The organism is Sandarakinorhabdus sp. AAP62 (assembly GCF_000331225.1).
Lineage (GTDB): Bacteria > Pseudomonadota > Alphaproteobacteria > Sphingomonadales > Sphingomonadaceae > Sandarakinorhabdus.
In genome coordinates this window covers 113,250-168,358 of the sequence record NZ_ANFY01000003.1, presented here as the reverse complement: position 1 = coordinate 168,358, position 55,109 = coordinate 113,250, and the positions used below count along the sequence as shown (strand labels likewise).

Annotated in this window: 55 protein-coding genes (1 of these 55 only partly in view); 24 read left to right on the top strand and 31 right to left on the bottom strand. The window is 66.8% G+C overall.

Translation table 11 applies throughout. From position 1 onward, the window contains the following. On the top strand, positions 1–922 hold the 3' portion of the coding sequence (locus D619_RS0101035) for an acyl-CoA dehydrogenase family protein (protein ID WP_017666699.1). The gene continues 194 nt to the left of window position 1, outside the view; only the last 922 of its 1,116 coding nucleotides appear in the window; its start codon lies off the left edge, out of view; the stop codon is at positions 920–922. 80 nt (positions 923–1,002) lie between these two features. Here the strand turns inward: D619_RS0101035 and D619_RS17015 are convergent, their stop codons facing one another. Then, positions 1,003–2,895 (bottom strand): TIR domain-containing protein, encoded by a 1,893-nt coding sequence (locus D619_RS17015; protein ID WP_017666698.1) that lies wholly within the window; start codon positions 2,893–2,895, stop codon positions 1,003–1,005. A gap of 148 nt (positions 2,896–3,043) precedes the next feature. After that, positions 3,044–4,279, bottom strand: a complete 1,236-nt coding sequence (locus D619_RS0101020) for an acyl-CoA dehydrogenase family protein (RefSeq protein ID WP_017666696.1) — start codon at positions 4,277–4,279, stop codon at positions 3,044–3,046. A 148-nt stretch (positions 4,280–4,427) separates the two neighbouring features. Between D619_RS0101020 and D619_RS0101015 the strand changes: the two genes are divergently transcribed. After that, positions 4,428–5,951 carry a cryptochrome/photolyase family protein gene (locus D619_RS0101015; RefSeq protein WP_017666695.1) on the top strand — a complete coding sequence of 508 codons (1,524 nt, stop codon included), beginning with the start codon at positions 4,428–4,430 and terminating at the stop codon, positions 5,949–5,951. Here the strand turns inward: D619_RS0101015 and D619_RS17010 are convergent. Continuing rightward, positions 5,911–6,531 carry a TetR/AcrR family transcriptional regulator gene (locus D619_RS17010; RefSeq protein WP_017666694.1) on the bottom strand — a complete coding sequence of 207 codons (621 nt, stop codon included), beginning with the start codon at positions 6,529–6,531 and terminating at the stop codon, positions 5,911–5,913. The genes D619_RS0101015 and D619_RS17010 overlap by 41 nt on opposite strands. Positions 6,532–6,609: 78 nt before the next feature. Between D619_RS17010 and D619_RS0101005 the strand changes: the two genes are divergently transcribed. From D619_RS0101005 to D619_RS0100995, 3 genes are all read left to right on the top strand, one after another. After that, positions 6,610–7,500, top strand: coding sequence for a metal-dependent hydrolase (locus D619_RS0101005; protein WP_017666693.1), 891 nt, complete (start codon positions 6,610–6,612; stop codon positions 7,498–7,500). Continuing rightward, the gene (locus D619_RS0101000) at positions 7,497–8,012 is read left to right on the top strand and encodes a hypothetical protein (protein WP_017666692.1); all 516 of its coding nucleotides are present in this window, start codon (positions 7,497–7,499) and stop codon (positions 8,010–8,012) included. Before D619_RS0101005 ends, D619_RS0101000 begins: the two co-directional genes overlap by 4 nt. Before the next feature lie 118 nt (positions 8,013–8,130). After that, positions 8,131–9,246 carry an alpha/beta hydrolase gene (locus tag D619_RS0100995; protein WP_017666691.1) on the top strand — a complete coding sequence of 372 codons (1,116 nt, stop codon included), beginning with the start codon at positions 8,131–8,133 and terminating at the stop codon, positions 9,244–9,246. A gap of 97 nt (positions 9,247–9,343) precedes the next feature. Here the strand turns inward: D619_RS0100995 and D619_RS17005 are convergent, their stop codons facing one another. Continuing rightward, positions 9,344–10,099, bottom strand: a complete 756-nt coding sequence (locus D619_RS17005) for a hypothetical protein (RefSeq protein ID WP_017666690.1) — start codon at positions 10,097–10,099, stop codon at positions 9,344–9,346. Positions 10,100–10,188: 89 nt separating this feature from the next. Between D619_RS17005 and bdcA the strand changes: the two genes are divergently transcribed. Then, entirely contained in the window at positions 10,189–10,902 is a 714-nt protein-coding gene (gene bdcA, locus D619_RS0100985; protein WP_026090570.1) for an SDR family oxidoreductase, read from the top strand. A 3-nt stretch (positions 10,903–10,905) separates the two neighbouring features. Here the strand turns inward: bdcA and D619_RS17000 are convergent, their stop codons facing one another. The 3 genes from D619_RS17000 to D619_RS0100970 form a co-directional block, all read right to left on the bottom strand. Next, entirely contained in the window at positions 10,906–11,493 is a 588-nt protein-coding gene (locus D619_RS17000) for a TetR/AcrR family transcriptional regulator (protein WP_017666688.1), read from the bottom strand. Then, a complete protein-coding gene (locus D619_RS0100975) occupies positions 11,490–11,915 on the bottom strand; it encodes a cupin domain-containing protein (RefSeq protein WP_017666687.1) in 426 nt (141 codons plus the stop codon). Before D619_RS0100975 ends, D619_RS17000 begins: the two co-directional genes overlap by 4 nt. A 91-nt stretch (positions 11,916–12,006) precedes the next feature. Next, on the bottom strand, positions 12,007–13,599 hold the full coding sequence (locus D619_RS0100970) for a lysine--tRNA ligase (RefSeq protein ID WP_017666686.1): 1,593 nt from the start codon (positions 13,597–13,599) through the stop codon (positions 12,007–12,009). A gap of 49 nt (positions 13,600–13,648) precedes the next feature. Between D619_RS0100970 and D619_RS0100965 the strand changes: the two genes are divergently transcribed. Next, positions 13,649–16,405 (top strand): ATP-dependent DNA helicase, encoded by a 2,757-nt coding sequence (locus D619_RS0100965; RefSeq protein ID WP_026090569.1) that lies wholly within the window; start codon positions 13,649–13,651, stop codon positions 16,403–16,405. Then, entirely contained in the window at positions 16,402–16,950 is a 549-nt protein-coding gene (locus D619_RS0100960; protein ID WP_017666684.1) for a histidine phosphatase family protein, read from the top strand. The genes D619_RS0100965 and D619_RS0100960 overlap by 4 nt, the downstream gene beginning before the upstream one ends. On the opposite strand, the gene D619_RS15155 is transcribed toward D619_RS0100960, so the two are convergent. After that, a complete protein-coding gene (locus D619_RS15155; RefSeq protein ID WP_017666683.1) occupies positions 16,947–18,278 on the bottom strand; it encodes an MFS transporter in 1,332 nt (443 codons plus the stop codon). The two genes, D619_RS0100960 and D619_RS15155, sit on opposite strands and share 4 nt — an antisense overlap. 97 nt (positions 18,279–18,375) lie before the next feature. Between D619_RS15155 and D619_RS15150 the strand changes: the two genes are divergently transcribed. Beyond that, entirely contained in the window at positions 18,376–19,497 is a 1,122-nt protein-coding gene (locus D619_RS15150) for a serine hydrolase domain-containing protein (RefSeq protein ID WP_017666682.1), read from the top strand. On the opposite strand, the gene D619_RS0100945 is transcribed toward D619_RS15150, so the two are convergent. The 12 genes from D619_RS0100945 to D619_RS0100890 all read right to left on the bottom strand — a co-directional run bounded on the left by D619_RS0100945 (position 19,479) and on the right by D619_RS0100890 (position 28,679). Continuing rightward, positions 19,479–19,691, bottom strand: a complete 213-nt coding sequence (locus tag D619_RS0100945; protein ID WP_347574764.1) for a hypothetical protein — start codon at positions 19,689–19,691, stop codon at positions 19,479–19,481. The genes D619_RS15150 and D619_RS0100945 overlap by 19 nt on opposite strands. A 60-nt stretch (positions 19,692–19,751) precedes the next feature. Beyond that, positions 19,752–20,960, bottom strand: coding sequence for an FAD-binding domain-containing protein (locus D619_RS15145; protein ID WP_017666680.1), 1,209 nt, complete (start codon positions 20,958–20,960; stop codon positions 19,752–19,754). Positions 20,961–21,014: 54 nt separating this feature from the next. After that, positions 21,015–21,677, bottom strand: coding sequence for a HEPN domain-containing protein (locus D619_RS0100935; RefSeq protein ID WP_017666679.1), 663 nt, complete (start codon positions 21,675–21,677; stop codon positions 21,015–21,017). Positions 21,678–21,680: 3 nt separating this feature from the next. Further along, positions 21,681–22,043: an iron-sulfur cluster assembly accessory protein gene (locus D619_RS0100930; RefSeq protein WP_017666678.1), complete on the bottom strand. Its 363-nt coding sequence runs from the start codon at positions 22,041–22,043 to the stop codon at positions 21,681–21,683. Beyond that, on the bottom strand, positions 22,043–22,516 hold the full coding sequence (locus D619_RS0100925; protein WP_017666677.1) for a DUF59 domain-containing protein: 474 nt from the start codon (positions 22,514–22,516) through the stop codon (positions 22,043–22,045). The genes D619_RS0100930 and D619_RS0100925 overlap by 1 nt, the downstream gene beginning before the upstream one ends. Next, complete coding sequence (locus tag D619_RS0100920) at positions 22,516–23,733, bottom strand: cysteine desulfurase (protein WP_017666676.1); 1,218 nt, start codon at positions 23,731–23,733, stop codon at positions 22,516–22,518. Before D619_RS0100920 ends, D619_RS0100925 begins: the two co-directional genes overlap by 1 nt. Next, the gene (locus tag D619_RS0100915; protein ID WP_017666675.1) at positions 23,730–24,458 is read right to left on the bottom strand and encodes a SufD family Fe-S cluster assembly protein; all 729 of its coding nucleotides are present in this window, start codon (positions 24,456–24,458) and stop codon (positions 23,730–23,732) included. The genes D619_RS0100920 and D619_RS0100915 overlap by 4 nt, the downstream gene beginning before the upstream one ends. Continuing rightward, a complete protein-coding gene (gene sufC / locus D619_RS0100910; RefSeq protein WP_017666674.1) occupies positions 24,455–25,195 on the bottom strand; it encodes a Fe-S cluster assembly ATPase SufC in 741 nt (246 codons plus the stop codon). Before sufC ends, D619_RS0100915 begins: the two co-directional genes overlap by 4 nt. A gap of 15 nt (positions 25,196–25,210) precedes the next feature. Next, a complete protein-coding gene (locus D619_RS0100905; protein ID WP_020480357.1) occupies positions 25,211–25,570 on the bottom strand; it encodes a hypothetical protein in 360 nt (119 codons plus the stop codon). A gap of 35 nt (positions 25,571–25,605) precedes the next feature. Continuing rightward, complete coding sequence (sufB, locus tag D619_RS0100900) at positions 25,606–27,126, bottom strand: Fe-S cluster assembly protein SufB (RefSeq protein WP_017666672.1); 1,521 nt, start codon at positions 27,124–27,126, stop codon at positions 25,606–25,608. A 21-nt stretch (positions 27,127–27,147) separates the two neighbouring features. Continuing rightward, a complete protein-coding gene (locus D619_RS0100895; RefSeq protein WP_017666671.1) occupies positions 27,148–27,600 on the bottom strand; it encodes an SUF system Fe-S cluster assembly regulator in 453 nt (150 codons plus the stop codon). 230 nt (positions 27,601–27,830) lie between these two features. Further along, complete coding sequence (locus D619_RS0100890) at positions 27,831–28,679, bottom strand: AraC family transcriptional regulator (protein ID WP_020480356.1); 849 nt, start codon at positions 28,677–28,679, stop codon at positions 27,831–27,833. A 290-nt stretch (positions 28,680–28,969) separates the two neighbouring features. Between D619_RS0100890 and D619_RS0100885 the strand changes: the two genes are divergently transcribed. Further along, positions 28,970–29,860, top strand: a complete 891-nt coding sequence (locus tag D619_RS0100885; RefSeq protein ID WP_017666669.1) for a DMT family transporter — start codon at positions 28,970–28,972, stop codon at positions 29,858–29,860. A gap of 12 nt (positions 29,861–29,872) precedes the next feature. On the opposite strand, the gene D619_RS15140 is transcribed toward D619_RS0100885, so the two are convergent. Next, positions 29,873–31,453, bottom strand: coding sequence for a M28 family peptidase (locus D619_RS15140; RefSeq protein WP_033372747.1), 1,581 nt, complete (start codon positions 31,451–31,453; stop codon positions 29,873–29,875). Positions 31,454–31,555: 102 nt separating this feature from the next. On the opposite strand from D619_RS15140, the gene rmuC reads away from it, so the two are divergent. Further along, positions 31,556–32,851 (top strand): DNA recombination protein RmuC, encoded by a 1,296-nt coding sequence (gene rmuC / locus D619_RS0100875; RefSeq protein WP_026090564.1) that lies wholly within the window; start codon positions 31,556–31,558, stop codon positions 32,849–32,851. Here the strand turns inward: rmuC and D619_RS0100870 are convergent, their stop codons facing one another. Beyond that, on the bottom strand, positions 32,852–33,937 hold the full coding sequence (locus D619_RS0100870; RefSeq protein ID WP_017666666.1) for a DUF3667 domain-containing protein: 1,086 nt from the start codon (positions 33,935–33,937) through the stop codon (positions 32,852–32,854). A 131-nt stretch (positions 33,938–34,068) separates the two neighbouring features. Between D619_RS0100870 and ssb the strand changes: the two genes are divergently transcribed. Next, on the top strand, positions 34,069–34,587 hold the full coding sequence (gene ssb / locus D619_RS0100865) for a single-stranded DNA-binding protein (RefSeq protein ID WP_017666665.1): 519 nt from the start codon (positions 34,069–34,071) through the stop codon (positions 34,585–34,587). A gap of 20 nt (positions 34,588–34,607) precedes the next feature. On the opposite strand, the gene D619_RS0100860 is transcribed toward ssb, so the two are convergent. Both D619_RS0100860 and D619_RS0100855 read right to left on the bottom strand, forming a co-directional pair. Further along, the gene (locus D619_RS0100860) at positions 34,608–35,108 is read right to left on the bottom strand and encodes a DUF177 domain-containing protein (protein ID WP_017666664.1); all 501 of its coding nucleotides are present in this window, start codon (positions 35,106–35,108) and stop codon (positions 34,608–34,610) included. Next, positions 35,105–35,653, bottom strand: coding sequence for a ubiquinol-cytochrome C chaperone family protein (locus D619_RS0100855; RefSeq protein ID WP_017666663.1), 549 nt, complete (start codon positions 35,651–35,653; stop codon positions 35,105–35,107). The genes D619_RS0100860 and D619_RS0100855 overlap by 4 nt, the downstream gene beginning before the upstream one ends. 93 nt (positions 35,654–35,746) lie before the next feature. Between D619_RS0100855 and D619_RS0100850 the strand changes: the two genes are divergently transcribed. The 3 genes from D619_RS0100850 (at position 35,747) to D619_RS0100840 (ending at position 38,790) form a co-directional block, all read left to right on the top strand. Further along, positions 35,747–36,226 carry an outer membrane protein assembly factor BamE gene (locus tag D619_RS0100850; protein WP_017666662.1) on the top strand — a complete coding sequence of 160 codons (480 nt, stop codon included), beginning with the start codon at positions 35,747–35,749 and terminating at the stop codon, positions 36,224–36,226. A 16-nt stretch (positions 36,227–36,242) separates the two neighbouring features. Further along, positions 36,243–38,348 (top strand): TonB-dependent receptor, encoded by a 2,106-nt coding sequence (locus tag D619_RS0100845; protein ID WP_017666661.1) that lies wholly within the window; start codon positions 36,243–36,245, stop codon positions 38,346–38,348. Between the two features lie 172 nt (positions 38,349–38,520). Next, positions 38,521–38,790 (top strand): SWIB/MDM2 domain-containing protein, encoded by a 270-nt coding sequence (locus D619_RS0100840; RefSeq protein ID WP_017666660.1) that lies wholly within the window; start codon positions 38,521–38,523, stop codon positions 38,788–38,790. A gap of 61 nt (positions 38,791–38,851) precedes the next feature. Here D619_RS0100840 and D619_RS0100835 read toward each other — a convergent pair whose 3' ends face one another. Both D619_RS0100835 and D619_RS0100830 read right to left on the bottom strand, forming a co-directional pair. Continuing rightward, positions 38,852–40,150, bottom strand: coding sequence for a methyltransferase domain-containing protein (locus D619_RS0100835; RefSeq protein WP_017666659.1), 1,299 nt, complete (start codon positions 40,148–40,150; stop codon positions 38,852–38,854). A gap of 37 nt (positions 40,151–40,187) precedes the next feature. Continuing rightward, positions 40,188–41,015, bottom strand: coding sequence for an SDR family oxidoreductase (locus tag D619_RS0100830; RefSeq protein WP_017666658.1), 828 nt, complete (start codon positions 41,013–41,015; stop codon positions 40,188–40,190). A 64-nt stretch (positions 41,016–41,079) separates the two neighbouring features. Between D619_RS0100830 and D619_RS17505 the strand changes: the two genes are divergently transcribed. Both D619_RS17505 and D619_RS0100820 read left to right on the top strand, forming a co-directional pair. Then, positions 41,080–41,235, top strand: coding sequence for a DUF1674 domain-containing protein (locus D619_RS17505; RefSeq protein ID WP_017666657.1), 156 nt, complete (start codon positions 41,080–41,082; stop codon positions 41,233–41,235). Then, positions 41,235–41,621, top strand: coding sequence for a GFA family protein (locus D619_RS0100820; RefSeq protein WP_017666656.1), 387 nt, complete (start codon positions 41,235–41,237; stop codon positions 41,619–41,621). The genes D619_RS17505 and D619_RS0100820 overlap by 1 nt, the downstream gene beginning before the upstream one ends. A 6-nt stretch (positions 41,622–41,627) precedes the next feature. On the opposite strand, the gene D619_RS0100815 is transcribed toward D619_RS0100820, so the two are convergent. Together D619_RS0100815 and tsaD are read right to left on the bottom strand one after the other, a co-directional pair. Then, positions 41,628–42,596: an NAD(P)H-dependent glycerol-3-phosphate dehydrogenase gene (locus D619_RS0100815; RefSeq protein WP_017666655.1), complete on the bottom strand. Its 969-nt coding sequence runs from the start codon at positions 42,594–42,596 to the stop codon at positions 41,628–41,630. Positions 42,597–42,669: 73 nt separating this feature from the next. Next, a complete protein-coding gene (tsaD, locus tag D619_RS0100810; protein ID WP_017666654.1) occupies positions 42,670–43,719 on the bottom strand; it encodes a tRNA (adenosine(37)-N6)-threonylcarbamoyltransferase complex transferase subunit TsaD in 1,050 nt (349 codons plus the stop codon). A gap of 56 nt (positions 43,720–43,775) precedes the next feature. Here tsaD and hemC point away from each other — a divergent pair, with 56 nt between their 5' ends. From hemC to D619_RS0100790, 4 genes are all read left to right on the top strand, one after another. Beyond that, on the top strand, positions 43,776–44,687 hold the full coding sequence (gene hemC, locus D619_RS0100805; protein ID WP_017666653.1) for a hydroxymethylbilane synthase: 912 nt from the start codon (positions 43,776–43,778) through the stop codon (positions 44,685–44,687). Positions 44,688–44,953: 266 nt separating this feature from the next. Continuing rightward, the gene (locus D619_RS0100800; RefSeq protein WP_017666652.1) at positions 44,954–45,601 is read left to right on the top strand and encodes a uroporphyrinogen-III synthase; all 648 of its coding nucleotides are present in this window, start codon (positions 44,954–44,956) and stop codon (positions 45,599–45,601) included. A 9-nt stretch (positions 45,602–45,610) separates the two neighbouring features. Next, positions 45,611–46,588 (top strand): hypothetical protein, encoded by a 978-nt coding sequence (locus tag D619_RS0100795; RefSeq protein ID WP_017666651.1) that lies wholly within the window; start codon positions 45,611–45,613, stop codon positions 46,586–46,588. 131 nt (positions 46,589–46,719) lie between these two features. Continuing rightward, on the top strand, positions 46,720–47,997 hold the full coding sequence (locus tag D619_RS0100790; protein ID WP_017666650.1) for an MFS transporter: 1,278 nt from the start codon (positions 46,720–46,722) through the stop codon (positions 47,995–47,997). Here D619_RS0100790 and D619_RS0100785 read toward each other — a convergent pair. After that, complete coding sequence (locus D619_RS0100785; protein WP_017666649.1) at positions 47,994–48,497, bottom strand: SH3 domain-containing protein; 504 nt, start codon at positions 48,495–48,497, stop codon at positions 47,994–47,996. The genes D619_RS0100790 and D619_RS0100785 overlap by 4 nt on opposite strands. 78 nt (positions 48,498–48,575) lie before the next feature. Here D619_RS0100785 and D619_RS0100780 point away from each other — a divergent pair, with 78 nt between their 5' ends. From D619_RS0100780 to D619_RS0100770, 3 genes are all read left to right on the top strand, one after another. After that, positions 48,576–49,571 (top strand): D-glycerate dehydrogenase, encoded by a 996-nt coding sequence (locus D619_RS0100780; RefSeq protein ID WP_017666648.1) that lies wholly within the window; start codon positions 48,576–48,578, stop codon positions 49,569–49,571. A gap of 256 nt (positions 49,572–49,827) precedes the next feature. After that, positions 49,828–50,835 carry an NAD(P)-dependent alcohol dehydrogenase gene (locus tag D619_RS0100775; protein WP_017666647.1) on the top strand — a complete coding sequence of 336 codons (1,008 nt, stop codon included), beginning with the start codon at positions 49,828–49,830 and terminating at the stop codon, positions 50,833–50,835. 312 nt (positions 50,836–51,147) lie between these two features. After that, complete coding sequence (locus D619_RS0100770) at positions 51,148–51,825, top strand: DUF1223 domain-containing protein (protein ID WP_017666646.1); 678 nt, start codon at positions 51,148–51,150, stop codon at positions 51,823–51,825. 254 nt (positions 51,826–52,079) lie between these two features. Here the strand turns inward: D619_RS0100770 and D619_RS0100765 are convergent, their stop codons facing one another. After that, positions 52,080–53,498: a nitronate monooxygenase gene (locus D619_RS0100765; protein ID WP_026090559.1), complete on the bottom strand. Its 1,419-nt coding sequence runs from the start codon at positions 53,496–53,498 to the stop codon at positions 52,080–52,082. An 89-nt stretch (positions 53,499–53,587) separates the two neighbouring features. Continuing rightward, positions 53,588–55,108, bottom strand: a complete 1,521-nt coding sequence (locus tag D619_RS0100760) for an NAD(P)/FAD-dependent oxidoreductase (RefSeq protein ID WP_017666644.1) — start codon at positions 55,106–55,108, stop codon at positions 53,588–53,590. Position 55,109 lies beyond the last annotated feature (1 nt).

Genomic DNA, 55,109 nt, shown 5'->3' with positions numbered 1-55,109 from the left:
GGGCGGCGGCGCGATCGAGAACATGGTGCTGATGGAAGAAATGGGCCGCGCCATCGTGCTGGAGCCCTATCTCTCCACCGTCGTGATCGGCGGCGGTGCGCTCAAGCATGTCGGCGGCGCGATCGCTGATGCCGTGATCCCGTCGATCATCGCCGGCACCACCCGCATCGCCTTTGCCGCCTATGAACCGCAGGGCCGTTTCTATCTCAACGATCTCACCACCACGCTGAAGGGCGGCCAGTTGAACGGCCACAAGGCGGTGGTGGAAGGCGCGGCGCATGCCACGCATCTGCTGGTGACGGCGCGCACCGCCGGCGGCCAGCGTGATGCTGGCGGCGTGGCGCTGCTGCTGATCCCGGCAGACGCCAAGGGCATCACCCGCCGCGATTATCTCACCGTGCACGGCACTTCGGCTTCCGAAGTCTATTTCGAAAATGTCGCGGTGGGCGCCGAGCATGTGCTGCGCGAAGAAGCGCTGCCGCTGATCGAAGCCGTGGTGGACGAAGCCACTGCCGCCCTGTGCGCCGAAGCCTGCGGCGTGCTGAAGGTGCTGCACGCCACCACGCTGGATTACGCCAAGCAGCGCAAGCAGTTCGGCAAGGCGATCGGTGATTTCCAGGTGATCCAGCACCGCCTGGTGGACATGTTCATGGAGGTCGAACAGGCCGTTTCCATGACGATGATGGCCACACTGAAGCTCGACACCGCCGAACGCAGCGCCGCGGTTTCGATGGCCAAGGCCAAGGTGGGCAAGGCCGCCAAGTTCGTCGGCCAGAACGCCGTGCAGATCCACGGCGGCATCGGCATCACCCAGGAACTGGCCGTAGGCCATTATTTCAAGCGCGCCACGCTGATCGAAAACCAGTTCGGCAGCGTGGATTTCCACCTGTCGCGCTACGAAGGCATCGCGCTGGCGGCGTAAGCCTCGGCCGCATCGCAAACGAGAGGGCCGGGCAGCGATGCCTGGCCTTTTTCCTTGGACCGCCGCACCAAATGGCTGGTTCAGAGCGTCGGAAAGCCCAACCGCTTTTCCAACGCCGCGTAACGCGGGTTGCCCCGCAGGCTGTCAAACGCATCATCAACCCGCAGTCGCGTCAGTTGCAGATCACGTTCATCCACTGCGCGCTCAAGCTCTGCAAAGGCCAACTCCATTTCGCCTTGCAGAGCGCGGATGCCGGCAATCCGGAAGGGCGTGGCGCGGCCACGAATTGCCTGCAAGCCGCGCAGCGCCGCATCGGATGCTGTCCGATTGCCCAGCATGGCCTCGGCCCGTGCGACCAAGCTCAGCTTTCCCACCTCATCTTCATAGCGTCGCGCCACAACCAGCGCTTCCCGAGGTCGCTTCAACAGCAATAGGGCGCGTATGTGATAACTGGTCGCAATCAGGTTGTCAGGGTTCGCCCTGTTCCAGGCCTCATAAGCGGAAAGCGCAGCTTCCCCCTTGCGGTCGTCCATCAAGATTCGCAGTCGATTGCGCATTGGCACACGGCTCAACGGGTCAAATGCGACCGCCCTGTCGGCAATCGCCAATGCTGCCGCACTGCGTCCCATTTCCGATTGAAACAGGCTTTCAAGGATGATGCCGCGTCCAGTGCCGAACGGCAGGGTTGCCGCCTTGGCAAACGCTGTTTCGGCGCCCTTGAAATCCAGCTTCAATTGTCGGGCCCGGCCGATAACCGAATGGGCGACCCGCAAATCCGGTTTCAACGCGATGGCCCGATTGGCAGCCGCGATCGAGTCATCCAGCGTGACTGAGCCGGCTTCGCCTTGCGCCGCGTTGTTGGCCATGTTGACCATCACCAGCGCACGGAACCCGTGGGCGAGAGCAAATTCGGGATCAGCGGCAACCGCCGCATCGATATCTGCAAGCGCAGCCCGGTAGCCCGCATCGCCGCCCAGCTGGTTCGCCGTTGATCGCAAATAGGCGTCATAGGCAGTCGGGTTCCTGGTGCCGCCCACCAGCGCTGCCGCCTTGCCAAACTGCAAACTGAGCGCCGTGGCGACACTTCCGGCAATCCCGGTTTGTACTTCCAGCACGTCGCCGGCTGGCCGGTCATAGGCCTGGCTCCAGCTTTCCAGCCCCGTCTCTCCATCAAGGAGCTGCGCCGTCACCCTGATCTTGCCGCCGCCGCGGCGCACGCTTCCCGTGAGCACATGGGCCACGCCCAGCTTGGTCGCCGCCTCCTTTATATCGGTGTCGCGCATCAATTCGGAAGAAGTGCGCGCGGCCACCTTCAACCCGGCGATGGTCGCGAGCGCAGAGCGCAGTTCTTCGGCAATGCCATCCGAGAAATAGGCCTGCGCCGGATCGCCCGACAGATTGGCAAAAGGCATAACCGCGATGCTGGCGGTGCCCTTGTCCGGAACCTTGCCGCCCATGAACTTCCAAGCACCAAACCCGCCCGCCGCCAGCGCCACCGCGCCCACCGCACCACCGATCAGCCCCCGGCGGCTGGGGCCGGCAGCTGCCGCAGCGGCCTGAGCCACAGGAGCAGCCGTCACCGGTCCCGCCAGCTGCCGCGTCACATCCGCAACAAACGCAGCCAGGCGCAGGTCTTTCGCATTGCCCTTCCAGCCGATCAGATCGGCCGATTGGCGCAGTTCGAACATCACCGGGCGCTGACAATCCTCGATCATCACCGGCATCAGCGCGCCGCGCTGCATCGCCACGGTGGCTTCGGATCGCACCCAGTCCGACGCCACCGCCGCCTTCGACCACAGCACCACTACCACCCGCGCCTCGCGCAGCGCGGCTTCCGTCACCCGATCATACACCTCGCCGGCCTTCAGCGCCTGATCCCACCACACGTCGTGGCCGGCGGCCTGCAACACGCCGGCCAACTGGCCGGCGATGGCCAGATCGGTGCGACTGTAGGACAGAAAAATATCAGGCATGTGCCGACCCTGTTGCAGCACCGGCCTGCCGCCAAGTGGCAGAAATTCGCATCAATCGCCCCCGTGGCCCTGCAGCATCACGGGCGCGGTCATACCAAGCAGTTGCAGCGCTGCAAAGCCGGCTGCGGCGTTGATAGGCACCTGAAGCTTAAATCAAATCGCCACCCGCCGCCGACGCCGTGGTGCCATGCGCCTGATACGCCTTGATCACATTGCGCCCCACCGTCCAGCGGTGCACTTCGTCCGGCCCGTCCACCAGCCGCTGCGAGCGGATATGCGTGTACCAGCTCGCCAGCGGCGTATCCTGGCTGTAGCCCAACGCGCCGTGCAGCTGGATGGCGGTATCCACCACCTTGTGCACCATGTGGGCCAGGAACACCTTGGCGATGCTGTTTTCCTGCCGCAGGTCCATGCCCTTTTCCGCCTTGTAGGCGATGTGCAGCAGCATCAGCCGCGCCATGTAGAGTTCGCTGGCGCACTCGGCGAGCATGAACTGCACGCCCTGCCGCTCGCTCAGTCGCTTCCCGAACGTCTCGCGCTGCGTCACATGCGCCGTCGCCAGATCGAGCGCGCGCTGCGCCATCGCCACATTGTGCATGCCGTGCCGCAGCCGGCCATAGGCCAGCCGGTGCTGCCCCATGTTGAAACCATTGCCTTCGCCGCCGAGCAGATTTTCCGCCGGCACCACCAGATCCCTGATCTCGATCTCGCTGTGGCCGCCGCCCATCACCTGGCTCAATGGCCCCTCGATCGCCATCGTCTTGATGTCGCGCTTGATGATGTAGCCGGGGTTGGGCAGTTCCACGATGAAGGTGGAAAATTGCCGGTGCCGCGGCGCATCCGGATCGGTGCGCGCCATCACCACGGCGATATCGGCGGCGCTGGCGGCGGACGAGAACCACTTCTCGCCGTTCATGATGTAATTGCTGTTGCCGTCCTTCACCGCGGTGGTGCGCATCCCCGTCGCATCGGCGCCGGCGGCCTTCTCGGTCATCGAATAGCAGACGCGCTTTTCGCCATTGAGCAGCGGTTTGAGGAACTTCTCCTTCTGAAACTCCGTGCCATGCGCCAGCAGGGTGAGCATGGTCGCATCATCCGGCCCCTGGCTGTTCATCGACAGCGCGCCCAGGTGGCTTTGCCCCAGTTCCATCTGCACCAGCGCGTTGGCGAGCGGGCCGAGGCCCATGCCGCCATGCTCCTTGGGAATGAACGGCAGCCACAGCCCTTGCGCGCGGGCCTTGGCGCGCAGTTCGGCCAGCACCGTCCTGTAATCCGCGCCGTCCTTCAGCGCCTGTTCCGCCGGCCGGCATTCATCATTCACCCATTGGCGAACCCGTTCGCGAACGGCCTTGGCTTCGGCTGGAATCTCGAAATCGATCGACATGGCTGTGGCCTCCCCGGCGGTTTTTCTGCGAGGAGCTTACTCGGGAGGCGAAGGCCCGCAACCTATCACCTCTCCCGTTGCGGGTGAGGGGTGCCGCGCGACACCGCGCCGTGTTGAAGCCAACACTCACCCCGGCCACACCCACCCTATGACCATCCTTGTGCCCTTGTTGGGCGATCAACTCTCCCACAATCTCGCCAGCCTGCGCGCCGTCACCCCGGCCAGCGCGGTGGTGCTGATGATGGAGGTGGCGGAGGAAGCCACCTACGTCCCCCACCACCCGCAGAAAATCGCGCTGTTCTTCAGCGCCATGCGCCACTTCGCCAAGGAGTTGCGCGAACAGGGCTGGACAGTGGATTATGTGACGCTGGACGACGCGCACAACACGGGTGATTTCGCCGGCGAAGTGGCCCGTGCCGCTGCCCGCCACAACGCCACCCGCATCGTCACGGTTGCGGGCGGCGAATGGCGCGTGGTGGAAAGCCAGCGCGCATGGGCCGAACGCGCCCGCCTGCTGCTGACCATCCTGGATGATGACCGCTTCCTCTGCCCCATTGAACAGTTCGCCGCCTGGGCGAAGGGCCGCAAACGCATGATCATGGAGGATTTCTACCGCATCATGCGCCGGCAAACCGGCCTGTTGATGGACGGTGATCAGCCGGTGGGCGGCCAGTGGAATTACGATCAGGAAAACCGCAAATCCGTGCCGAAAGGCCACCGCTTCACACCCCCGCTGCGGTTCGCCCCCGATGCCATCACGCTGGATGTGCTGGCGCTGGTGCAAGCCCGTTTCCACAACCACTTCGGCAGCCTCGACAGCTTCGCCTGGCCGGTCACCCGCGCCGAGGCGCTGACGGCGCTGAAAGACTTCATCACCCACCGCCTGCCCGGCTTCGGCGACTACCAGGACGCGATGGTCACCGGCGAAGACGTGCTCAACCACAGCCTGCTCGCCCCCGCCCTCAACCTCGGCCTGCTCTCGCCATTGGAAATCTGCCAGGCCGCCGAAGCCGCCTTCCACGCCGGCCACGCGCCACTGAACGCGGTGGAAGGCTTCATCCGCCAGATCCTCGGCTGGCGCGAATATGTGCGCGGCCTCTACTGGTTTGCCGGGCCAGACTACACCGCCCGTAACCACCTCGCCGCCACCCGCCCCCTGCCCGCCCTGTTCTGGGGCGCACCCACCGACCTGAAATGCCTCAGCGAAGCCGTGGACGCCACAAGCCGCAACGCCATGGCCCACCATATCCAGCGCCTGATGATCCTGGGCAATTTCGCCATGCTGGTCGGCACCGACCCGCGCGAAGTCCACCGCTGGTATCTCGCCGTCTATGCCGACGCCATCGAATGGGTCGAAGCCCCCAACGTCATCGGCATGAGCCAGTTCGCCGACGGCGGCCTGATGGCCACCAAGCCCTACGCCGCCGGCGGCGCCTACGTGAACGGCATGAGCGACCACTGCAAACACTGCCGCTACGACGTCAAACAACGCACCGGCCCCAACGCCTGCCCGCTGAACGCCCTCTACTGGGACTTCCTCGCCCGCCATGAGGCCTTGCTCAGCAGCAACCAACGCCTCTGGCGCATGTACGACGGCTGGCGACGCTTCGCGCCCGAAGAGCAAGCGCGGATCAGGGCACAGGCAGCGGCATTCCTGACGAATCTGGCCTGAGCGCCGCCAGCGTGCCACCCACCATCTGATCGATGAACAGCGCCAGTTCGGCGGCGCTCACCTGCTCAAACCGCATCAGCGCCAACGTGTGCGCCCCGCCAACGAACAGCCGCGCCGCCGAATTGAGCGCCGGGCTGGCGGGCGCTTCTCGGGCCAGGATCGCGCGCACGTGCGCCTGCAACTGGCCCTGCAGCAGCAGGTAACGCGGCCACACATCGGCGCGCACGCCGGTGCTCCAGTCCAGCCACACGCGCACCGTATCGGGTTGCTCCACCGCCATGTCGGCAGTGTGGTGGGCCAGGGTGGACAGGGCGGAGCGGAGCGGGGCGGCGGGCACGTCGGCCTCCTCCACCATGGCGACAATCGCCGCCGCCACCGCATCCAGCACCGCCGTCACCAGATCGGCGCGGGTGCGGAAATAGGAATAGACCGCCGAAACCGATACGCCGGCCCGCTCCGCCACCTGCGCCTGGGTGGCCCGCGCGATGCCATGATCGGCGAAACAGGCGACGGCGCAGGCCACCAGTTGGGCACGGCGATCGGCGGGCAGCAGGCGGGTGCGGGCAGGTCGCTTCGTCATCGTGGGCAAGCTTAGCGGTTCCTATTGACAAGTTCCACAATAAGGTTATTGTGTGTTCTATCAATAAGGGGGCGCACCATGAACGCGACGGACGTGATCCAGCCAGAGCGCATGACGGTGCGTCGTATCAACTTCCGCTTTCCGGAACGGCTGGGCGGCCTGTGGAACCGCCAGCGCCCGCAGTTCAGCCACATCGTCAACGCCGCCTCGCTGGGCATGCCCTATCTTGAGCCCTATCTGATCGACACGATGCGCCAGGCCCGCGCGAAGCTGACCGATCCGCGCCTGATTGCCGACATCGATCTCTATGTTGGCCAGGAAGCCGCGCATTACCGCCAGCACCAGCAGTTCAACAGGCGGCTCGCCGATCTGGGCTATGCCACGGTGCCGAAGATGGAGGCCGTGCTGAAGGCGGATTACCAGCGTTTCGGCAAGGAACGCAGCTTCACCTTCAACCTCGCCTATGCCGAAGGTTTCGAAGCCATGGCGCTGGCCATAGGCCACATGCTGATCGAGGATCGCGATTATCTGTTCCGCGATGGTGAGCCGGCGGTTGCCTCGCTCATCCTGTGGCACTTCGTGGAAGAGATCGAGCACAAGTGCGCCACCTACGACATCTTCAAGGCGCTGGATGGCCGCTACCACTGGCGCGTCTTCGGTCTGTTCTATGCCACCGCGCACATCATGGCGCGTACGCGGCAGGGTTATGGCGGGATGCTGGCGGAGGACGGGCTGTGGCACGACTGGCGATCGCGGCTGGCCATGTATCGCCTGCTGCTGCGCATCTTCCGCCGCCTCACCCCGCGTTTCCTGCGCATCCTCAAACCCGGCTATGATCCGCGCAGCGTTGCCGATCCGGCCTGGGCGATGGCCTGGTGGCGCAAGTTCGGCGACGGCGAAAAGGGCATGGCCGAACTTGACCTCGCCCGCCTGCACGAAGCCGAACCCGTCGCCGGAGCCGCCGCATGAGCGTGCTGCCCGCCCCCATGCCGGAACGCACCCGCGTGCTCCTGTTCCTGAACGGCGCACTGCTGTTCGTGTTCGCCCTGTTCGTCGGCTGGCAATGGTTCATCGCGCTGTTGGGCGCATTGGTGGCGTGGCCCTTGATCCCGCCCATCGAAATGCACATCCCCGGCGATGCCCGCGCCTGGCGCATGGTGCATATGGAGGCAATCACCCACGGCCTGCTGCTGATGGCGTGGGCCGCCGGCGGCCCCTGGCTGCGCCTCTCCCCGCGCCAGCACCGGGTTTTCTTCTGGAGCGCGCTGATCACGGCCTGGCTGTTCACCGTGCCGGCCTGGTTCAACGCCCTGGCCGGCACCCGCGGCCTGGCCTGGAACGGCGGCCCCTTCCCCGGCGACATCACCGCCAACAACATCATCTTCCTGTTCGGCTGGCCGCCACTGGTGGCGGTGCATATCCTGTTCGTGCTGGCGGTGATCGGCCTGTGGCGGACGCTGAAAGCTCTGCCCAAGGGGTGAAGAGGAAGAAGCGGCCTCCGGCGGGCAGGGTCGCAGACCCTGCACCGGTGCGTAGGGGCGACTTGCTTCCTGCCCCTGTACCCCTACACTGCTCGGCGGAAATTGCGGGGGACAAGTGATGGCCAGACAAATTCGGCGCGCCGCGGGCTTCGCGGCAAGCCTCGCCATCACGCTGATGGCGACAGCCGCTTCGGGGCAGCAAGTCATCCGCAGCGACACCTATCTGACCCACAAATCCGTCGGCCCGGGTCTTGCCGGCAGCGATGTGCGCATCCTGCTGCACCGGGTCACCATCGCCGGGGTGCAGCCCCGCAAGGGCACCGTGCTGTTCGTGCACGGTGGCGGCACACCCGGCACCGTATCGTTCGATCTTGCCCACGCGGATTACAGCTGGATGGCCAGTGTCGCCGCCGCCGGCTTCGATACTTATTCCATCGATTTCGTCGGCTATGGCGGCTCCACCCGCCCCGCCATCATGAGCGACCCCTGCAATCTTGCTCGATCGCAACAACCCGATCCCGCAGCCTGCCCCAACCCGCCAAAGCCGCCGGCCACCACGCTGGCGTCCGATGTCGAGGATCTCAACTTCGTCGTCGACACGCTGCGCAGCCGCAACAAGGGCCAGCCCGTGGCGCTGGTCGGCTGGTCATTGGGCGGTCCGCGCGCCGGCGTGTTCGCCGCCCGCCATCCGGACAAGGTCTCGCGCCTCGTGCTGCTGGCACCGGCCTATCGCCGCAACGGCGCCGCCAGTCGTGGTGCCAACGGCCCTCAAATGGAACCCCGCGCCTACGGCACCCAGAACCGTGCGGAATTCCTGGGTGGCTGGGGCGGCCAGGTCGGCTGCCCAGACCAACGCGATCCGCGCGCCGCCGAAGCGGCCTGGACCGCGTTGATCGCGACCGATCCGGAGGGCGCCCGTCTCAATCCCCCGGCCCGCCGCGCCCCGTTCCTGGATTATCTCAACGACTTTACCCGCCGGGAAGCGACAATGCTGACCACGCCCACCCTGATGATCGTCGGCCCATTCGACAAGCAGGTGCCGGCGATCGCGGTAAAGGAGCTGCACGAAGACATGGCGGGCCCCAGCGTCTTCGTCGATCTCGGCTGCTCCGGCCATCAGGCCATGTGGGAAAAGAACCGCCACCTGCTGTTCAGGGCCACGGTGGACTGGCTGTCCAAGGGCCAGGTGGAAGGGCTGAGCCGGGGCGAAGCCAGGCTCGGCTATCCGTCCTGAAGGCCAAGCGCCTCGATCAACCGATCAGCAATAGTGGATGCGGGAGCTCAGCCCCTGCCCATTTCACCCCGGACTTCATCCGGAGCGACGGCACTTTCTACGCAATCCGCGCGAATGCCTTCAGTCGCCGCGCCGTTGCCTGCGCTACTGCCTTGTCGCCCTTGGCCAGCACGGCGGCCAGTTCCAGCCCCTGGCGTTTCAGCATGGCTTCAAACCCGTCCTGTGCGGGCAGTGCATCCAGCCCCTTCAGCAGCCCGGCGGCGCGGGCGCTGTTGCCGGCATCGAGATCAAGCAGGGTGATGGCAAAGAACACGCGGGTGGAGGGCAGGCCCGGCGCCAGCTTCAGCGCCTGAGCGTAGCAGCGTTCCATTTCGGATTTCTTTGCGCCCAATGCCGTGCCGGCCAGGAAGCTGCCCACAGTGGCGACGGCGCCACCGTGCCAGCCGCCGAGTGCGCCCCACACCAGGCTGTTGTCCGGGTGGGCGGCGCGGATGGCTTCGAAGCGGCGGCGGGTTTCCTTGGCGAGGCCGATGCCGCGGGTAAGCTGGGCGCGATAGGCGATGGCGATGGCCTTCTGCAACTGGGCCTCCACATTGGTGGGCGCGCGGGACAGCGCCATGTCGAAATCCTTCTCGGCCGCAGCCACCAGTGCCAGGGCGCGATCTTTGCTGTCGGTCTGATAGCCGGCGATCGACAGTTGCGCCCGGCCGGCGAGCACCAGGCTGTCGACGCTGTTCTCGGCCCGGCCGTCGCGGATGGCAGCGGCCCAGTTGCCAGCGCGGAACTCGTCGACGGCGGCCGCACTGGCCGGGCTGGCCAGCAGCAGCATCAGGGCGGTGAGGGTCTTGGTCATGCTGTTTCTCGCTTGGAGAGGGTGAGGATGTCGGCAATACTCACCTTGCCAGAACGGCAGATGAATCCCAGCCCGCGGAGTTGACGCAGATGAGCGAATTTACCGGAAAATCGGTCATGGTCCTTGGTGGCAGTCGCGGCATCGGCGCCGCAATTGTTCGCCAGTTCGCAGGCGCAGGCGCGAAGGTGATCTTCAGCTATTCCGGCTCGCCCGATGCGGCGGCGGCCGTGGCGGCCGAAACCGGCGCGAGCGCCGTGAAGGCCGACAGCGCCAACCGCGATGAACTGATCGCGGCGGTGGCGGCCGCCGGCACGCTCGACATCATGGTGATCAACGCCGGCGTCGCCATCATGGGCGATCCGCTGGTGATGGATCCTGATGCGGTGGACCGCCTGATCGATATCAACGTGCGCGCGGTGTATTTCGCGGGGGTCGAGGCCGGCCGGCGGATGCACGACAATGGCCGCATCATCATCATCGGTTCGGTGAACGGTGATCGGGTGCAGATGCCGGGCACTACCGCCTATGCCCTGTCCAAATCCGCCGTGCAGGGCATCGGGCGTGGTTTGGCCCGCGATTTCGGTGCGCGTGGCATCACGGTGAACGTGGTGCAGCCCGGCCCGGTCGATACCGACATGAACCCGGTCGCCGGCCCACTGGCACCGCTGATGCACTCCATGATGGCCATCAAACGGCACGCCCACGCCGATGAAGTGGCGGCGCTGGTGCTTTACCTCGCCAGCCCGGCGGCGGCGATGATCACGGGAACGACGCAGACGATTGATGGCGGAATCGGGATTTAAGGCTCAGTTCGCCATTTGCGCGCGCAACTGGCCGACGATCAGCGTCACCATGTTGGCGATGACATCGGGTGCCTGTTCCAGCGGCAGACCGTGATCGAGAAGCCGATATGAGGCATCGGCGCCGGAAAGGCTGAGCAGCATCGCGGTTGCCTGCCGGGTTGCCTCGGCCGGTGCGCCGATCGCTTCGACAGACTGGCGGATCGCCGCCAGCCGATCGACCCGCCGACGGTCGCGCACGGTTCGCCAGGCACCCCGGCCGAATGCCAGCGATCGGGTAATCGGATGTTTCAGCGCCTGCCGGTGAATATCGCGGAAATAGCGGACAAGATCGTCTGGCCCCGCGCACAGCACCACGCCTTCGGGGTACAGCTGGTGGTCCAGCCACTCGGCCAGGGCCGCAATCTGGCTTTCCTCGTTGGGGAAATGCACATGCACCGTGCGCAGCGAAACACCGGCGCGTGCCGCCGCCGCGCTGGGGGACAGCCGGTCATTGCCTTCCGACAATTGCTCGGCAAAGGCCGTCAGAATGGCGGCGCGGGTGGCCTGCGCCTTTTCTTCGCGCTTCGCGCTGACATAGGGGCGGGTGGTCACGGCAGAAAGTTGATCCCGTTTTCGGCCCCAACCCGCACGACACCGGGGATATCGGGCGGGTTCATTTCGACTTCGCTCGATACCTGCTTGAAGAAACGGGCGGCATTGCCCCTGGTGACAATGGTGAGGAAGCGCGTTTCATCGATGGTCGTGTAACCGTGCGGCGTGTTGGCGGGGACATGGGCGTAATCACCCGGATGCAGCCGCCGTGTCGCGCCATCGACATGCACGTCCATCTCGCCCGACAGCACGATATAGACTTCTTCCCACTTGTGGGTGTGTGGTGGCGGGCCACCGCCCGGCGTCCCGGTGGTATCGAAAATCTCGATTGCCGAGCCCATGGCATTGGTGAGCATCGGACGCAGCGTTTCGCCCAGCACGACATAGGCGTCGTCGGTGGCAGTGGGTTCGATTTGCGGCATGACGGCCTCCCCATTTCGATGCACGGTAATGCAGCGAAACATGGATATACTTGGTTGCGTTCAAGTGCAACCAATTTCGGCGATGAGGCTGTCAGTCGCGGGTGGCCAACGCATCCGCGATCAGCGCGCGGCTTTGAGCGAGCCCATAGAGCGCAATGAAGCTGCCCATGCGGGGGCCGTTCTGGCTGCCGATGAGGATTTCGTAGAGCGCCTTGAACCAGTCGCGCAGGTTTTCGTAGCCGGCGGCCTTGCCGGCTTCGTAGACTTCAAACTGGTAGGCTTCGGCGTCGGCCTCTTCGCCCACGGCCGCCAGACGCGCGTCGAGGTCGCGCAGGGCGGCGGCTTCGGTTTCAGTCGGTGCGCGGCGGTTGAGGCCGGGGACGACGAAATCGCGCGCGTATGCGGCGGCGTGATGCACCAGCCGGTCGAGCATCGGGTGGGTTTCCGGCGAGGAACCGGGCGCATAGCGCTTCACGAAGCCCCACAGCCGCGCCGGATCGTCGGTGGCGGCGACGGAGGCGAGGTTGAGCAGCAGCGAGAAGCTCACCGGCAGCGCGTGGGCGGGCGGCTTGCCTTCGTGGATATGGTGCACCGGGTTGCCGAGTTGCTGTTCCAGCGGCTGTTCCGGGTAGCGGCTGAGGAAGTCGGCATAATCCTCGATGGCGCGCGGGATCACGTCGTAATGCAGGCGCTTGGCCTTGCGCGGGCTCTGGAACATGTAGAGCGCGAGACTCTCGGGCGGGCCGTAATCCAGCCATTGTTCGATGGTCAGGCCGTTGCCCTTGGACTTGGAAATCTTGGCGCCTTCGCCATCCAGAAACAGCTCGTAATTGAAGCCGGCGGGCGGGTTGCCGCCCAGCGCGCGCACGATCTTGCCGGAAAGCATGACCGAATCGATCAGATCCTTGCCGGCCATTTCATAATCGACGCCCAGCGCCAGCCAGCGCATCGCCCAATCCACCTTCCACTGCAGCTTGCAATGGCCGCCAGTGACGGGGACAGTGACCGTCTCCCCGGTGCCGGGGCGAATGTAGGAGACGGTGCCGGCCGCCACGTCGCGCGCCACGATGGGCACCTGCAGCACATGGCCGGAAACCGGATCGACCGGCAGAAACGGCGAGTAGGTGGCGCGGCGTTCCGGGCCGAGCGTGGGCAGGATGATGCCCATCACATCGTCATAATGCGCCAAAATCTTCAGCAGCGTCGCATCGAACATGCCGCTGGCGTAGCATTCGGTGGACGACATGAATTCATAGTCGAAGCCGAACGAATCGAGGAAGGCGCGCAGGCGGGCGTTGTTGTGCGCGCCAAAGCTGCTGTGCGTGCCGAACGGGTCGCGCACCTGGGTCAGCGGCTTGCCGAGGTCTTCGCGCAGCATGTCTGGGTTGGGGATGCCGTCGGGCACCTTTCGCAGCCCGTCCATATCGTCGGAAAAGGCGATCAGGCGGGTCTTCACGCCCGGCGCCATGGCTTCGAAGGCGCGGCGGACCATGGTGGTGCGCACCACTTCGCCAAAGGTGCCGATGTGCGGCAGGCCCGATGGGCCGTATCCGGTCTCGAAGATCACCGCATGGCCGGCCGGCACGCCGCCGGGATAGCGCGCCAGAACCTTGCGGGCTTCCTCAAAAGGCCATGCCTTGTTCTCAAGAGCGGCGGCTTGCAGGGTTTCGGTGGTGATGGTCATGGCTTTTGGCTATCGAATGGGTTCGGCCTTCCTCTGGCGACTGAACTTCATGAGTGCAACTGAATCCCGCGACGCAGCGCCTCCGCTGGCGATCCCGGCGCTGGTGGCCAGCCACGCCGGCGTGTGGATTGCAGCGCCGGATGGCAGCGTGCGCGGCGTGGGGCGCGGTGAGGCAATGGCCCGCGCCGGAGATTCGCCGCATCTGCTGCTGAATGCGCCAGTGACGGCGAGCCGGCTGGGCATTGGCGAATTGTCCGGTCTTGATCTGCTGGAATTGTTCGCCTTCCTGCATCCGGCGCGCTTTGCGGTGCCGACGGCGCATGGGCTGGCGGTGGCGCTGGGCATCGCATCGCCCAAGGGCGAGACTGACGCCGGCTTCCTGCAGCGTGCGGCCGGGGCATTGCTGGCGGTGGCGACGCAGCCCGATTGGCCGGAGCGCCACGGCGCGTGGACGTCATTGCAAAGCCTCAGCCGCCAGCGCTGGGCCTGGGCGCCGCATCTGGCAAAGCTGATCGAGAAGCCGCGCGCGCCCGAACGCCATGTGTTCCAGCTTTTGCCCAAGTGGGAGGAAGCGCCGCCGCGCCCCACGCCGCGGGTGGTGGCGCTGAATGAAGGCGCGGTGGCGGCGGAGCTGGCACGGCTGGTGGGCAGTGGCGCCGAACAGCGCGATGGCCAGCGGGACTATGCCAAGGCTGCAGCCGCCGCCTTCGCGCCGCGCGATGCCACCGCAAGTCCACAAATGGTGCTGGCCGAAGCCGGGACGGGCATCGGCAAGACGCTCGGTTATCTGGCGCCAGCCAGCCTGTGGGCACGCGAGGCGCAGGGCACGGTGTGGGTGGCGACCTTCACCAAGGCGCTGCAACGCCAATTGGATGCCGAAACCGCGCGGGTGTGGCCCGATCCGGCCGAGCGCCGCGCCAAGGTGGTGGTGCGCAAGGGCCGCGAGAATTATCTGTGCCTGCTCAATCTGGAAGATGCAGTGCAGGGCGGTTTTGGCGGGCGCGCGGCGGTGTTTGCCCGGCTGGCCGAACGCTGGGCCGAATATACGCGCGATGGCGACATGGTGGGCGGCGATCTGCCTGGCTGGCTGCCGCCGCTGTTTGGCCGCACCAGCTTTGCCGGGCTCACTGATCGGCGTGGCGAGTGCATCTATGCCGCCTGCCCACATTATCGCAGCTGTTTCATCGAGCGGGCGACAAGGGCATCGGCGCAGGCCGATCTGGTGATCGCCAACCACGCGCTGGTGATGATCAACGGCGCACGCGGGCGGGCGGAAGGGGCGGGGCTTAATCGGCTGGTGTTCGACGAAGGCCATCACCTGTTTGATGCGGCTGATGCAACGTTCGCGGTAGCACTGACCGGCCGTGAGGCGGTGGAGTTGAAGAACTGGCTGCTTGGCCCTGAACGTGCGGCCGGGCGGGGGCGGCGGCGGGGACTGGCGGCGCGGCTGGCCGATGCGATCAGCTATGATGACGAGGCGGCGCAGGCGGTGGAGCGCATCGCCGCCGCCGCGCGCCATCTGCCCGGTGAAGGCTGGCTCGGCCGGGTCGGCATGGATGAAGCAGAAGGGCCACTCGAAGGCCTGTTCGCCGCCGTGCGCGCGCAAGTGCTGGCCCGCGCCGAAGAGGCCGATCATGGCTATGGCCTCGAAACCGAAGTCGCCGAAGTGCTGCCGCGGCTGGTGGAAGCGGCGGCGGCTGCCAGTGCGGCGCTCGGCGCGCTGGTGACGCCGATGGCGCAGCTGGAAGCCCGACTGGCGCTGCTGCTCGATGATCCGCCCGACTGGCTCGATGGCGGCGCGCGGGCCCGGGTGGAAAGTGCGCGCGCCGGGCTGACGCTGCGGGCGCAACTGCTGGGCGCTTGGGCTGAATTGCTCGGCCGGCTGGGCGGGCCGGCGGACCCGGATTTCATCGACTGGCTGGAACTGGCGCGCGCCGAAGGGCGGCTGCTTGATGTCGGCATCCAGCGGCGCTGGCTCGATCCGATGCGGCCCTTTGCCGGGGCGGTGCTGGAACCGGCGCACGGCGTGCTGGTGACGTCGGCGACGCTGCGCTCCCGCCCCGATGCGCTAGCCGATGATTGGCGCGATGCCGAACAACGCACCGGCGCCGCTCGGCTGCCGCGCCCGGCCCGGCATTTCGCCGCCAGCAGCCCGTTCGATTATGCGGCGCAGGCCCGCGTGCTGATCGTGACCGATGTGAAACCCCGCGACATCGCCGCGCTCGCCCACGCCTATCGCGCGCTGATCGAGGCGGCGGGTGGCGGCACACTGGGCCTGTTCACTGCCATCGCCCGGCTGCGCGCCGTCCATGCCCGGCTGGCCGACCCGTTGGCGCGCGCCGGCTTGCCGCTCTATGCCCAGCATGTCGATCCCATCGATACGGCCACGCTGGTGGATATCTTCCGGGCCGAACCCGGCGCCAGCCTGCTCGGCACCGATGCGTTGCGCGACGGGGTGGACGTGCCGGGCACATCGCTGCGCCAGGTGATCATGGAAGGCGTGCCGTGGCCGCGCCGCACCGTGCTGCACGCAGCAAGGCGGCTGGCGGGTGGCGGCAACGGCTTTGATGACCGGGTGGTGATGGGCCGGCTGGCGCAGGCGTTCGGGCGGCTGATCCGGCGCGCTGATGATCACGGCCATTTCGTGCTGCTGGGGCCAGCGGTGCCGAGCCGGCTGCTCGGCGCCTTCCCGCCCGGTGTGCCGATCGAGCGGGTCTCGCTGGAGGAGGCGGTGCGTTTGGTGAAGGCCGGCGTTTCGGCCTCTGGAAACGCCGCCAGTGATGTGCCAAGCCTTGACCACTCATGAAGACGCTCACGCTCCTGCGCCACGCCAAGTCCGGCTATGATGATCCGCTGCTGCGGGATTTCGATCGGCCGCTCAATGATCGCGGCCGGCGCGCGGCGATGAAGGTGGGGCAATGGCTGGGCGCTGCGATCAGGCGGGGCGACATGCCGGATTTCGCGCTGGTGTTCGCCTCGCCCGCCGTGCGGGTGCGCCAGACGATCGAAGGCCTGGAGGCCGGCATGAACCGCCCGCTGGCGCCGGTCTATGAGCAGCGCATCTATCTCTCCTCGTCGGCCACATTGATCGAATTGTGCGCCGGTTTTTCCGACGAATTCAGTGACGCCATGCTGGTGGGCCACAATCCGGGGCTGGAAGATCTGCTGCTGGAACTCGTGCCGCCAGGCGGGAAACTGCGGGCCGAGGCGGAGCTGAAATACCCGACCGCCACGCTGGCGCGGCTGGATATCGCTATTGACCGCTGGGCGCAGATCGATGGCGGCCGGGCCGAACTGACGCGGTTCGTGCGGCCGCGTGACCTCGATCCGAGCCTGGGGCCGGACGACTAGAGCTTCAGCACCCGCCCCAACCGCCCGCGGACGGCCCACATGATGGCCGCCCCTGCCAGCGGGAAAGCGGCGTGCATCAGCCAGAAGGCCTGCACATCCATGGTTTCGTAAAAGCGGCCAAGCCAGCCCGAAACGGTGCTGCCAATGAACACGCCGAACTGCACGCCGCCCAGCATCACACCGGTGATCGCCATCGGTGCCGTGCGCGAGAACAGCGCGTTGACCGTGGGGACCATGAACAGCCAGCCCGTATTGAGCACAAGGTGGAACACCACTGCCCACAGGATCGGCGTTTGCGCCGCGCCGCTGCCAGCCGCCAGCCACAGGAAGGCGCCGCCCATCAGGGCGAGGCCGACGCCGATCTTGCCAAGCTCCCTGGGCTCGCGGCCGCGCACCGCCTGCCAGCGCCACAGCGCCAGCACCGGCGGCACGGCCAGGATGGGCGCCAGACTGTCGAACGCCTGCAGCCAGGTCACCGGCACGTCGAAGCCCAGTACGATGCGATCGAGATGGTCGCGGCCCCACAGCGAATAGACGTTCCACACCTGGCTTTGCGCCAGCCAGAACAGGCTGGTGAGCAGCATGACGCCGAGCAGCGCCGCGATGGTGCGCCCGTCGCCGGGCTGCAGGCGAGCGCTGCGGCGGGTTTCGGGCGGGGTATCGGCCGGCATCAGGCCGTTGCCCAACAGGAGCGTGATTGCCGCCAGCGCCATGCAGCCGCAGGCCGCGGCAAAGCCCCATTGCCAGTTCACCCGCTCGCCCAGCGCGCCGATCAGCAGCGGCCCCAGGAAGGCGCCCACGTTGAGGCCGGCGGCGAGGATGGAGAAGGCCGCATCGCGGCGGCCATCGTCGCGGGCATAGAGATGGCCCGTCTGTGCATTCAGATTGCAGCGCAGGGCGCCTGCGCCAAAGGCTGAAACCAGCAGGCCGGGGAGGAAGGTGGCCGGCAAGATCACCATCACCATGCCGGCCGTGGCCAGCACCGCGCCCAGGATGCTGGTAAGGCGCGGGCCCCAGTGGCGATCTCCCAGCCAGCCGCCGAGCAGCGGGGTGAGGAAGAACAGGCCAAGATAAAGCCCCATCGTCTGGGTGGCGAGCGCCTGCAGGCTCATCGGCCCGAACAGGTTTTCCAGCAGGCCACGCCATGCGACGAAGCCGCCAACGCTGGCCAACTGATCGGGCGTGAACAGGAAATTCGCCATGTAGAGGATCAGCAGCGCCTGCACACCATAGACGCCGGCGGCCTGCAGTCCTTCGGCGACGGTGACCACGGTCAGCCCAGCCGGATGCCCGGCCCAATCTTTGACGAATTCACGCTGTTGCCCCATGGCAGGCACCGTGGCGGGCCGGCAGCCAAGGTGCAAGGGCAGGCTTGACGATTACGGGTGTAGTCAACACATTGCGGCACCAGAATTGGAGTCAGACATGCGCCTTGCCCTGATCGCCCTGCTGATGGCCGCGGCATCTTTGGCCGCTCCCGGCGCGCCTGCTGTTGCCGCCGCTGCTCCCCTGCCGGAGGCTGAGCGGCGCGCAGCGGTGCTGGCCTTCCTGCAGGCGCGCATGGCCAGGGACCAGATCCCCGGCCTGCAGATCGCCGTGGTGCAAGACGGGCGAATCCTGCTGAATGAAGCGCTGGGCATGGCCAATCTGGAACAGGGCATCAAGGTCACGCCCGAAACCCGCTTCTCCATCAATTCGGCGACCAAGAGCATCACTGGAGTCGCCGCGATGCAGTTGGTGGAGGCTGGCACGCTGGATCTTGACGCGCCGATCGGCCGCTATCTCACCGATCTGCCGGCGGCATGGGCCGCAATCCCGGTCCGGCATCTGCTTTCGCACCAATCGGGCCTGCCCGACATCGTGGACGATGATGGCGTGATCGGCGGCAGCGAGGCGGAGGCTTGGGCGGCGGTGAAGGCCCGGCCGGTCGAAGCCGCCGATGGCGCCCGCTTTGCCTATAACCAGACCAACTATGCCCTGCTTGGCCGCATCATCAGCCAGCAAGCCGGGATGGGTTTTGCCGATGTTTTCCAGCAGCGCCAGTTTGCGCCGGCCGGCATGCGCCGCACCCTGTTCGGCGACAGCGACGATATCATCCCCGGCCGGGCGCCCAGTTACAGTTTCTATCGTCACATTCGCGGCATCGGGGGCAAGCCGGGGGCCGACGTGAAGGGCAGCGTGCTCGGCCATTGGCGCGACGAATTCCCGCCGTTCATGCGTGCCGGCGCCGGCATCGTCACCACGGCGACAGACTTGGCCAATTGGCTGGTGGCGCTGGAACAGGGCAGGCTGATGAAGCCCGAAACCCGCACCCGCATGTGGCAGCGGGACAAGTTGAACGACGGCAAGCCCGGTGAATGGGCGATGGGCTGGCCGGTGCTGGAAAGCCGCGGCCGTCGCATCGTGGCCGGCATTGGCGGCGCGCGATCGGCCTTCTTCATCTATCCGGATCACGGCCTGTCGATTGTCGTGCTCCCCAATCTGGCGGCCGCCAATCCGCAGCGTTTCATCGACGACGTGGCGACGATCTACCTCGGTTCACCCTGAGCTTCGCGCCGGTCCTTCTCGGCCTGCTCCTCGGCCTTGCGTGCGGCACGGCCGCGGTTGCGGTCGGCTTCGTCCTGGCTGGTGGTGGTGGCATCGATGACCGCGCCGGTCGCCTTGATCGGCGCGGTGATGATGGTCTTGGCCGCACTCGCCAGGCAGCCGCCGAGCAGCAGGGGCAGGGAAAGCAGAAGCAACGAGCGCAACAACATGGGCGACCCATAGCAGCGCCTTGCTGACTCTTGGATGAAGGCGCGTCAGGCCAGTGCGTTTTTCGGCAGCGCCAGCAGCTGAGGGATGGCGGCCTTGAACGGGAAGAAGCCCTTGGTGGCGCGCGGCCAGGCCAGATCATCCCACGCGCGGCGCAGGCGCACCAGTTGCACACCATCGGCCGCCAGCGCCGGGGCCAGCACGTCCAGCCGGTCCTTCACCGGGCCGATCGGGGCATCGGCGGTGATGATCTGGGTGAGGCGGTGGCGGGCCGCCCAGTCGCGCATGGCGTCCACGCCAAAGGTGGCGTCCACGCGTTCGGGCTCCAGCCCCAGCCGCGTCGCGGCGCGGTCCAGCCCGTCGGCCAGCATGGCCATGGCGACCTGATGCTTCAGCGGCGCCGGGGTGCCGCCGATATCGGGCGTGGCGGCCAGCGCCACGATGGCGCCGGGCAGGGCCAGGGTTTCAAGGCTGGTGTCTTCGGTGGTGACGAACAGACCGGTGCGCGCCGTGGGATCAGCGCGCATCACCGGTGCGGGCGGAATCGGCGGCGGGATGATGTCGGCCGGCCACGGCGCCGCTTCGCGGGCCAGCGGCGCATCCACCATGAAGCGCCCGCCCGACAGGTCGCGGATCAGATCGGCGCGCGCCAGATAGGTCTTGCCCGCCGTCTGCAGTCCCACCACCCAGCGCCAGCCCAGCGTGTTGCTGGCCGGGCAGGCGTCGAGCAGATGCTTGTAGAAGAACGCCGCCCCCAGCTGCCAGGGCAGGCGCAGGGTGAAGCACCAGATGCTGGCAAAGCTCATCCGCACATGATTGTGCAGCCAGCCGGTTTTGATGAGTTCGTGCACCCAGGCATCGAAACAGTCGATGCCGGTGGTGCCTGCGAGCGCCAGTTCATAGCGGCGCTGCCACTTGCCATCCTCGGCCAGCATCGCTTCCATGCGCATCACATCGGCCTGCCAGCGCATCCAGATTTCGGGGCGCTGCTGCAGCCAGCCGACCCAGTAGGTACGCCAGCACACTTCCTGCACGAACTTTTCCGCACCGGTATAGCCTTGGGCAGCGACCGCGGCGGCGGCGACTTCGGCCTCGCTCACCAGCCGGCGACGGATGGCGGGGGAGAGCAGCGAGGTGGTCGCCTTGCCCTCCGGTCCGCCGTCATGATTGCGCCGCGCGGCATAGGCGCGGCCCGCCAAGGGGACGAAGTCGTAGAGGCGCGTGAGAGCATCGTCGCGGGTGAGGGGGAAGCGCATGGGTGGCGGGATAGCCGGCTTGCCCGGCGGCGGGCAGCGGCGCTGGTGTCGCGGTCAATCCACCACGGGGTAATGCAGGCCGCCCCAATCAGCGTCGGGCGCATCCATCATCAGGTCGATGAAGATCGGCAGCAGCCATGAAAGGATGCGCACGCCGTCGCGGACCTGGTTGCGGTTGATGGCGCTGTTCCAGGTGGCGCCGCCGTGCACCAGCTGGTTGCGCAGCACATAGAGCCGGCCAAAGATGATGGACAGCACCCGATCCGTCTCGCCGCTCAGCAGGGCGGTCTGCGCGGCGCGGTTGTCCCGCTCCAGCCACAGTTGCCATTCCTCGTGACCACCCTCGCCGGCCTGGTGTTGCCAGAACGGGGCATAGACATAGGGATTGGCCAGCAGCACGCGGATTTCGTTGCTGAAACGCTGGTGGATGGCATCGGCGATCCGGCGATGGCGATCGCAGATCAGCAGCAGGCTGAAATAGCGGCGAAAGGCCTCGCGTTCCGACACGCTTTCATTGGTGATCGGCCCGGCATAGGCAGCGTTGAACGCCACCCACAGCAGCAGGAAGCGCACATCCTCGTCGTCGGTTTCGCTGTCGGAGCGGCCGAGCCAGCTCAGTGCGCGGTGGATGCGGATCGACAGGTCGCGGCTGGCCCAGCCGTCCCGCTCAGCGCGGTGGCGGGCCTTCAGTTCGGCATGGCTGGGCGGCGCCAGCACGGTTCAGACCGTGAAGCTTTCCCCGCAGCCGCAGCTGCCCTTGGCGTTGGGGTTGTTGAATACGAAGCCGGCGGAGAAATCATCCTCGCGCCAGTCCATTGTGCTGCCAATCAGATACATCAGGCTGCCGCCATCGACGAACAGCGTGCCGCCCGGCGTGTCGATGCGCTCGTCGCCGGGCTTGGCGGCGGTGACATAGGCCAGATCATAGGCGAGGCCCGAACAGCCGCGGCGCGGGGTTGAAAGGCGCACGCCCACCGCGTCGGCCGGCGCAGCAGCCAGGATGGTGGCGATGCGGTTCGAAGCACCTTCCGTCACGATCAGCGGGGCGGGGCGCGGACGGCGCAGCGTTGTCGTCTGTTCCATCACAACATCCCCATTTCCAGCCGGGCCTCGTCGCTCATCTTGCCCGGGTCCCAGGCCGGGTCCCACACCAGGTTGACGTCGGCAGACTGGATGCCGGGCACGGCACAGACGCGGATTTCGACTTCGCCGGGCATGGATTCGGCCACCGGGCAGTGCGGGGTGGTCAGCGTCATGGTGATGGTGGCGTGGCCATTGTCGACCTCGACGCCATAGATCAGGCCCAGATCATAGATGTTCACCGGGATTTCCGGATCGTGGATCTGCCGAAGGGCGGCAACCACTTCATCGACGATGTCGCTGCTGGCGTCGGCCACCGGTTCGGGCTTCTGCTTGAGGAAGCCGTCAAGATAATCGGGCTTGTGGTCGCCGGATGCAGCGGCAGCCTGCGCTTCGGCGAGCGCGCGCAGCGGCGGCGCTTTCGGCACCGGCGTGGCTTCGTTCACTTCTTCCACTTCGAAGGCGCGATCTGTCATCACTTCACCCCAAAAATACGGGAAACACGGGCAAGGCCGTCCACCAGTCGCTCGACATCGCGCGGGCTGCTGTACAGGCCGAAACTGGCACGGGCGGTGGCCGGCACGCCGAGCAGGTTCATCAGCGGCTGGGCGCAATGATGCCCGGCGCGGATGGCCACGCCCGCTTCATCCAATATGGTGCCGATGTCGTGCGGATGCACCCCCTGCATGGTGAAACTGAGGATGCCGGCCGAATCCTCCGGCCCCCACAGGCGAATGGAGTTGAGGCCAGACAGCGCCTCGCGGGCCTGGCACACCAGCGCCGCCTCGTGGGCGTGGATGCGATCGAGGCCGATGCTTTCCACATAATCGATGGCGGCGGCCAAGCCGATCACGCCTTCGATATGCGGGGTGCCGGCTTCGAAACGGCCGGGCGGCGGGGCGTAGGTCGTCTTCTCGAACGTCACCGTTTCGATCATGGCGCCGCCGCCCTGCCACGGCGGCATGGAGGCGAGGATGTCGGCGCGCGCCCACAGCACGCCGATGCCGGTCGGGCCATAAAGTTTGTGGCCCGACAGCACATAGAAATCGCAATCCAGCGCCGCCATGTCGAGCGCAAGCCGCGGCGCGGCCTGGCAGCCATCGACCATCAGCAGCGCGCCGGCCGCATGGGCAGCATCGGCGATGCGGCGCACATCGGCGACGCCGCCGAGCACGTTCGAAACATGGGCGATGCTGACCAGCTTCGTTTCCGGGCGGATCATGGCGATCAGCGCATCTTCGTCGATGCGGGCATCGTCGGTCAGCGGCGCGACGTCGAGCACGGCACCGCTGCGTTCGCACAGCATCTGCCACGGCACGATATTGCTGTGGTGTTCCAGCGCCGAGATCAGGATGCGGTCGCCCGCCTTGAGACGTTGGCCCCAGCTTTGGGCGACCAAGTTGATGCCTTCGGTGGCACCGCGCACGAACACGACTTCATCGGGGCTGGCTGCGCCAATGAAGCGGGCAACGGTGGCGCGGGCTTCCTCGAAGCGCAGCGTCATGGTGGCGGAGCGTTCGTACACCCCGCGATGCACGGTGGCATAATCCGGGCCATAAACGCGGGCGATGGCGTCGATCACCGCCTGCGGCTTCTGCGAGGTGGCGGCGGTGTCGAGATAGGCCCAATCACCGGCCAACCCGGGGAAATCACCCTTCAGATCGAGCAAGGCTGGCGCGGTCGCCACGGTCACGCCGTCGTCTCCAGCAGGGCAGTAATCTCGGCGTCGAGCGCTTCGGTGGTCGCTTCATCCAGGCCCTCCAGCGCATCCGACAGGAAGGCGCGGGTGAGCAGGGCGCGGGCCTGGGCCGGCGGCACACCGCGGCTGGTCATGTAGAAGAGCGCGTTCTTATCAATCTCACCGATGGCGGCGCCGTGGGCGCATTTCACATCGTCGGCGAAGATTTCCAGTTCCGGCTTGGCGTTGGCGGTGGCGCCACGGTTGAGCAGGATCGCCTTGAACGACTGGCTGGCGTCGGTCTTCTGGCCTTCGCGCGCCACGGCGACCTGGCCAAGGTAACTGGTCGTCGCCGTGCCGCCGGCCACCGCGCGCACGATCTGGCGGCTGGTGGCATTGGGGCCGACATGGCGCACGGTGGTGACCAGCTCGATGGTCTGTTCACCGCGCCCGATCAGGATCGCGCCCAGCTGGAAATCGGCGCCGTCATGGCAAGTCACGTCGAGCGCGATGCGGCCATAGGCGCGGCCGGCATCGAGGATGGTCATCCGATAGGCCCCGCCCGCACCGATGCTGATGGCAAGGTGGCGGATGCCTTCTTCCGTGGCCCGGATGATGTCGGCTTGGGAATCGCCGGCCGGCACCACGACGGGCTCGACAGCGACCGGCCAGTGGCGAGCGACGGCCTTGAGGTCGCTGTAGCGCCAGGCCTCGTCCTTTCGGGTGGGAAGCGCGCTCACGCCGCGATCGCGGAATAGCCTTCCGCCTCCAGCTTGTGCGCCAGTTCGGCGCCGCCCGAATGGACGATGCGGCCATCCATCAGCACGTGGATATGATCGGGCACCACGTAATCGAGCAGGCGCTGATAATGGGTGATCAGCAGCGTGGCGCGCTCCGGGCCGCGCATGCTGTTGATGCCATCGGAAACGACGCGCAGGGCATCGATGTCGAGACCGGAATCGGTTTCATCGAGCACGGCGAGGAACGGCTGCAGCACATGCATCTGCACCATCTCGTTGCGCTTCTTCTCGCCGCCCGAAAAACCCTGGTTCACGGCGCGCTTCATCATGTCGAACGGCAGGCCGAGCTTTTCGGCGGCGGCCTTGGCCAGCTTCATGAATTCGGCGCCCGACACTTCGGGTTCACCGCGCAGGGTGCGCTGGGCGTTCAATGCCGTGCGCAGGAACAAGAGGTTGGACACGCCGGGGATTTCGACCGGATATTGCAGGCCCAGGAACAGGCCAGCAGCAGCGCGTTCGTGCGGCGCCTTGGCCAGCAGATCCTCACCGCGGAAGGTCACCGAACCGCCCGTCACTTCATAACCGTCACGCCCGGCCAGCACATAGGACAGGGTGGATTTGCCGGCGCCGTTCGGCCCCATGATGGCGTGCACCTCGCCGGCATTCACGGTCAGCGTCAGGCCCTTCAGGATGGTCTTGCCATCAATTTCGGCGGTCAGATTGTCGATAACGAGCATAATGGGGGGCAGTCCTTAACGGGTCTGGTTCTGGCGCTTGACGATGTCGACCACCGCCTTTTCGCGCAGTTCTTTTTCAATGACGCCCACGCTGGCTTCGGCGACGGCCTCGGCCTGCTGGGGTGTGCGGTTCGGGTGGCCGAAGCGATCGAAGGAGGCGACCTTCAGGCGCAGCGCGTTGCGGATCGGGCGGCAGCTTTTCACCGCTTCAACCGCGATGCTGCCGGCCGGATCCTTGGACACGTCTGCGGCGGCCACGGCCTTGTCGACACAGGTGCCGTAATCGGCGGTCATCTTGTCCAGTTCGGCGCGCAGTTGCTGGCCCTTCGGGTCCTGCCGCGGCGCCGGCGCATTGCAGGCGGCCAGCAGCAGCATCGCAGTGGCCGGAACCATGAATCGAATCGAAGTCATCATCCCACACTCCCTTCCAGGCTGATGCCCAGAAGTTTCTGCGCTTCGACGGCGAATTCCATAGGGAGTTGTTGCAATACCTCGCGGCAGAAGCCGTTGACGATCAGGCTGACGGCGGCTTCCGCATCCAGCCCGCGCGACTGGGCATAGAACAGCTGATCGTCGCTGATCTTCGAGGTGGTGGCCTCATGTTCGATGGTGGCGCTGGGGTTGCGCACCTCGATATAGGGCACTGTGTGGGCGCCGCACTGGCTGCCGAGCAACAGGCTGTCGCACTGGGTGTGGTTGCGCGCGCCTTCGGCCGTTGCGGCCACGCGCACCAGGCCCCGATAGGTGCCGCTCGACCGGCCGGCGCTGATGCCCTTCGACACGATGGTGGAGGTCGTGTTCTTGCCGAGATGGATCATCTTGGTACCGGTATCGGCCTGCTGGCGATTGTTGGTGACGGCGACCGAATAGAATTCGCCGACGCTGCCGTCGCCGGACAGCACGCAGCTGGGGTATTTCCAGGTGATGGCGCTGCCGGTTTCAACCTGCGTCCAGCTCACCTTGCTGTTCTTGCCAAGGCAGTTGGCGCGCTTCGTCACGAAATTGTAGATGCCGCCCTTGCCCTCGGCATCGCCGGGATACCAGTTCTGCACGGTCGAATATTTGATCTCGGCATCATCGAGCGCGACCAGCTCGACCACGGCCGCATGCAGCTGGTTTTCATCGCGCATCGGGGCGGTGCAGCCTTCCAGATAGGAGACGTAAGAGCCCTTGTCGGCGATGATCAGCGTGCGCTCGAACTGCCCGGTGTTGGCGGCGTTGATGCGGAAATAGGTACTCAGCTCCATCGGGCAGCGCACGCCCGGCGGGATGTAGACGAAGGTGCCATCGGAAAAGACGGCGCAGTTCAGGCAGGCAAAATAATTGTCGGTGACCGGTACGACGCTGCCCAGCCACTTTTTCACCAGATCGGGATATTCCTTCACCGCCTCGCTGATCGAGCGGAAAATGACGCCGGCCTTTTCCAGTTCGGCACGGAAGGTGGTGGCGACGGAGACGCTGTCGAACACGGCATCAACGGCAATCCGGCGCGAGCCCTCGACGCCGGCGAGCATCTTCTGCTCCTCGATCGGAATGCCGAGCTTTTCATAGGTGCGGCGGATTTCGGGATCGAGCTCATCCAGCGAGGCCAGAGTCGGCTTGGCCTTGGGCGCGGCGTAGTAATAGGCGTCCTGGTAATCGATCGGCACCACATCAAGCTTCGCCCAATTCGGGCTTTCCATCTTTTCCCACTTGGCAAAGGCCTTCAGCCGCCAATCGAGCAGCCATTCCGGTTCACCCTTCTTGGCAGAGATGTAGCGGACGGTATCGGTGGTCAGCCCCTTGGGCGCCATTTCCGATTCAACGTCGGTGGAAAAACCCCATTTGTAGGTGGCGAGATCGGCGACCGCTGCACGCGCTTCCGCGTCCTGGATGGGAGTCTCCTGAACAGGTTCATTGTCCACGGCAGTGGCAGCCACGTCTTCAGACATCACTCGTCTCTTTTCCGTCGTTCAGTCAGCCAGCGCCGGGGCGGGCGCTGCCATTGGAGCTGCCGCTGCCGCCGGCCGCACCAGATCGGCCAGTGTCACGGCGGCAAGCGCGCCGCGCACGGCCTGGTTGATCGGGGCCCAATGGCCCCGGATCGCGCAATGGCCTTCCATCGCACAGTCATTCACATCATTGCCGGCACAGCTGGTCAGCGCGATCGGGCCGTCCACGGCTTCCACCACTTCGGCAACGCTGATGTCTGCCGGATCGCGAGAGAGGGTGAAGCCGCCGGCCACCCCGCGCGACGCCAGCAACAGCCCGCCGCGGGCCAGCGTGCCCATCAGCTTGGCCACCGTGGGCGCCGGGATCGCCGTCAATTCCGCCACCCGCGCCGCCGACAGCTTTGCGGCCGGCTCACGCGCCGCCGCCGCCATCACGACGACGGCATAATCGGCAAGATTGGTGAGACGAATCAAGCGTCGGTTCCCGCGACGTCCGCAAAGTGGACAAATCTGGTCGTCTTATGCGGTCGAGGGTTGTCGCTGTCAAGTTTTCCGCTGGGTGCCGGGAAGGCGAACGCCGGCGCCAGAGCCGACCGTTATAGAGGTCGACGCCGGCGCAAGCGCCGGCCGTTGTAGAGGTGGACGCCGGCGCAAGCGCCGGCCGTTGTAGAGGTGGACGCCGGCGCAAGCGCCGGCTGGGGGGCTCAGGCGATGCGCACCAGATTGGGTAATCCCGGCAGCTGCCGGCGCTGGGTCATGGTGATGCTGGTCAGCGGCGCCGCCTGGGCCTGGAACTTTGCCGGCGTGAGGCCGGTAAAGGCCCGGAATTCCCGAATGAAATGCGCCTGATCGTAAAAGGCATCACCAGCCGCTTCCGACCAGGTGGTCGCCTCGCCCAGGCCCAGCCGGACGGCGGCGCCCAGCGCCCGATATTTGCGGGCCAGCAGCTTGGGCGATGCGCCATAAAGGCGGTGGGTGAGCCGTTCGACCGAGCGCGACGACATGCCGGCCGCGGCCACCAGTGCATCCACCTGCGGATTGGGGCTGGCCGTAAGCCATTCATCAGCCAGCCGCGTGAACCAGCAGGCCGGGTGGCGGTTGGCCGCCAGCTGGGTGGTCAGGAAGTTGATGATCACGTCGAAGCGGCTCTGATCATCGACCGCACTGGCCAGCGCATCCATCAGCGAAGCGACGATGGCGGGCGGCAGCACACTGTCCAGCCCCACCGCATTGTCGGCCAGCTCGTCAGCCGACAGGCCGATCAATTCGGCCCAGCCCAACGGCAACAGCCCGATGCCGAACAGGCGCAGCCGCGTATCGGCGGTATAGTGGGTGGGGGCTGTGGTCGGTCCCTGCAGGATGGCGCCGCCGCTGGCCCATTGCCGGCCCGACTTGTACTGCGTGCGACCGACACCATCGATCAACAGGCGGATCTGACCCAGTTCGGCTCGCATCAGATCGGCAAAGCCCGGTGCCGCCGTTTCGAACCAATAGAGCGACGAGACGTGCTGCCGCAACGCCGCTGGCGGCTCGAAATACCGTATCGAAATCATGGCCTGCCCTCCCCGGCTGGTCATGCCATGTCGGCAGCTGCACCTGCCAACCCCGATTGCCCTGAATGCTGAACATGGCAGATTTCCACCATTTTGGCAAAACTCCAAAAAAAACGGCCCGGATGGGGATGCCATCCGGGCCGGTCAAGTTCGGGAGCTCCGGCAAGGCCGAAACTCCACGGGTCGCAGTTTCTGCATAGGCCATTCAGGCCGCGCACGATTGTAGAATTCCGACAAATCGCGGGCGCGTGGAGGCTTGCGCTGGCGCGCAAAGCCCCTAAGCGCAGGCGATGGGCATCAACATGAGCACGGCGCCAACTTCAGGCCGCTTCGCCTTTCCGGCGATGGTCACCGGTTCGGCCTGCCTGGCCTTTGGGCCATGGCTGGTGCGGCTGGCCGATGTCGGCCCACTGGCTTCGGCCTTCTGGCGGCAGGCACTGGCCGTGCCGTTCCTGTTTGCACTGGCGATGGTGCTGGGCCGGCGGCAGCCGAAATCCGGCTTTGCCGGCAGCACGCCGGGATTGATCGCCTTGGCGGCGCTGGCCGGATTGGCCTTTGCCGGCGATCTGGCGGTCTGGCACCTGGGCATCATGCGCACCACGCTGGCCAATGCGACGCTCCTGGCCAATGCCGCCACGTTCCTGCTGCCGCTCTATGGCCTCGTCGTGCTGGGTCAGCGCCTGACGCGCCCGCAATGGTGGGCGCTGGCGGTCGCTGCCGTGGGTGTGGGGCTGCTGCTCGGCCGCAGTGCAGAGGTCTCGGCGCGGCACTTCGCCGGCGATCTCCTGTGCCTGGCGGCGGCGGTATTCTATACCATCTATCTGATTGCCATTGAAAAGGTGCGCGGCACGCTTGACGCGATGCCGGCGCTGGCGCTGGCGACGCTGGCTTCGGCCCTGGCGCTGGCGCCGCTGGCCGCCACCGGCCTGTTCTGGCCGCAGGACTGGACGCCGGTGCTGGGCCTCGCCCTTGGCAGCCAGGTCGTGGGCCAGGGGCTGATCGTCTATGCCGTGCGCCACCTGTCGCCGCTGGTGGTTGGTCTCACCTTGCTGGTGCAGCCCGCGATCAGCGCCCTCATCGGCGCCCTGCGCTTTGGCGAAGTGCCCGGCCCGCTCGAGCTGCTTGGCGCAGCGCTGGTAGTGGCCGCCCTGTTGATCGCGCGCCTGCCGTCGCGAGCCTGACTTTTCAGGGGCCTAGAATTTCGGCTCGGCGGTCCAGCCCGGCTTCTGCCATCGGTTGGCCACGGTCAGCCCCACGCGCCACGCGGCCTCGGCTTCCTGCGCAGCCGCTTCGAAGGTGAAGCTGGCGGCGACCTCGTCACACGGCTGGTGATAGCAGCGCTGATTGAAATCATCGATCATCGCCTGCCCGGCCGCGGTGTCACCCGCCACCAGGTCGCGCCCGGCGCGGAAGGCCAGCGCCGGCACGCCATTGCGCGCAAACGGGAAATGATCGGACCGGAAATACCAGCCGGCCTCCGGATTGGGTTCGGGCACCACCACCAGCCCCATGGCGTTCGCCGCATCGCCCAGATCGGTTTCCAGCGTGGTGCGGCCGCCGCCAATCAGTTCCAGACTGCGGGTGCGGGGCAGTTGCACGTGCGGATCAAGGTTGATCACCGCCACGGTGGTGGCCAACGGAAACAGCGGATTGGCCGCATAATGTTCGGCGCCGAGCAGGCCCTTCTCCTCCGCTGTCCACGCCGCAAATACCAGGGTGCGGGCCGGGCGCGGGCCGGCGACAAAGGCGCGGGCGACCTCGATCAGTTCGGCGGTGCCGGTGGCATTGTCGATGGCGCCATTGCGGATGGCGTCGCCCCTTGCGTCAGCCACGCCCGCGCCATTGGCATCCCAGTGCGCGCCGAACAGCACGGTCTCGCCGGCCTGCGTCGTGCCGGGCAGCCTGCCAACGACATTGTAACTGGTGAACGGCGTGGCGATCAGCTGGCCCGATGCGCTGGCGCGGGCCGGCAAGGGCAAGGCGCGGAAATCGGTGCGGCGGGCGGCAGCCTTGGCCTTGGCCAGATCCAGCCCCGCCGCCGCCAGCAACCGCTGGCCCAGCCCACCCTCGATCCAGCTGGCAAAGCGGAACCCGCCGCCAAACTGGGTCGTGCCCGGCACCATCTGCGGCACAAGTTCGGTGCCAACCAACTGCGCCAGCGGGTAGGAGGCGGCGAAATCCTCGTGCAGCACGATGGCCCCCACCGCGCCGGCCTTGGCGGCCGCCGCCATCTTCACGCCAACGCGGCCGCCATAGGTCAGCCGTCGGCCCTCGAAGCCCAGATCGGCCCCGGCTTCGCCATCGGGATCACCGGCCAGCAGCAGCACCACTTTTCCCGCCACATCAACGCCGGCATAGGGATCATGGCCGCCCGCCACCACACCGAACCCGGCAAAGACCATCGGCGCGCTGGCGATATTCGTGTCACCCGGCAAGCGCAGCGCCAGTGTCGCATTCTGGCCCAGCGTCACCGGCAGCGCCGCGCCGTTCACCTGCACGACAAGCGTCGCGCCGGGCCCACGGTCCAGACGGATCAACGGCACCGGCTGCAGCCAGCTGCCGTTTGGCCCGGCCGGCTCCAGCCCGGCGGCCTGAAAGCGCGCCGCCAGAAACGCCAGGGTCTGCGCCTCGCCCACTTCGCCCGGTCCGCGCCCGGCAAAGGCGTCTGATGCCAGCGCCTTCACGTCGTCGCCGATGCGGACGGCAGAGAAACGGAAGGGTTCGGCTGCAACCGGCGTGGCGATCAGCAGGGCGGACAGGAAGAGGGTGCGCATGGCTGGCACCATGGGCGCAACGGGCCAGTGTCGCAAGCGCTGGCGGGATGGCGCAGCTGCGGCTATGTTCATGGCTCGTTCCCATTTCTACCGGATATGCCCGTGACCGAAGCTGCGATTGCCATCATTGCCCTGCTGCTTGGCCTGGTTGCCGGCTGGTGGCTGGCGAGCCGCCCGGTGGCGACCCTGAAAGCCGAACGCGATGCGGCCAGGCGCGAGGCCGACGAGCGGCGGACGAAGCTGGCGGAGACGGCCGTGGAGATCAGGGCGCTGCAGACCGAGCGGACCGAGCGCGATGCCGCCCATGCCCGCCAGCTGGAGGAGCTGGGCACAAGGTTCGAGGCGGTGGCCGGGCGCGTGCTGGAGCAGGCACAGGGCCAGCTGATCACCCGCGCCGAACAGCGCTTTGCCGAAGCAGAGACCAAGAACCAGGCCAGTTTGAAGGCGGTGCTGGCGCCGGTTGCCGAAACGCTGGCCAAATATGAGAACCGGCTGGGCGAGGTGGAGAAGGCTCGCGCCGAAAGCTATGGCGCGCTCAGCCAGGCGCTGGAGCAGGTGACGCAGGGCCAGCTGCGCGTGTCGGACGAAGCGGCGCGGCTGGTGACGGCCCTGCGCAGCAGCGGCAAGACCAGCGGCAGCTGGGGCGAACAGCAACTGGCCAACACGCTGGAAATGGCGGGCCTGCGCGCCGGCGTGGATTTCACCCTGCAAACCCACACGGCGACCGACAGTGGCGGCCGGCGGCCCGATGCCATCATCAACCTTCCCGGCGGCCGCCAGTTGATCGTCGATTCCAAGTGCAGCCTGAACGATTATCTGGCCGCGCTGGAGGCGGGCAGCGACGCCGATCGGCTGCTGGCCATGAAGCGCCACGCCGCGGCCGTGCGCACCCATGCCCGCGGCCTTTCGGAAAAAGCCTATTGGACGGAGTTTGGCGCTGCCGCCGATTTCGTCATCATGTTCATCCCCGGCGAGAATTTCCTGTCCGCCGCGATGGAGCATGATCTGGCGCTGCTGAGCTGGGCATTCGAACAGCGCATCCTGCTGGCCGGGCCGATCAACCTGCTCGCCATCGCCAAGACGGTGGCCTTGAACTGGCGACAGGACAAGTTGGCCGATGAAGCCCGCGAGATCGGCAAGCTGGGCGCCGACATCTACAGCGCGATTGCGGTGATGGCCGAGCATCTGGTGAAAATGCGCCGCAACCTGGGTGAAACGGTCAGCAATTACAATGATTTCGTTGGCTCGCTGGAACGCAACGTGCTGCCCAAGGCGCGGCGCTTTGCCGATATGGGGGTGGATCCCGGCAAGAAGCCGGTGCCGCAGCTGGCCGCCGTCGAAGCCCAGCCGCGCAGCGAACAGGCCAGCGAGCTCCTGTTGCCGCCGGCGGCCGAATGATCAGTCCAGCACGCCGAGCACGACCAGGATCAGCAGATAGAGACCGAGCGTGATGACGGCGGCAATGCTGAGGTACAGCGTGCGCCAGGTCGCGCCGAACCAGCCAAGGGCATAGGCGCCGCGCAATTGCACGAACATGTGCACTGCCGGTGCCAGCACCACCGGCAGCCAGAACAGGCTGTTGCTGATGCCAGCGGTCAGCCCCAGGCTGGCGGTGATGAACAACAGGCTCATGAAGCTGATCGAATAGAGCGCGAAGATGGCGTGATCATAAAGGCCGATTCCGCGACGCCAGAAAAACGCCAGCCACAGCCACGGCAGTGACAATGGGACCAGCAGGAAGCTCAGCTTGTAGGCCTTGGTCTGCAGCTTGTAGAGCACCAGGCTCGGATTCTTCAGGGCTTCCTTGGCCTTGGCGTTCAGTTCAGGGAACCCGCCGATGATCGTCAGTTCGCCGTTCTGGCTGGCCTGAACGATGCCGCGGCCGATGTCGGACACGACATCAGAGGCGCTGGCGTCAGGGTCGCCAGCGCGCTTCGCCAGCGCCGCCATGCCAGTGCGGGCCGCTTGCAACTCGACAATCCGGGGCTTGTTGCCGGCGGCTCGAGCGGCCGCCAGTTCGGCATCGATGTCGGCCAAGGCCTTCCGGGCTTCTGCGGCCCGCTCGGCCGGCGCGGCATCGCCGCCCACCTTCACGGCATCATCCGGCAAGCTGGCGAAAGACAGCACGAAGAACATCAGGAACACCACCAGCAGGAACAACGGCACCGGCGCGATGTAACGGGCGCGCTGGCCTTCGATGTAACTGCGGGTAAGCCGGCCGGGACGGAAGACCAGCATGGGCAGCGTGGTCCAGGCCTTGCCATCGAAATGGGTGATGCCGTGCAGGAATTCGTGGAACACCGCGCCCACGCTGCGGTGCAGATGGGCACGCTGGCCGCACTGGCCGCAGAAAGGCCCGGTGAGCATCGTGCCGCAGTTGGCACAGGCGCCGCCCTGGCTGTGGCCTGGTGCCGGCTGATCGAGCGCATGTGCTGCCATACCGGCTGTCACCAGCGCTCCGGCTGCTTCGATCTGGTCAGACATCAGGCCCCCGTCTGCCGTTGGTTGCCTTGCTGCTTGGGCCGAAATCCACAGCAAAGGCAAGTGGGCAAGCCGCCACCACGTTGCGTCGCTGCCGGGCCGGCGCTACGGTCGAACATCAGATCAGGGAGAGCATGATGGCGGGCGTGAACAAGGTGATTTTGGTCGGGCGTCTGGGCAAGGACCCGGAATCCAAGACCTTCGCCAACGGCGGCACGGTGGTGCAGTTCACCATGGCCACCTCGGAAAACTGGCGCGACAAGGCCACCGGCGAACGCAAGGAAAAGACCGAGTGGCACAACATCGTGATCCGCAACGAGAATATCGGCCGGGTTGCCACCCAATATCTGCGCAAGGGCAGCGAGGTCTATATCGAAGGGTCGATCGCGACCCGCAAATATACCGATCAGAGCGGCGCTGAACGTTACATCACCGAGATCGTCATCGGTCCGTTCAAGGGCGAACTGGCGCTGATCGGTGGCCGTGATGGCGGCGGTGGCGGCAGCAGCAGCGGCCGGGGCGACGATTTCGGCGGTGGCGGCTATGGCGGCGGCGCACCCGCAGGTGGCGGCGGCTTTGGCGGTGCGCCGGCCGGCGGCGGCAAGCGTCCGGGCGCGTTCGACGATGATCTGGATGACGACGTGCCGTTCTGATCAAGCCATTCCGGCCCGGCTCAATCCTTCTTCAGCACCGCAAACGGGCTGCGCCGGGCAATGGCTTCCTCTTCGCTGATCACGCCGGCCACGCTGACGGGCAGGCGCGGATAGGGATCGAGGCCGAGCGCAAAGGCCTGGGCGGCGATCTCGCCCAGATCGACAATGTCACCGGCCAGTGGTTCGACTTCGAGATCATCGCTCGACAGTTCAATGTCGCCGCCATCCGGCGTTTCCGGCGTGAGCAGCAGGGCGATGGGTTCCGTCACCAGAAACGGCACCGGATCGGCGCTGGCCACGCAGGGCTGGCTGCCGGCGCCGTGCACCTGGCCGGTGATGCGGATGCCGGCGGCCTCGCGCTTCACTTCCAGCGCCGCCGTCAGCCGGTCAAGGCTGAGCAGATTGAAACGCCCCGCCAGCGCCGCACGCTCGCTGTCATTGGCTTCCAGCATCAGGCGTTTGGTCACGCCGCCAATCTCGTGGGCGCGCAGGATGTGGCTATATTCGGGTGTGGCGCTCATGCGGTGGCTCCCCATTGTCCGGCCAGCAACGCTTCGGCGCTGGTGGCTGCCAGTTGCTGCTGCAGGCGCAGCACGGCGGTGGCGACGAAATCGACGGCCGGGTCGGCCACCGCTTCGCCGCGATAGAGATTGCGCCGCAACGCTTCGGCCAGCGCGCTGCGATCGGCACCGGCCTCGCGATAGGCCCCCAGCCGGCCGCCCAATGCCGCCATCATGCGGCCCATATGCTTCGGGATCACCTGATCGCCGATCCCGTCCTGGCGCAGATTGCCTTCCATGTCGGCCAGGAAGCGATCTCCCAGATCGGCCGACAGCTGCGCGGCCGGATGCCGGCCGTTGCCCTCCGACAACTGCTCCAGCCGCAACAGCAGCAGCGACAGCACCAGCACCACCATGTCGAATCGGCCATCCAGTGTGTCGGGCACGCCGCCTTCCACATAATAGCCCGGCTGCCGCGCCTCGTTCACCACCGCGGCATACAGCGGCTCGACCGGTGACGGCGCTGTGCGCCAGAGCAGGCGCCTGAGGCTGGAGAGCAATCCCATGCGACGAGCGGCTAGCATAATCGTCCCGGCTGACATAATGAACTTGCCGAACAGAGATGTCGCAGCGGGGGCGCCACGACGCTGGAGTGTGAGATGAAGACCGGTTTTGCCACCATTGCCCTGATCGCCGCCGCCCTTGTCACCAGCGGCTGCTCGCGAATCAAGGCGCAGCAGGGCTATCTGATCGACGAGACCTTGTTCACGTCGATACTGCCCGGCGTGGACAATCGCGAATCCGTGTCGCGCACGCTGGGCCGCCCGACCTTTGCCGCCCAGTTCGATACCGGCAGCTGGTATTATGTCAGCCGCCTCACCGGCCAATATGCCTTTGTCGCGCCCAAGACGCTGCAGCAGCAGATCCTGATTGTCAGCTTTGATGCGACCGGCAACGTGTCGAAGGTGGAACGTCGCGGCATGGAAAAGATCGCCCGCATCAATCCGGTGGACGACAAGACGCCCACGCTCGGCAAGTCGGAAAGCTTCTTCCAGGAATTGTTTGGCAACGTGGGCCAGGTCGGCGCCGGCAACGGACCACTGGGCGGCCAGCCGACAGGACGCGACGGCCCACGCTGAGTGCAGGGCTGACGCCGTGCGCCGTGCCGCGATCTTGGTCGGGTTACTTGCAGCGCCGGCGCGGGCCGCCGATCCTGCACCTCAACCCCGGCTTGAAGAACGCTGGCTGAGCCTTGCCGCCCAGGATGCGCCGGCGGGACTGTGGTGGGCTGGCCCTGACGAGCGGGATACCAGCGGCGCCGACACGCTGGCGGAGGCGCTGGCGGCCGTACCCGGCCTGATCTTCACGCCCGCACCCGGCAATGGCAGCGCCGCGCTGATCGTGCGCCATGGCCGCAGCCAGCCTGGCCTTCAGGTGGGTGGCGGCCTGCTGCCCGGGGTCTCGCCGCTGCTGGCTGGCCTGTTCGATGCCGATCTGCTGCTGGTGGGGCCGCCCGGCGGGCTGGGCAGTGCGGCCGGGGATATCAGCCTTTCCCTGCGCCGGCCGGCTGAGAAACTCGCCGGGCTGGGCGAATTTGCCGCCGGTGCGTTCGGCAGCCGGCGCGGCCTTGCTCGCCTGGATGTACCGGTCAGCAAGGGTGTCCGGCTCGGCCTTGCCGGCCATATCCAGCATGATCTTGGCTGGCTGCGCAATACGACCACCGGTGAACAGCTCAATCGCGGCTTGCGCTCCGGCGTGGCCGGCACGCTCGATATCGATCTCGGGCCGACGCTTTCGGTGGCGCTGACCAGCCTCTATGCGCGCAGCAAGGCCGGCAATCTGCCCGGCTTTGCCTGTGATCCGAATGCGCCGGCCAATTGCGATGGCCGCTTTGCCAGCACCGGCCAGCGCGGCCAGGCCCCGCGTGCCAGCTGGGGCCCGATTTCGGTGGACCTTGCTGCGCAGCCGCTGGGCCAGCGCACGGCACTGGTCCAGAACGCGCTGCGCATCGTGCAGCAAGGGGAGCGGTTGCGGGTGGAACTGTCCGGCAGCTGGGTACGGCAGACCGGCGATCTGGGCCTTGATCTGGCCGATGGCCGGCACCTGGCGGCACTGGCGGTTCCCGCCGGTCTGGCCAGCGGCGGCTATGGCCTGATCGCCCGCACGGTGGACGAAACGCGCGCAATCGAACTGACCGGCGAAGCCGATCTGGGCATGCTCACCCTGCGCGGCGGTGTCGGCATCAGCTCGGGCAGCAACCACCGCAATCAGGCTGATACGCTGGCCGGCAGTGTGCTCGCCGATCGCCGTATCGTGCAGGATCGCGACAGCAACCATGGCTTTGCGCAAGCGCGGCTGGAACCGGGCCATGGCCTCGCGCTGGAAGCCGGCCTGCGCGTCGACCGGCAGACGCTGAACCTCGCTGCAAGCGACCGCCGCGCCGGCTGTGCGCCGTGCCTGGCACTGGCCGGCCCGGCCCGGCAGGTCGAAACACTGGTCACGCCCGAATTTGCTGCTTCGTGGCGGGCGTCCCCACAATGGCTGATCTTTGCCCGCAGCGCGCGCAGTGCCCGGCTGCCGGGCTGGAACCTGCTGGCCCGTTCCACGCCCGAATTGCAGCTGCTGCCGGCCGAAACCGGCTGGCACCACCAGGCCGGCGTGAAGGCTGATCTGTGGCAAGGGCGGCTGCGGCTGGATGCCAGCGGCTTTGTCGCGCGCACGCGCGGGCTGGTCTCGCCGCTGCTCGGCATTGATCCGCTGGCGCTGGCAGGGGTGGGGGCGGCGTCCCAGCGCCAGGACATGACCAATCACGGCCTTGATGTGGTGGCGCACGCGCGGCCGGTGGACCAGCTTGACCTGGCCGCGACCCTGGGCTGGCAGCAGGCGCGCTGGACTGGCGCGGTGCCGGCCGGTGCGCCCGGCCGGCCACTCTACGCGCCCGACACCACGGCCAGCCTGTCGGCGGCGTGGCGGCAGCCGCTGGTGGGTACCGGATCGGTGCTGATCCCGCGCGTCGCAGCGCGCTGGCGCAGCGCCATGGCGGTGGCCGGCGGCCCGGTGCTGGGCCTGGCTGACGGGGTTTCGCCCGGCGGCTGGCAGGTGGCTGCGGCGCTGCAGATGGAAATTCCCGATGGCGGCTGGTTGATGAGTCTGGAGTGCGAGAATTGCCTCGATCAGACCCTTACCGATGGTGCGGTGGCCGGGCTGCCCACGCTGAACCCGCCACGCTGGTGGCAAATCCGGTTCCGGCGCCGGTTCTAGAAGGCCCAAAGTGGCACGATTGCCACGAATTGCCGTCTTTTGCGGTTATATTGCCGTGCCATGACAAAATTCCGCTTGCACCGTGGGGGGCATCCCCGCTTTAAGCCATTCATCAGGGGAAAACTGATGCAAGGTGCCCCCCGAGGGGCGTGTTTCACGAGAAGGGGAATTTATGGCCACTGAAGCCAAGAGCGGACGCAATACCTCGGCGCTGATGAAGCCGCTGACGCCGCAAGGCCCGCTCGCCGCCATCGTGGGCGCCAGCCCGCTGCCGCGCGGTCAGGTCGTTGCCAAGGTGTGGGATTATATCCGTGCCAACAATCTGCAGAAGCCGACCGACAAGCGCGTGATCCTGGCCGATGCCAAGCTGAAGGCTGTCTTCGGCAAGGACGAATGCACCATGTTCGAAATGAACAAGTTCATCGCCCAATATCTGAAGTAAGCACTTCGGACCGTATTGAAGGGGGCGCTGCCGGGGATGCCCGGCAGCGCCCCTTTCGCGTTCAGTCCGCAAGTTTCCGAAAGCGAGCGACGAAGAAGCCATCAATGCCGCCTTCCACCTGGCCGGGCAGGGTGCGTACCCAGCCATCGGCAGCGGGCTTGAGCCCGGCCGGCAGTTCATCGGCGGCGATCGCCTCACGCGGCAGGCCGGCGATCACGCGTTCGGCGATGCGCTCGCCCTCCTGCGGGAACAGGCTGCAAGTGGCGTAGACCAGCCGCCCGCCCGGCTTCAACCATCCGGCGGCCCGCCGCAACAAGGCCGCCTGCAGCAGCGTGACCGGCGCCAGATCGGTGGTGCCCTTCAGATGCAGCACATCGGGATGGCGGCGGAAGATGCCGGTGGCCGAACAGGGCGCATCGATCAGGATATGATCGAACAGCGCCTCGGGCTGCCAGCGCAGGGCATCGGCGGCGACCAGATCGGCGGTGAGCCCGGTGCGGGCCAGATTCTCACGCACGCGCTCCAACCGGTGATCCGACACATCGAGGGCCGTCACCTTGCAGCCGCGCGCTGCCAGTTGCAGCGTCTTGCCGCCCGGTGCGGCGCACAGATCGAGCACATGGTCACCCGCCTTGGCCGGCAGCAGCCGCGCCGGCAGGCTGGCGGCGAGATCCTGCACCCACCAGGCGCCTTCGGCAAAACCGGGCCATTCGGTGATGCTGCCTTTGCGCGCGGTGCGGACATGGCCGGGGGCGAGGCTGATCCCGTCCAGCGCCTGCGCCCAATGATCGGTTTGCGACGGGTCTTTCAGTGTCAGATCGGTCGCCGGCTCTTCGGCCAGGGCGGCGCTGGCGGCTTCGGCCACGGCCACGCCCCAATCGCGCGCCCAGAAAACATCGAACGGGGCGGGCAGACGCGGACTTGCCGGCAGCGTCGCCGGGCGGCGGATGAGACTGCCCAAGACGCCATGCACCAGCCGGCGCGGCCCGCCTTCCACCAGCGGCAGTGCGGTCGCCACCACGGCGTGCGGCGGCGTGTCCAGCTTCAGCCAGCCTGCCAGCGCGACCCGCAGGGCGTGGCGGGCGCGGGCATCACCGGGCAGCGGGCGCGGCGTGGCGCTGTCGATCAGGGCGTCCAGTTCCGGCAACCAGCGCAGCACGGTCAGTGCCAGCAGCCGTGCCAGCCCGCGATCCTGTGGCAGCGGCAGTTCGTCGGCATGGCTGGTCGCGGCATCGAACGGCGCGCCGCGATCGAGCACGGCCTGCACGATCTTCAGCGCGGCGCGGCGGGCGGCGACGCCGGTATCATCGCGGTTGGTGGTGGGGCGGCCAGAGCGCTCCGGCTTTCGGGGATTGTTCATCGCCCGCCCCTTGCCGCAAACGCGGGCGCTTTCCCACCTATTTCCGTCTTCCGAGGAAATTGCCGATCACCTTGAAGTACGACACCGGGAACAGCCGCACCATCCAGTCGATGAACCTTGCATCCGATCCGATCAGCACGCGATGCTGCCGGCGGGCCATGCCGGTGATGATGGTTTCGGCGGCCTGTTCGGGTGTGGTCGGCGCATTCTTCTCGAACTCGGCAGCGAAATCGGTGTTGGGGTCTTGGCCGGGCAGCAGCGCGATGCGCTTTGAATTCCTGGCCACGTTGGTCTTGATGCCGCCGGGGTGGACACGGATCACGCAGACATTGGGATCGGTCAGCGCCATCTCCATCGCCATCGCTTCGGTCAGTCCGCGCACGGCATATTTGCTGGCGTTGTAGGCGCTTTGGGTGGGGTAACCCATCATGCCGAACACGCTGGAAATATTGACGATCCAGCCCACGCCATCCCTGGCTGCGGCCGCGCGGACATGCGGCAGCGCGGCGCGGCAGCCCTCCACCACGCCGGTGAAATTCACGGCCATCACCCGGTCGAAATCCTCGCGCGGGCAATCGGCAAAGGGCGCCACCACCGTCAGGCCGGCGTTGTTGACGATGCCGTCGAGCCGGCCGAACTCTGTTGCTGCACCGTTTACCCAAGCGTTGAGCGCCGCCGTATCGGTCACATCCAGCGTGGTGATGCTTGCCGGCCGGTTGCCGAGCAGGCGTTTGGTTTCCGCCAGCCCATCTGCATCCTTGTCGGCCAGCGCCAGCATAGCGCCGCGCCCCGCCAGGTTCAGCGCCAGTGCCCGCCCAATGCCGCTGCCGGCGCCCGTGATGGCGATTACCTTGTTGTCGAACATACGGCTCCCCCGGCTTCACTTCGCCCCATTGCTAACAGGCGGGCGGCAGTGGCAACACTGGTTTATGGACAAGGACAAGCCCTCGACACCTGACCCGCGCGACAAGGCCCCGGAAGCGCCGCCGCCGCCGCCCACCGACAAGGAAGTGGGCGGTCGCAAGGGCCCCGACCCGGTGCGCTATGGCGACTGGGAAAAGGGCGGCATCGCGGTCGATTTCTGATGGGAGAGGTGCATCACGCCCGTTGCCTGTGCGGCGCAGTGCACATCCGTGTCGATGGCCCGCTGCCGCCGGGCGACGCCTGCCACTGCAGCCAGTGCCGCCGTCAGAGCGGACATTATTGGGCCTCAACCGATGTCCCGCGCGACGCGGTGACGATCAGCGGCGAAGAAGCGCTGACCTGGTATCAATCTTCGGAGAAGGTCCGGCGCGGCTTCTGCCACAGCTGTGGCAGCTTCCTGCTGTGGGATGGGCCAGGCCGCAGCAAGCTTGCCATAGCGCTGGGCGCGTTCGACACGCCGACCGACACACACATCGGAAAACACATCTTCGTTGGCAGCAAAGGTGATTATTACGAGATCGCCGACGGCCTGCCGCAGAATTTGTAAGTAGGCCTATTCCGCCTTAAGTGGCCGTGCGAGCAGCGCGCCGATGGTTTCCCTGACCGGCGCACCGGCCAGCAGGGCGGCCACGCCAACGCAGATCGGCATTTCGACGTTGGCGGCGTGGGCAGCTTCTACCAACACAGGCGCGGTGGCGGCCCCTTCGGCCACTGCCGGGCCGGCAAGCAGTTCGGCGATGGCGCGGCCTCGGCCAAGGCCGACGCCAAGCCGGAAATTGCGGCTGTTTTCCGATGAGCAGGTGAGCACGAGATCGCCCAGGCCACTGAGGCCGGCCAATGTTTCGGCGCGGGCGCCGCGGGCGATGCCAAAGCGGGTCATTTCCGCAAAGCCGCGCGCAATCAGCGCCGCGCGGGCGTTGAGGCCAAGCCCGGCCCCTTCGACCACGCCGCAGGCGATGGCCAGCACGTTCTTCACCGCGCCGCCAATCTCGGCCCCCACCACATCGTCGGACTGGTAGAGCCGGAATGTTGGCCGGGCCATGGCGGCGACCAGCCGTTCGCCGAGCGCCGTGTCGAAACAGGCGAGCGTGATGGCGCAGGGCAGACCGCGCGCGACTTCGGCGGCAAAACTGGGGCCGGAGAGGATGGCGATCGGGTTGGGCACGAGGCTGCGTGCCACCTCCACCATGAGTTCATGGCTGCCGGCTTCAATGCCTTTGGCGCACAACACCAGCGGCGTGGTGGAGGGAATGGCGGCGCTGGCCAGCACCGCACGCAGATGCTGGGCGGGGACGACGAGAAGGATGATGTCGCAGCCGGCCATGTCTGCCAGGTTGGTCGTCGCGGTGATGCCTGCCGGCAGCATGATGCCGGGCAGGAAGACTGGATTCTCGCGGGACATGTTGATCGCGGAGACGACATCGGCTTCGCGCGCCCACAGCGTAACCGGGCCATTGCCGGCAAGCGTGCTGGCCAATGCCGTGCCCCAGGCACCGGCACCGATGACGCCGAAGGTCGTCATGCCTTGCTCCACGCGCGGTGCGTGCCTCGACAAGCTCGGCATGAGCGGGTTTGGGTATTGGGGCGGGAGTGCATCACGCCTTCACCCCGGCGCCGCGCACGGCCTCGGCGGCGGGATCGAGTGGCCAGCGTGGGCGGGCGGGGGCGTGGAGATCGTCGATGTCGCCGGCCTGAAACCGTTCCAGCCCGGCCCAGGCGATCATGGCGCCATTGTCGGTGCACAGCCACATCGGCGGTGCGACAAAGGGCAGGCCCTGTGCCGCGGCCAGATCGGCCAATGCGCTGCGAATGGCCTGATTGGCGGCGACGCCCCCCGCCACCACCAGCGCGGTGGCTTCAGGGAACGCCGCGATGGCCCGCCCAGTGCGGTCGGTAAGGCAATCGCAGGCGGCCTGCTGGAAGCTGGCGGCGAGATCGGCGATGTCCTGAGCGGTCGGCTCCGCAAGGGCGGCGCGGGCGCGCAGCACGGCGGATTTGAGGCCGGCGAAGGAGAAATGCGGCTCGTCGCTGCCCACCAGGGGGCGTGGCAGCGGGAAACGCGGCGTGCCACTCCTGGCCGCCCGTTCCAGCGCCGGGCCGCCCGGAAAGCCCAGGCCCAGCACCTTGGCCGACTTGTCGAAGGCTTCGCCCACCGCATCGTCGATGGTGGTGGCCAGCCGGCGATAGCGCCCAACGCCTTCGACGCCGAGCAGCTGGCAATGGCCGCCGGACACCAGCAGCAGCAGATAGGGGAACTGCAACGAGGCATCAGCAAGGCGCGGGCTGAGCGCATGGCCTTCGAGATGGTTGACCGCGATCAGCGGCTTGCCCGCGGCAAAGGCCAGCGCTTTCGCCGTGACCAGGCCGATCATCACGCCGCCGATCAGGCCCGGCCCGGCGGTGCCGGCGATGGCGTCGACGTCTGCCAACGAAACGCCAGCTTCGGCCAACACGGTTTCCACCATCGGCGCCAGCCGATCGGCATGGGCGCGGGCGGCGAGTTCCGGCACCACCCCGCCGAAGCGTTCGTGCGCTTCGTTCTGGCTGGCGATGCGTTGGGCCAGGATCGTGCGATCGCCGCGCACCAGCGCCACCGCGGTTTCATCGCAGCTGGATTCGATGCCAAGAACGATCGGATTGTTCACGCGGTTGACCTAGGGCCAGTCTTGCCAATCCGCAACCGTCGCGCCATGGCAGGCGCATGAGCTTCAAGATCGGCACCCGCGGTTCCCCGCTTGCACTGGCGCAGGCCAACATGACGGCTGATGCGCTGAGAGCCGCGCATGGCTGGGGCGACGCCGATGTGGAAATCATCGTCATCCACACCACCGGCGACAAGGTGCAGGATCGCGCGCTCGCCGAAATCGGCGGCAAGGCGCTGTGGACCAAGGAGTTGGACGCCGCCCTGATGGATGGCCGCATCGATATCGGCGTGCATTCGATGAAGGACGTTGAAACGCTGCTGAAGGACGGCATATCGCTCGCCGCCATGCTGCCGCGCGCCGATGTGCGCGAACGGTTGATTGGCGCCACAAGCATTGCCGCGCTGCCGCAGGGCGCGAAGGTGGGCACCTCGTCTCCGCGCCGCGCGGCCCAGTTGAAGGCAAAGCGGCCGGATCTCGTCACCGAAATTCTGCGCGGCAATGTGGCGACGCGGCTTTCCAGGGTGGAAACGGGTGTGATCGATGCCACGCTGCTGGCGGCGGCTGGTCTTGACCGGTTGGGCCAGACGGTGGGCAGCCTGATCGAACTGGACGAAATGCTCCCCGCCAGCGCCCAGGGTGCGGTGGGCATCACCGCCCGCGACGGCGATGAAGCAACGCTGGTGCTGCTGGAGCCGATCAACCACCTCCCCACCTTCCAGTGCGTCACCCTCGAGCGCGCCTTTCTCGCCGCGCTTGGCGGCACCTGCCATTCGCCGGTGGCGGCGCTGGCGCGGCTGGAAGGCGAAGGCGTCAGCTTCCGCGGCCAGATCCTCGCCGAGGATGGCAGCGAAGTGCAGGAAGGCGGCTTCAACGCATCGTTGCAGGAAGCGCACGAGCGGGTGGCGGAACTGGCCGCCGAATTGCTGGGCCGCGCCAGCCCGGCCGTGCGCGGACTGTTCACCGCTTAGGGTCCAAACTCAATCAGGAGAGGGGTCGGCATGGGCTGGAGAGGCGATATGGCTAGGCGCAGGAGCGGTGGCGGGGCTTTGCCCCCCGGCAAGCGACCGCAACGACGCCATATCGCCTCTCCAGCCCACCCTGCGGGCGATGTCAGGAAGGCCGATGGCGCGCTCGCTCGATTGCCAGATAGCGCCGCTATCTGGCTGCACTCGCTCACTCCCATCGGCGTTCCTGACATCGTGACGACCCCTCTCCTGATTGAGTTTGGACCCTGATGCGCATCCTGGTCGTCCGCCCGCAGCCGGGTGCGGACGCGACCGCCGTGCGGCTGGCGGCGCTGGGCCATGAACCGGTTGTCCATCCCCTGCTCGCCACGCAAGCCGTCGCATGGGAACGACCGATCGCGCGGCCCGATGCCATCATCCTTTCGAGCGCCGCCGCCGTGCGCCATGCCGGCCGCGAGGCCGTTCCGTTGCAAGCGCTGCCGGCCCACGCGGTGGGGGCAGCGACCGCCACGGCCGCGCGGGCGGCTGGCTGGCAGGACGTGACAGCCGGGCCGGGCACCATGCAGGCACTGCTGGATCGCCTTGCCGCAGGCCATTATCTGCATCTGGCCGGGGCCGATGTGACGGCGGCGACCGTACCGAGCGGCGTCGATCTTACCCGTGTCGTCGTATACGAAACGCCGCTGCAGCCGTTACCGACCCTGCCCGATGTGGCCGCCGTGCTGCTGCATTCGCCGCGCACGGCCGCGCAGTTTGCGGCCGAATGGGATCGGCTGGGCGGGCAGCGCGCGGCGCTGACCCTGCTGGCCATCAGCCCGGCCACGCTGGAAGCGGCGGGCCGCGGCTGGCAAAGCGCCCGGGCCGCGCCGGAACCGACCGAAGCAGCCCTGCTGGCGATGCTGCCCAAAGCCTTGTAGGAAGGGCCCATGAATGAGCCTTTCGACCGCAACGACATCGGCGAATCGAGCCTGGCCGCCACCGAGCGGCTGCGCGCCCGGCTTATGACACCTGCCCGCCCGCAGCCGCCGCGGCGCAGCAACGGCCTGGCCTGGGCGCTGGTGCTGGCGACGCTGGCCTTTGCCGGTGGCCTGATTGCCAACCCCTGGTTCGAACAGAAAGTGCGCGGCCGCCTGCCCTTCGTGCAGGCCGAACCGACGCCCGATACGGCGGCATTGGAACAGCGTCTGGCCGCGCTGGAGCAGCGCAAGCTGCCCGCGCCGGCGGTCGCTGCCGAACGGCTGGCCCGCACCGAAGCCCGCGTGGAAAGCAGCACCGACCAGATCCAGCGTGACGCCGAGCGGATCGACGAGCTGAACCGCCAATTGGCCCAGCTTGGCGCGCGCGTGGCGGCCGAGGAAGCCCGTGATGCGGCCGTAGTCGCCACCGCACAGGGCGCGGCCGACCGTGCCGAAGCCATGTTGACCGTGCTGCTGCTGCGGCGCGCCGTGGCCGATGGCCGCGCCTATGATGCGCTGCTGCCGGCGACCCGTCGCCTGTTTCGGGAACAACATGCCGATGAAGTGACGGTGCTGGAGGCGCTGTCGGCAGCACCGGTCACACGGGCGCGGCTGGCGCGCGATCTGGCTGGCCTGTCCGACGCCGGGCCCGGCGCGGCGCGCCCCAATTGGTGGGAGGCGCTGACCCGCCGCGTGGAAACCGCCTTTGCCGCACGCGAGGGCGCTGGGCCGGTGGCGCAGGCCCAGGCCGCCATGGCGCGCGGCGATGTCACGGCGGCGGCCGCTGCCTTGCGCCGTTCAAGGGCGCTGCGCGGCAACGGCACGGTGCGCGGCTGGCTGGCGGCAGCCGATCGGCTGGCTGCCGGCGAGGCCGCGCTGGTGGCACTGGAAGCTTCGGCCGCGACACCGCTGCCTGCACCTGCCGTCACCCCAGCACCTGCTCGCTGACAGCCTCGGGGAGCGCGGCCATCACCGACACCGCCACTCCCGTTACCGCCTCCCTGCGCGCTACCAGAGCCTGGGCGCTGGCGCAGGCAGTCCGCGACCCTTACGTCATCCTCATCACCATCTATATCTTCATGCCGTGGTTCGTGCGCGCCGTGGTCGGCGATCCGGTGCAGGGCCAGGCGCTGGTGGCGCAAAGCGGCAAATGGGGCGGCTGGGCGGTAATGGTGACCATGCCGCTGCTCGGCGCGATGGTCGATCGGCTGGGGCCGCGCAAGCCGTTGCTGGCGCTGGTGATGCTGACCATGGTGGCCATCACCACCAGCCTGTGGTGGGTGATGCCGGCGGGGGCAGGTGACGGGCTGGGCATCGCGTGGGTGGTGTTTGCCGGCGCAGCCATGTCGTGGCTGTTTGCCGCGCATGAAACGCTGCACAATGCGCTGCTGGTGCCGGCGGCTGGCCATGGCGGTGTGGCGCGGGCCAGCGGGCTGGGGCTGGCCGGCGGCAATGCGATGAGCGTGGGCTTGCTGCTGCTGGTGCTGCTGGCCTTTGCCTTGCCGGGCACGGTGGATTGGCCGTGGTTGCCGACAGCGCCGCTGCTGGGGCTTGATCAGGCCCTGGGCGAACCGGCGCGCATCACCGGGCCGATCGTGGGCGCGCTGATGCTGGTGGGCAGTATCCCGCTGTTTCGCGCCGTGCCCGATGCGCCGCGCACCTCTGCCTCGCTGGCCGCAGCCTTCGTGGGCGGTGCCAGGGATCTGGGCCGGCTCTTCCGCGATGTGCGCGGCAGTGCCAATCCCCTGCTCTTCCTGCTGGCGCGGATGCTCTTCACCGATGGGCTGACGGCGATCCTGCTGTTTGGCGGTGTCTATGCCGCCGGCACCATGAACTGGGGCACCTTGCCGATGCTGGGCTATGGCATCGTGCTCAGCTGTGCCGCGGTGATGGGCGGGCTGCTGGCGCCGCGCCTGGATGGCTGGCTGGGGCCGCGCCATGCCCTGATGCTGGAACTGTTGCTGCTCATCCTGGTGCAGACACTGGTGCTCGGCATGGCGCCAGACCGTATCCTGTTCCAGCCCGCATCCCCCGTGCCGCTGTGGGATGGGCCGATGTTCACCACCCTGCCCGAACTGCTGTTCCTGGGGCTGGGCTGCGGCCTCGCCGTCACTGTCACAGCTGCCTATGCCTCGTCGCGCACCCTGCTCACCCGGCTGGTGCCGCCTGATCGGCTGGGCGCCTATTTCGGCCTTTATGCGCTGTCGGGCGCTGCCACCATGTGGCTGGGGCCGATGTTGGTGGAAATCGCCACGCGCGAAGGTGGCACGCAGGCGGCGGGCTTCATTCCGGTGATCGGCCTGCTGGCTGTGGGCCTGCTGCTGCTGTTGCTGGTGAAGGGCGGCGGCCGCCGTTAACCTTCGATCTTCTCGCGGGCGTAGGTGCCCCACATCTGGCCGCGCAGGATGTAACCGGATTTGCCGTCCTTGCTCACCCGGCACCAGATATCTTCACACAAGGTGATGTTCACCACCGCGCCCGGTGCGATCCGCCAGGCGATGCGACTCTTCATGTCGGGCGCGACATAGAGCAGGCGCTGCTGATCGCGCACGATGCCGGTGCGCCGCCCGGTGAGCAGCGCCTTGTTCATCCAGCCAATGGTGCCATCCGGATCGCGCACCTGTCGCCAGATCTCATATTCCTTGAGGATTTCCATCGGCAGGCCAACGCGCTTGTATTCCCACAGGATGGGGAAGCGTTCGCCCGGGCCGGAGCGCATCATGGCGCTGCCGCCCTTGATCGAAACAAAGCGCGGCTTCGGCAAATCGGTGGTGCCGTCGGCAAATTCGGCAGCCCCGGCGGGCACGGCCAGAGCAGCAACCAGCAGCAGGGGCAGGCGCATCAGCAGTTTCTTCATGGGCCTTCCTCTTGACCGCTTGGCCGTTGCCGCGCAAGCCTTGCCGCGTTCAATCGTTGCTGATTTCGGACCCGAGCCATGCCCAACAAGCCCCGCCCCAAGGTCATCGTCACCCGCCGCCTGCCGCAGGCGGTGGAAACCCGGATGGCCGAACTCTTTGATGTCGAGCTGAACCTGACCGACACGGCGCTGACACACGACCTGCTGTGCGACGCCGCCCGCCGTTGCGACGTGCTGGTGCCGACCGTGACCGATCATGTCGATGCCGCGGTGTTTGCGGCCGCAGCCGAAGCGGGACGGCTGAAATTGTGCGCCAATTTCGGTGTGGGGGTCGATCATATCGATCTGCATGCCGCCCACGCCGCCAAGGTGACAGTGACCAACACGCCCGGCGTGCTGACCGACGACACCGCCGACATGGTGATGGCGCTGATCCTGGCGGTGCCGCGCCGGCTGGGCGCCGGTGAAAAACTGGTGCGCGCCGGCGAATGGGCCGGCTGGTCGCCCACCGGCATGCTGGGCCACCGCATCACCGGCAAGCGGCTGGGCATCATCGGCATGGGCCGCATCGGCAGCGCCGTCGCCCGCCGCGCCCGCGCCTTTGGCCTGACCGTACATTACCACAACCGCCACCGCCTGCCCGCCAGCGTGGAAGCGGAAATGGAAGCAACCTGGTGGGCCGATCTGGATGCCATGCTGGCGCGGGTGGACATCATCACCATCAACTGCCCGCACACGCCTGATACCCACCACCTGATCGACGCCCACCGCTTCGGCCTGATGCAGAAGAGCGCCTATCTGATCAACGCGGCGCGCGGCGAGATCGTGGACGAAAACGCGCTGTGCGAAGCGCTGGCCGCCGGCCAGATCGCCGGTGCCGGTCTGGACGTGTTCGAGCATGAACCGGCCATCGATGCCCGCCTGCTGGCGATGACCAACGTGGTACTGCTGCCGCACATGGGCAGCGCCACCTTTGAAGGCCGCCAGGCGATGGGCGAGAAGGTGATCGCCAATATCCGCGTGTGGGTGGATGGGCACCGGCCGCCGGATATTGTTTTGGAGGGATGGGCATGAGGAGGCTTCAGCTATCGCGCAGCGATAGCTGAAGCCTCGCCGCATGCCGGCCGGGCTGGCTGACGGGCCTTCGCCCGGCAGAACAGCTTCGACGGCGTGGCTCTGCCACGCACTTTCTCTTCTGTCTTTCTTCACTCCCCACGGACTCGGCGGCTTTGCCGCCGGCCGTGCCCCTCCCCCGACCCCTCCCCTGAAGAGGAGGGGAGCAAGCGCCCTATCCCGGTCTAGGCTGCCTATAACCAAGGGAGCCACCACCATGAAAGCCATCCGTCTCCGCCACCCCGCCGGCATCGACAATCTGCGCCATGAAGACATGGCCGAGCCCGGCAACCCCGGCCCCGGCCAAATCAAGGTGCGCATCCGGGCGTCGAGCCTGAACTACCATGATTATATCGTCGTCGTCGGCGGCATCCCGACGCCGGACGGCCGCATCCCGATGAGCGACGGTGCCGGCGAGGTGCTGGCGGTGGGCGAGGGTGTCAGCGAATTTCGTCCGGGTGATATGGTCGTCTCCACCTTCTTCCCGACCTGGCTCGATGGCAAACCCAACATGGCCGGCTTTGCCGGCGTGCCGGGCGATGGCGCCGATGGCTATGCCTTGGAAGAGGTCGTTGCGCCCGCCACCAGCTTCACCCACGCGCCGTTCGGCTACAGCCACGCCGAAGCCGCCACCCTCACCTGCGCCGGCCTCACCGCCTGGCGCGCCCTGGTGCCGGAAGGCAATCTGAAGGCCGGCGATGTCGTGCTGGTACAGGGCACTGGCGGCGTTTCCATCTTTGCGCTGCAGTTTGCCAAGGCCATGGGCGCCACCGTGATCGCCACCAGCAGCAGCGATGAAAAGCTCGGCCGGCTGGCGGCAATGGGCGCCGATCATCTGATCAACTACAAATCGACGCCCAATTGGGGCGCGGAAGCCATGAAGCTCACCCAGGGCCGCGGCGTCGATCATGTCGTCGAGATCGGTGGCGCCGGCACCATGCCTGAATCGATCACCGCCTGCGCCGTCGGCGGCCACATCAGCCTGATCGGCGTGCTGGCCGGCTTTGCCGGGCCCGTCCCCACCGTGCAGCTGATGGCCAAGCAGATCCGCCTCATCGGCATCACCGTCGGCACCCGCCGCCAGCAACAGGACATGATCCGGGCGATCAACCAGAACGGCCTCCGCCCGCTGATCGATTCGCACTTCCCACTGGCTGAGCTGGGCGCAGCCTTCCGTCACCAGGAGAGCGGCAAGCATTTCGGCAAGATCTGCGTGGATATTTGAGGAAGACGCCTCCGGCAGGCAGGGCCTGAGGCCCTGCACCCACTTTTGTTTTGGGGCGGCCCTTGTTCATCAGGTGATCTCGTCATGCTGGCGCAGGCCAGCATCCACCCTGCCGCAACGGGCAAGAGCATAGGTTCATGCACGACAATGGATGCTGGCCTGCGCCAGCATGACACGGCCTTATTGCGGCAGGACCAAACCAAAACAAACGGGTGCAGGGTCTGCGACCCTGCCCGCCGGAGGCATTCTGCCTTCTCCTCTGCAACATCCAGCGCTCGCGGCGCGAACTGGCCAGCAGAAGGAGTAGCACCCATGCGTCTTGCCCTGCTTGCCCTCGCCGCCAGTCTTGCCGCTCCGGCACTCGCCGCCGATGCCGCGCATCCCACCGTGATCGAATTGTTCCAGAGCCAGGGCTGTTCGTCCTGCCCGCCTGCCAACGCCAATGTGATGGCGCTGGCGGATCGGCCCGATCTGCTCGTACTCAGCTTTGGCGTGACCTATTGGGATCAGCTCGGCTGGAAGGACCGGTTCGCCAAGCCGGAATTCACCCGCCGCCAATATGATTATCGCGATGGACTGCGCCACGACAATGTGTGGACGCCGCAGACCATCATCAACGGCCGCGTGGACGTGACCGGCGTGCGCGCCGCCGAACTGGCGCAGGCGGTGAAGGCCGGAGATCGCGGCACGGGCGGCCCGGCCGTTTCCGCCACCACTTCGCGCATCGAGGTCGCGGCCGGCAAAGGTGTCGGCGATGTCTGGCTGGTGCGCTATAACCCCAATATCGTGCAGGTGCCGATCAAGGCCGGCGAAAACGGCGGCCGCACCCTGCCGCACCGCAATGTGGTGACCGGTCTGGTGCGCCTTGGGGCGTGGTCCGGCAGCGCAGCCGGCTTTGCCCGGCCAGCGCCCGTGGCCGGGCTGTCAGAGGCGGTTCTGGTGCAGCGGCCGGGCGGTGGTCCGGTGCTGGCGGCGCTGAAGTTGAAGTGAAGAATGCCTCCGGCGGGCAGGGCCTGAGACCCTGCACCCGTTTGTTTTCGATTGGTTCTTTCCAATGAAACCATGTCATGCTGGCGCAGGCCAGCATCCAATATGGTGCATGAACTTGTGTTCTTGCCCACGAGGACACGGTGGATGCTGGCCTGCGCCAGCATGACAATTGCTTCGCGGAGATGGGTTGCCCAAAAACAAACGGGTGCAGGGACTGTGTCCCTGCCCGCCGGAGGCCCTCTTGTCCTGAAAACTCAAGCCCCGGTCAGTATCCGGTCCACCAATTGCTTTACCGTCGGGATGAAGCGGTTGGAATACCAGGGGTCGCTGGCGAAGCGGTAGGCGCTGTGGCCGGCGAAGGCGAGATTGGCGTCGGGTTCGCCGCCGTGGGCGATGTCCTGCAGGGTCTTCTGGATGCAGAAGCTGCGGGGATCCGCCAGACGCCCGGTGCTGTTGCCTTCATTGTCCGCCCAGGCCGAGAAGCCGCAGTGGGACAGGCAGCCCATGCAATCGGCCTGATCCTTGCGGATGGTGCCGCGTTCGGCGGGGGTGACGAACACCAATGTGTTGTCCGGCGTTTTCAGCGCTTCGGTAAAGCCGGCGCCGTGCCATTCGCGGGCGCGATTGAGATCATCGCGGGTGACGAAATAGCGTTTGGAGCCGACGCCAACATCCAGCGCGAACTGGTGATCGCCAGTGGCAGCGGTGGAGAAGGCCACCTGGCGCTCGCTGCGGGCTTCGAGCGCGCGCAGGAAGGGGTTGCGGATTGCCGAGGAGTAGAAACCGGTCGGCGAGAATTTGTGGAGCAGGATGTCGCCCTTTTCAAGGTCGAACAGGCGTTGTTTCCAGCTGTCGGGAATCGGGCTTTCCTGGGTGAGCAAAGGCCTTGTGCCGAACTGGAAGACGATCTGGCCGAGTTCGGGATTGTCGAGCCAGTTGGCCCATTCGTCGAGCCGCCAGACGCCGCCGGCCATGATGATCGGCACGGATTCGGGCACCCCAAGTTCACGCATGGTGGCGCGCAGTTCGGCGACGCGGGGGTATGGGTCTTGCGGCGCGCGCGGGTCTTCGGCGTTGGAAAGTCCGTTGTGGCCACCGGCCAGCCACGGATCTTCATAGACCACCGCGCCCAGCCATTCGGCGGCCTTGGAATAGGCGCGCTTCCACAGCGCCCGGAAGGCGCGGGCGGAACTGATGATCGGATAATAGTAAACGCCGTGCTGCGCCGCGATTTCGGAGAGCTTGTAGGGCATGCCGGCGCCGCAGGTGACGCCGTTGACCAGGCCCTTGGTGCGTTCCAGCACGCCTTGCAGCACGCGCTGGGCGCCGCCCATCTCCCACAGAACGTTGATATTGATGGCGCCGATGCCGCGCTTCAGTTCCGATGCTGCGATGTCATGGGCGCGCTGCACCTGGGCGACGCCGCCCTCGATGGCATAATGCACCAGCTCTTCATGACGATCGCGGCGGGTGGCGGCGCGATAGATCTGCGGGATGATCTGGCCTTCGGCATCATAGCTGTCGGCGTTGACGGCCGAAACCGTGCCCACCCCGCCGGCCAGCGCCCACGCCCCCGAAGAGGCGTGGTTGGTGGCGGAGACACCCTTGCCGCCTTCCACCAGTGGCCACACTTCGCGGCCACCCATCACCAGCGATTTCACACCAGAAAGCATCGTTTTCCGTTCTGTCACGGCCGGACCCATCCTCCGGCCACCGCTCTCTTGCGGCAAAGATGTGGCAGTGTGCAAGCCGTGCTGTTGTCTCAGGTGGTCACACCCAGCCTGGTTCTGGCATAGCGGAAGGCCGGTCCATCGAGGTCCACCCGCGGGATTTCATCCTTTTCGCGCCAATAATCCTGGGTATGGCGCCATTCCGGGCCGGGCGCGGTTTTCGGCAACAGGTGCTGGCCGCGAGCGAGATAGCCGGGGTTGAAATCCTCCGGATCGACCCACAGGCCGCGCGGGCTGTCGACAAGGGCGGGTGGCAGCACCACCTCGACCTTGTCGACGCCTTTTTCGTCCATGTGCTGCAGCAGCCGGCAGGTGAATTCCGAGATCATGTCGGATCGCAGCGTCCAGCTCGCCCGGAAATAGCCGAACACCCACACCAGATTGGGCACGCCGGTGAACATCATGCCGCGCCAGGTGACCGTGTCGCCCATGTCCAGTGGCTTGCCGTCGATGCTGAAGGCGATGTCGCCGAACACACACAGGTTGAAGCCGGTGGCAAGCACGATCATGTCGGCGGGGACCTGCGTGCCATCTGCCATCTCCACCCCATCGGGCGTGAAGCGCGATATCGTGCCGGTGACGACATCCGCCTTGCCGGCGCGGATGCCGGCAAACAGATCGCCATCGGGCACAAACGCCAGCCGTTGCCGCCACGGGCGATAGCTGGGCGTGAAGTGGCGCATGTCATAACCTTCGGGCAGCAGCGCCTGCACCCCGGCCAGCAGTTCGGCGGCCACGGCATCGGGCGCTGCACGGCATTGCTGCACGATCTGGTGCTGATCATGGATGATCTTCTTGCGCACGATGTCGTGAATGGTGGCTTCGTCCACCCCGATCGGGCGCAGCAGTTCGGCCAGTTCATTCTCGTTGCGGCCGGGCATGAAATAGGTCGGGCTGCGCTGTATCATGGTGATATGCGCGGCCTTTTCGGCCATGGCCGGCACCACGGTAGCCGCCGTCGCGCCCGATCCGATCAGCACGACCCGCTTGCCGGTGTAATCGGTGGCTGCATCCCATTCTTCGGTGTGAAGGATCGGGCCCTGGAAATCGGCCATGCCCGGATAGTCTGGCCAATAGCCCTGATGATGGCGATAATAGCCCTGCGCCATCCACAGGAATGGCGCGCGAAACAGGCGGCGCGTGCCGTCTGGCAGGGCGGCGGTAACCGTCCAGCGCGCTGTCGCGCTGTCCCAATCGGCGGTTTCGATACTGTGGTTGTAGCGGATATGGCGATCGAGGTCGTTCTCCTCGATCATCTCGCCCAGATAGGACTGAATCTCGGCGGCCGTGGCGATCGGCGGCCCCACCCATGGCTTGAAGCCAAAGCCGAAGGTGTAGAGATCGCTGTCGGACCGGATGCCGGGAAATTTGTGGGTGAGCCAGGTGCCGCCGTAACTGGCCTCACGTTCGAGCACCAGGAAGCGCTTGTGCGGCAGGCGCTGCTGCAGGTGCCAGGCCGCCGAGAGCCCGGAAATGCCGGCGCCAATCACCAGCACATCCACATCGGCAATCGCGCCTTCGGGGGCGGGGCGGGCCAAGGTGTGAGCGTCCATC

What these genes read in the sequence shown, in the direction of transcription:
- D619_RS17015 (WP_017666698.1), bottom strand. Translation starts at nt 2,895, where the DNA reads ATGCCTGATATTTTTCTGTCCTACAGTCGCACCGATCTGGCCATCGCC.
- D619_RS0101020 (WP_017666696.1), bottom strand. Translation starts at nt 4,279, where the DNA reads ATGTCGATCGATTTCGAGATTCCAGCCGAAGCCAAGGCCGTTCGCGAA.
- D619_RS0101015 (WP_017666695.1), top strand. Translation starts at nt 4,428, where the DNA reads ATGACCATCCTTGTGCCCTTGTTGGGCGATCAACTCTCCCACAATCTC.
- D619_RS17010 (WP_017666694.1), bottom strand. Translation starts at nt 6,531, where the DNA reads ATGACGAAGCGACCTGCCCGCACCCGCCTGCTGCCCGCCGATCGCCGT.
- D619_RS0101005 (WP_017666693.1), top strand. Translation starts at nt 6,610, where the DNA reads ATGAACGCGACGGACGTGATCCAGCCAGAGCGCATGACGGTGCGTCGT.
- D619_RS0101000 (WP_017666692.1), top strand. Translation starts at nt 7,497, where the DNA reads ATGAGCGTGCTGCCCGCCCCCATGCCGGAACGCACCCGCGTGCTCCTG.
- D619_RS0100995 (WP_017666691.1), top strand. Translation starts at nt 8,131, where the DNA reads ATGGCCAGACAAATTCGGCGCGCCGCGGGCTTCGCGGCAAGCCTCGCC.
- D619_RS17005 (WP_017666690.1), bottom strand. Translation starts at nt 10,099, where the DNA reads ATGACCAAGACCCTCACCGCCCTGATGCTGCTGCTGGCCAGCCCGGCC.
- bdcA (WP_026090570.1), top strand. Translation starts at nt 10,189, where the DNA reads ATGAGCGAATTTACCGGAAAATCGGTCATGGTCCTTGGTGGCAGTCGC.
- D619_RS0100975 (WP_017666687.1), bottom strand. Translation starts at nt 11,915, where the DNA reads ATGCCGCAAATCGAACCCACTGCCACCGACGACGCCTATGTCGTGCTG.
- D619_RS0100970 (WP_017666686.1), bottom strand. Translation starts at nt 13,599, where the DNA reads ATGACCATCACCACCGAAACCCTGCAAGCCGCCGCTCTTGAGAACAAG.
- D619_RS0100965 (WP_026090569.1), top strand. Translation starts at nt 13,649, where the DNA reads ATGAGTGCAACTGAATCCCGCGACGCAGCGCCTCCGCTGGCGATCCCG.
- D619_RS0100960 (WP_017666684.1), top strand. Translation starts at nt 16,402, where the DNA reads ATGAAGACGCTCACGCTCCTGCGCCACGCCAAGTCCGGCTATGATGAT.
- D619_RS15155 (WP_017666683.1), bottom strand. Translation starts at nt 18,278, where the DNA reads ATGGGGCAACAGCGTGAATTCGTCAAAGATTGGGCCGGGCATCCGGCT.
- D619_RS15150 (WP_017666682.1), top strand. Translation starts at nt 18,376, where the DNA reads ATGCGCCTTGCCCTGATCGCCCTGCTGATGGCCGCGGCATCTTTGGCC.
- D619_RS15145 (WP_017666680.1), bottom strand. Translation starts at nt 20,960, where the DNA reads ATGCGCTTCCCCCTCACCCGCGACGATGCTCTCACGCGCCTCTACGAC.
- D619_RS0100930 (WP_017666678.1), bottom strand. Translation starts at nt 22,043, where the DNA reads ATGGAACAGACGACAACGCTGCGCCGTCCGCGCCCCGCCCCGCTGATC.
- D619_RS0100925 (WP_017666677.1), bottom strand. Translation starts at nt 22,516, where the DNA reads ATGACAGATCGCGCCTTCGAAGTGGAAGAAGTGAACGAAGCCACGCCG.
- sufC (WP_017666674.1), bottom strand. Translation starts at nt 25,195, where the DNA reads ATGCTCGTTATCGACAATCTGACCGCCGAAATTGATGGCAAGACCATC.
- D619_RS0100905 (WP_020480357.1), bottom strand. Translation starts at nt 25,570, where the DNA reads ATGCTGCTGCTGGCCGCCTGCAATGCGCCGGCGCCGCGGCAGGACCCG.
- sufB (WP_017666672.1), bottom strand. Translation starts at nt 27,126, where the DNA reads ATGTCTGAAGACGTGGCTGCCACTGCCGTGGACAATGAACCTGTTCAG.
- D619_RS0100890 (WP_020480356.1), bottom strand. Translation starts at nt 28,679, where the DNA reads ATGATTTCGATACGGTATTTCGAGCCGCCAGCGGCGTTGCGGCAGCAC.
- D619_RS0100885 (WP_017666669.1), top strand. Translation starts at nt 28,970, where the DNA reads ATGGGCATCAACATGAGCACGGCGCCAACTTCAGGCCGCTTCGCCTTT.
- D619_RS15140 (WP_033372747.1), bottom strand. Translation starts at nt 31,453, where the DNA reads ATGCGCACCCTCTTCCTGTCCGCCCTGCTGATCGCCACGCCGGTTGCA.
- D619_RS0100870 (WP_017666666.1), bottom strand. Translation starts at nt 33,937, where the DNA reads ATGTCTGACCAGATCGAAGCAGCCGGAGCGCTGGTGACAGCCGGTATG.
- ssb (WP_017666665.1), top strand. Translation starts at nt 34,069, where the DNA reads ATGATGGCGGGCGTGAACAAGGTGATTTTGGTCGGGCGTCTGGGCAAG.
- D619_RS0100860 (WP_017666664.1), bottom strand. Translation starts at nt 35,108, where the DNA reads ATGAGCGCCACACCCGAATATAGCCACATCCTGCGCGCCCACGAGATT.
- D619_RS0100855 (WP_017666663.1), bottom strand. Translation starts at nt 35,653, where the DNA reads ATGGGATTGCTCTCCAGCCTCAGGCGCCTGCTCTGGCGCACAGCGCCG.
- D619_RS0100850 (WP_017666662.1), top strand. Translation starts at nt 35,747, where the DNA reads ATGAAGACCGGTTTTGCCACCATTGCCCTGATCGCCGCCGCCCTTGTC.
- D619_RS0100840 (WP_017666660.1), top strand. Translation starts at nt 38,521, where the DNA reads ATGGCCACTGAAGCCAAGAGCGGACGCAATACCTCGGCGCTGATGAAG.
- D619_RS0100835 (WP_017666659.1), bottom strand. Translation starts at nt 40,150, where the DNA reads ATGAACAATCCCCGAAAGCCGGAGCGCTCTGGCCGCCCCACCACCAAC.
- D619_RS0100830 (WP_017666658.1), bottom strand. Translation starts at nt 41,015, where the DNA reads ATGTTCGACAACAAGGTAATCGCCATCACGGGCGCCGGCAGCGGCATT.
- D619_RS17505 (WP_017666657.1), top strand. Translation starts at nt 41,080, where the DNA reads ATGGACAAGGACAAGCCCTCGACACCTGACCCGCGCGACAAGGCCCCG.
- D619_RS0100820 (WP_017666656.1), top strand. Translation starts at nt 41,235, where the DNA reads ATGGGAGAGGTGCATCACGCCCGTTGCCTGTGCGGCGCAGTGCACATC.
- D619_RS0100815 (WP_017666655.1), bottom strand. Translation starts at nt 42,596, where the DNA reads ATGACGACCTTCGGCGTCATCGGTGCCGGTGCCTGGGGCACGGCATTG.
- hemC (WP_017666653.1), top strand. Translation starts at nt 43,776, where the DNA reads ATGAGCTTCAAGATCGGCACCCGCGGTTCCCCGCTTGCACTGGCGCAG.
- D619_RS0100800 (WP_017666652.1), top strand. Translation starts at nt 44,954, where the DNA reads ATGCGCATCCTGGTCGTCCGCCCGCAGCCGGGTGCGGACGCGACCGCC.
- D619_RS0100795 (WP_017666651.1), top strand. Translation starts at nt 45,611, where the DNA reads ATGAATGAGCCTTTCGACCGCAACGACATCGGCGAATCGAGCCTGGCC.
- D619_RS0100790 (WP_017666650.1), top strand. Translation starts at nt 46,720, where the DNA reads ATGCCGTGGTTCGTGCGCGCCGTGGTCGGCGATCCGGTGCAGGGCCAG.
- D619_RS0100785 (WP_017666649.1), bottom strand. Translation starts at nt 48,497, where the DNA reads ATGAAGAAACTGCTGATGCGCCTGCCCCTGCTGCTGGTTGCTGCTCTG.
- D619_RS0100780 (WP_017666648.1), top strand. Translation starts at nt 48,576, where the DNA reads ATGCCCAACAAGCCCCGCCCCAAGGTCATCGTCACCCGCCGCCTGCCG.
- D619_RS0100775 (WP_017666647.1), top strand. Translation starts at nt 49,828, where the DNA reads ATGAAAGCCATCCGTCTCCGCCACCCCGCCGGCATCGACAATCTGCGC.
- D619_RS0100770 (WP_017666646.1), top strand. Translation starts at nt 51,148, where the DNA reads ATGCGTCTTGCCCTGCTTGCCCTCGCCGCCAGTCTTGCCGCTCCGGCA.
- D619_RS0100765 (WP_026090559.1), bottom strand. Translation starts at nt 53,498, where the DNA reads ATGCTTTCTGGTGTGAAATCGCTGGTGATGGGTGGCCGCGAAGTGTGG.
- D619_RS0100760 (WP_017666644.1), bottom strand. Translation starts at nt 55,108, where the DNA reads ATGGACGCTCACACCTTGGCCCGCCCCGCCCCCGAAGGCGCGATTGCC.